Origin of the sequence: Pelagimonas sp., from assembly GCF_050633425.1 — a bacterium.
Classification (GTDB): Bacteria; Pseudomonadota; Alphaproteobacteria; order Rhodobacterales; family Rhodobacteraceae; genus Pelagimonas.
Genome location: NZ_JBOEGM010000013.1, coordinates 1 through 57,671, shown reverse-complemented (window position 1 = coordinate 57,671; position 57,671 = coordinate 1). Strand labels below are relative to the sequence as shown.

The 57,671-nt window shown below is 54.3% G+C and carries 49 protein-coding genes, 1 tRNA gene and 4 pseudogenes; 32 read left to right on the top strand and 22 right to left on the bottom strand.

Annotated elements, in window-relative coordinates; translation table 11 throughout:
• The first annotated feature begins 615 nt into the window (after positions 1–615).
• A tRNA-Phe gene (locus ACRBB0_RS11385) sits at positions 616–690 on the top strand.
• Positions 691–1,181: 491 nt separating this feature from the next.
• On the opposite strand, the gene ACRBB0_RS11380 is transcribed toward ACRBB0_RS11385, so the two are convergent.
• Positions 1,182–1,535 carry a hypothetical protein gene (locus tag ACRBB0_RS11380; protein WP_431374553.1) on the bottom strand — a complete coding sequence of 118 codons (354 nt, stop codon included), beginning with the start codon at positions 1,533–1,535 and terminating at the stop codon, positions 1,182–1,184.
• A gap of 106 nt (positions 1,536–1,641) precedes the next feature.
• Between ACRBB0_RS11380 and ACRBB0_RS11375 the strand changes: the two genes are divergently transcribed.
• Positions 1,642–1,935 carry a hypothetical protein gene (locus ACRBB0_RS11375; protein WP_431374552.1) on the top strand — a complete coding sequence of 98 codons (294 nt, stop codon included), beginning with the start codon at positions 1,642–1,644 and terminating at the stop codon, positions 1,933–1,935.
• Between the two features lie 107 nt (positions 1,936–2,042).
• Here ACRBB0_RS11375 and ACRBB0_RS11370 read toward each other — a convergent pair whose 3' ends face one another.
• Together ACRBB0_RS11370 and ACRBB0_RS11365 are read right to left on the bottom strand one after the other, a co-directional pair.
• The gene (locus tag ACRBB0_RS11370) at positions 2,043–3,506 is read right to left on the bottom strand and encodes a phage/plasmid primase, P4 family (protein WP_431374551.1); all 1,464 of its coding nucleotides are present in this window, start codon (positions 3,504–3,506) and stop codon (positions 2,043–2,045) included.
• A 125-nt stretch (positions 3,507–3,631) separates the two neighbouring features.
• Positions 3,632–3,862, bottom strand: a complete 231-nt coding sequence (locus tag ACRBB0_RS11365) for a helix-turn-helix transcriptional regulator (protein WP_431374550.1) — start codon at positions 3,860–3,862, stop codon at positions 3,632–3,634.
• A gap of 1,066 nt (positions 3,863–4,928) precedes the next feature.
• Between ACRBB0_RS11365 and ACRBB0_RS11360 the strand changes: the two genes are divergently transcribed.
• From ACRBB0_RS11360 to ACRBB0_RS11325, 8 genes are all read left to right on the top strand, one after another.
• Positions 4,929–6,056 carry an amidohydrolase family protein gene (locus ACRBB0_RS11360; RefSeq protein ID WP_431374549.1) on the top strand — a complete coding sequence of 376 codons (1,128 nt, stop codon included), beginning with the start codon at positions 4,929–4,931 and terminating at the stop codon, positions 6,054–6,056.
• 50 nt (positions 6,057–6,106) lie between these two features.
• A complete protein-coding gene (locus tag ACRBB0_RS11355) occupies positions 6,107–6,727 on the top strand; it encodes a hypothetical protein (RefSeq protein ID WP_431374548.1) in 621 nt (206 codons plus the stop codon).
• Positions 6,678–7,040 carry a hypothetical protein gene (locus tag ACRBB0_RS11350; RefSeq protein ID WP_431374547.1) on the top strand — a complete coding sequence of 121 codons (363 nt, stop codon included), beginning with the start codon at positions 6,678–6,680 and terminating at the stop codon, positions 7,038–7,040. Before ACRBB0_RS11355 ends, ACRBB0_RS11350 begins: the two co-directional genes overlap by 50 nt.
• 78 nt (positions 7,041–7,118) lie before the next feature.
• Positions 7,119–8,012 carry an alpha/beta fold hydrolase gene (locus ACRBB0_RS11345; protein WP_431374546.1) on the top strand — a complete coding sequence of 298 codons (894 nt, stop codon included), beginning with the start codon at positions 7,119–7,121 and terminating at the stop codon, positions 8,010–8,012.
• 255 nt (positions 8,013–8,267) lie between these two features.
• Positions 8,268–9,503, top strand: coding sequence for a nucleotidyltransferase domain-containing protein (locus tag ACRBB0_RS11340; RefSeq protein WP_431374545.1), 1,236 nt, complete (start codon positions 8,268–8,270; stop codon positions 9,501–9,503).
• Positions 9,503–11,221 carry a ThiF family adenylyltransferase gene (locus ACRBB0_RS11335; RefSeq protein WP_431374544.1) on the top strand — a complete coding sequence of 573 codons (1,719 nt, stop codon included), beginning with the start codon at positions 9,503–9,505 and terminating at the stop codon, positions 11,219–11,221. Before ACRBB0_RS11340 ends, ACRBB0_RS11335 begins: the two co-directional genes overlap by 1 nt.
• On the top strand, positions 11,211–11,735 hold the full coding sequence (locus ACRBB0_RS11330; RefSeq protein ID WP_431374543.1) for a Mov34/MPN/PAD-1 family protein: 525 nt from the start codon (positions 11,211–11,213) through the stop codon (positions 11,733–11,735). The genes ACRBB0_RS11335 and ACRBB0_RS11330 overlap by 11 nt, the downstream gene beginning before the upstream one ends.
• On the top strand, positions 11,735–12,877 hold the full coding sequence (locus ACRBB0_RS11325; RefSeq protein WP_431374542.1) for an SAVED domain-containing protein: 1,143 nt from the start codon (positions 11,735–11,737) through the stop codon (positions 12,875–12,877). The genes ACRBB0_RS11330 and ACRBB0_RS11325 overlap by 1 nt, the downstream gene beginning before the upstream one ends.
• Before the next feature lie 237 nt (positions 12,878–13,114).
• Here ACRBB0_RS11325 and ACRBB0_RS11320 read toward each other — a convergent pair whose 3' ends face one another.
• Entirely contained in the window at positions 13,115–14,278 is a 1,164-nt protein-coding gene (locus ACRBB0_RS11320) for a tyrosine-type recombinase/integrase (RefSeq protein ID WP_431374541.1), read from the bottom strand.
• A gap of 224 nt (positions 14,279–14,502) precedes the next feature.
• On the bottom strand, positions 14,503–15,312 hold the full coding sequence (locus ACRBB0_RS11315) for a tyrosine-type recombinase/integrase (protein ID WP_431374540.1): 810 nt from the start codon (positions 15,310–15,312) through the stop codon (positions 14,503–14,505).
• A gap of 873 nt (positions 15,313–16,185) precedes the next feature.
• On the opposite strand from ACRBB0_RS11315, the gene ACRBB0_RS11310 reads away from it, so the two are divergent.
• Positions 16,186–16,704: a hypothetical protein gene (locus tag ACRBB0_RS11310; RefSeq protein ID WP_431374539.1), complete on the top strand. Its 519-nt coding sequence runs from the start codon at positions 16,186–16,188 to the stop codon at positions 16,702–16,704.
• A gap of 262 nt (positions 16,705–16,966) precedes the next feature.
• Here ACRBB0_RS11310 and ACRBB0_RS11305 read toward each other — a convergent pair whose 3' ends face one another.
• Entirely contained in the window at positions 16,967–17,866 is a 900-nt protein-coding gene (locus tag ACRBB0_RS11305; RefSeq protein ID WP_431374538.1) for a hydrogen peroxide-inducible genes activator, read from the bottom strand.
• A 110-nt stretch (positions 17,867–17,976) separates the two neighbouring features.
• Between ACRBB0_RS11305 and ACRBB0_RS11300 the strand changes: the two genes are divergently transcribed.
• A complete protein-coding gene (locus tag ACRBB0_RS11300; protein WP_431374537.1) occupies positions 17,977–18,639 on the top strand; it encodes a peroxiredoxin in 663 nt (220 codons plus the stop codon).
• A 54-nt stretch (positions 18,640–18,693) separates the two neighbouring features.
• Here ACRBB0_RS11300 and ACRBB0_RS11295 read toward each other — a convergent pair whose 3' ends face one another.
• Positions 18,694–19,326, bottom strand: coding sequence for an RrF2 family transcriptional regulator (locus tag ACRBB0_RS11295; RefSeq protein WP_431374536.1), 633 nt, complete (start codon positions 19,324–19,326; stop codon positions 18,694–18,696).
• Between ACRBB0_RS11295 and ACRBB0_RS11290 the strand changes: the two genes are divergently transcribed.
• From ACRBB0_RS11290 to ACRBB0_RS11230, 13 genes and pseudogenes are all read left to right on the top strand, one after another.
• Complete coding sequence (locus ACRBB0_RS11290; protein ID WP_431374535.1) at positions 19,293–20,924, top strand: ABC transporter ATP-binding protein/permease; 1,632 nt, start codon at positions 19,293–19,295, stop codon at positions 20,922–20,924. The two genes, ACRBB0_RS11295 and ACRBB0_RS11290, sit on opposite strands and share 34 nt — an antisense overlap.
• Positions 20,921–22,582: an amino acid ABC transporter ATP-binding/permease protein gene (locus ACRBB0_RS11285; protein WP_431374534.1), complete on the top strand. Its 1,662-nt coding sequence runs from the start codon at positions 20,921–20,923 to the stop codon at positions 22,580–22,582. Before ACRBB0_RS11290 ends, ACRBB0_RS11285 begins: the two co-directional genes overlap by 4 nt.
• 119 nt (positions 22,583–22,701) lie before the next feature.
• Positions 22,702–24,315, top strand: coding sequence for a cytochrome ubiquinol oxidase subunit I (locus tag ACRBB0_RS11280; RefSeq protein ID WP_431374533.1), 1,614 nt, complete (start codon positions 22,702–22,704; stop codon positions 24,313–24,315).
• Positions 24,316–24,320: 5 nt separating this feature from the next.
• The gene (gene cydB / locus ACRBB0_RS11275) at positions 24,321–25,481 is read left to right on the top strand and encodes a cytochrome d ubiquinol oxidase subunit II (RefSeq protein ID WP_431374532.1); all 1,161 of its coding nucleotides are present in this window, start codon (positions 24,321–24,323) and stop codon (positions 25,479–25,481) included.
• 14 nt (positions 25,482–25,495) lie between these two features.
• A complete protein-coding gene (gene cydX, locus ACRBB0_RS11270; RefSeq protein ID WP_292307641.1) occupies positions 25,496–25,633 on the top strand; it encodes a cytochrome bd-I oxidase subunit CydX in 138 nt (45 codons plus the stop codon).
• A 111-nt stretch (positions 25,634–25,744) separates the two neighbouring features.
• Positions 25,745–26,182: a hypothetical protein gene (locus ACRBB0_RS11265; RefSeq protein WP_431374531.1), complete on the top strand. Its 438-nt coding sequence runs from the start codon at positions 25,745–25,747 to the stop codon at positions 26,180–26,182.
• Positions 26,183–26,319: 137 nt separating this feature from the next.
• Positions 26,320–27,630 carry an FAD-dependent oxidoreductase gene (locus ACRBB0_RS11260; protein WP_431374530.1) on the top strand — a complete coding sequence of 437 codons (1,311 nt, stop codon included), beginning with the start codon at positions 26,320–26,322 and terminating at the stop codon, positions 27,628–27,630.
• An 11-nt stretch (positions 27,631–27,641) separates the two neighbouring features.
• The gene (locus ACRBB0_RS11255) at positions 27,642–27,989 is read left to right on the top strand and encodes a DUF5368 domain-containing protein (RefSeq protein WP_431374529.1); all 348 of its coding nucleotides are present in this window, start codon (positions 27,642–27,644) and stop codon (positions 27,987–27,989) included.
• A gap of 791 nt (positions 27,990–28,780) precedes the next feature.
• Positions 28,781–29,110 (top strand): hypothetical protein, encoded by a 330-nt coding sequence (locus ACRBB0_RS11250; RefSeq protein ID WP_431374528.1) that lies wholly within the window; start codon positions 28,781–28,783, stop codon positions 29,108–29,110.
• Between the two features lie 282 nt (positions 29,111–29,392).
• On the top strand, positions 29,393–30,274 hold the full coding sequence (locus ACRBB0_RS11245; protein ID WP_431374527.1) for an alpha/beta hydrolase family protein: 882 nt from the start codon (positions 29,393–29,395) through the stop codon (positions 30,272–30,274).
• Positions 30,275–30,410: 136 nt separating this feature from the next.
• Positions 30,411–31,067: a transglycosylase domain-containing protein gene (locus ACRBB0_RS11240; protein ID WP_431374526.1), complete on the top strand. Its 657-nt coding sequence runs from the start codon at positions 30,411–30,413 to the stop codon at positions 31,065–31,067.
• A 960-nt stretch (positions 31,068–32,027) separates the two neighbouring features.
• Complete coding sequence (locus ACRBB0_RS11235) at positions 32,028–32,315, top strand: DDE-type integrase/transposase/recombinase (protein ID WP_431374812.1); 288 nt, start codon at positions 32,028–32,030, stop codon at positions 32,313–32,315.
• A gap of 59 nt (positions 32,316–32,374) precedes the next feature.
• Positions 32,375–32,539: pseudogene (locus ACRBB0_RS11230) on the top strand (integrase core domain-containing protein); the annotation flags it as partial.
• A 26-nt stretch (positions 32,540–32,565) separates the two neighbouring features.
• Here ACRBB0_RS11230 and ACRBB0_RS11225 read toward each other — a convergent pair.
• Both ACRBB0_RS11225 and ACRBB0_RS11220 read right to left on the bottom strand, forming a co-directional pair.
• A pseudogene (locus tag ACRBB0_RS11225) lies at positions 32,566–33,061 on the bottom strand (IS21 family transposase); the annotation flags it as partial.
• Between the two features lie 140 nt (positions 33,062–33,201).
• Positions 33,202–34,158, bottom strand: coding sequence for an alpha/beta hydrolase (locus ACRBB0_RS11220; protein WP_431374525.1), 957 nt, complete (start codon positions 34,156–34,158; stop codon positions 33,202–33,204).
• Positions 34,159–34,228: 70 nt separating this feature from the next.
• On the opposite strand from ACRBB0_RS11220, the gene ACRBB0_RS11215 reads away from it, so the two are divergent.
• The gene (locus ACRBB0_RS11215; RefSeq protein ID WP_431374524.1) at positions 34,229–34,648 is read left to right on the top strand and encodes a MarR family winged helix-turn-helix transcriptional regulator; all 420 of its coding nucleotides are present in this window, start codon (positions 34,229–34,231) and stop codon (positions 34,646–34,648) included.
• Between the two features lie 513 nt (positions 34,649–35,161).
• On the opposite strand, the pseudogene ACRBB0_RS11210 reads toward ACRBB0_RS11215, so the two are convergent.
• Positions 35,162–35,251, bottom strand: a pseudogene (locus ACRBB0_RS11210) (integrase); the annotation flags it as partial.
• A gap of 953 nt (positions 35,252–36,204) precedes the next feature.
• Here ACRBB0_RS11210 and ACRBB0_RS11205 point away from each other — a divergent pair.
• A pseudogene (locus ACRBB0_RS11205) lies at positions 36,205–36,730 on the top strand (DDE-type integrase/transposase/recombinase); the annotation flags it as partial.
• A gap of 185 nt (positions 36,731–36,915) precedes the next feature.
• On the opposite strand, the gene mnhG reads toward ACRBB0_RS11205, so the two are convergent.
• The 7 genes from mnhG to ACRBB0_RS11170 all read right to left on the bottom strand — a co-directional run bounded on the left by mnhG (position 36,916) and on the right by ACRBB0_RS11170 (position 46,477).
• Positions 36,916–37,275, bottom strand: a complete 360-nt coding sequence (mnhG, locus tag ACRBB0_RS11200) for a monovalent cation/H(+) antiporter subunit G (protein ID WP_431374523.1) — start codon at positions 37,273–37,275, stop codon at positions 36,916–36,918.
• Positions 37,272–37,559, bottom strand: a complete 288-nt coding sequence (locus tag ACRBB0_RS11195; RefSeq protein ID WP_431374522.1) for a K+/H+ antiporter subunit F — start codon at positions 37,557–37,559, stop codon at positions 37,272–37,274. The genes mnhG and ACRBB0_RS11195 overlap by 4 nt, the downstream gene beginning before the upstream one ends.
• Entirely contained in the window at positions 37,556–38,056 is a 501-nt protein-coding gene (locus ACRBB0_RS11190) for a Na+/H+ antiporter subunit E (RefSeq protein ID WP_431374521.1), read from the bottom strand. The genes ACRBB0_RS11195 and ACRBB0_RS11190 overlap by 4 nt, the downstream gene beginning before the upstream one ends.
• Before the next feature lies 1 nt (position 38,057).
• Positions 38,058–39,602 carry a monovalent cation/H+ antiporter subunit D gene (locus tag ACRBB0_RS11185; RefSeq protein ID WP_431374520.1) on the bottom strand — a complete coding sequence of 515 codons (1,545 nt, stop codon included), beginning with the start codon at positions 39,600–39,602 and terminating at the stop codon, positions 38,058–38,060.
• On the bottom strand, positions 39,599–39,967 hold the full coding sequence (locus ACRBB0_RS11180) for a Na+/H+ antiporter subunit C (protein ID WP_431374519.1): 369 nt from the start codon (positions 39,965–39,967) through the stop codon (positions 39,599–39,601). Before ACRBB0_RS11180 ends, ACRBB0_RS11185 begins: the two co-directional genes overlap by 4 nt.
• Positions 39,967–42,849, bottom strand: a complete 2,883-nt coding sequence (locus ACRBB0_RS11175; RefSeq protein ID WP_431374518.1) for a monovalent cation/H+ antiporter subunit A — start codon at positions 42,847–42,849, stop codon at positions 39,967–39,969. The genes ACRBB0_RS11180 and ACRBB0_RS11175 overlap by 1 nt, the downstream gene beginning before the upstream one ends.
• Before the next feature lie 421 nt (positions 42,850–43,270).
• Complete coding sequence (locus tag ACRBB0_RS11170; protein ID WP_431374517.1) at positions 43,271–46,477, bottom strand: reductive dehalogenase; 3,207 nt, start codon at positions 46,475–46,477, stop codon at positions 43,271–43,273.
• Positions 46,478–46,707: 230 nt separating this feature from the next.
• Between ACRBB0_RS11170 and ACRBB0_RS11165 the strand changes: the two genes are divergently transcribed.
• Complete coding sequence (locus ACRBB0_RS11165) at positions 46,708–47,430, top strand: GntR family transcriptional regulator (protein ID WP_431374516.1); 723 nt, start codon at positions 46,708–46,710, stop codon at positions 47,428–47,430.
• 191 nt (positions 47,431–47,621) lie between these two features.
• Complete coding sequence (locus ACRBB0_RS11160) at positions 47,622–48,374, top strand: sulfite exporter TauE/SafE family protein (RefSeq protein ID WP_431374515.1); 753 nt, start codon at positions 47,622–47,624, stop codon at positions 48,372–48,374.
• Between the two features lie 49 nt (positions 48,375–48,423).
• Here ACRBB0_RS11160 and ACRBB0_RS11155 read toward each other — a convergent pair whose 3' ends face one another.
• On the bottom strand, positions 48,424–50,028 hold the full coding sequence (locus tag ACRBB0_RS11155; protein WP_431374514.1) for an amidohydrolase: 1,605 nt from the start codon (positions 50,026–50,028) through the stop codon (positions 48,424–48,426).
• A gap of 219 nt (positions 50,029–50,247) precedes the next feature.
• Here ACRBB0_RS11155 and ACRBB0_RS11150 point away from each other — a divergent pair, with 219 nt between their 5' ends.
• The 3 genes from ACRBB0_RS11150 to ACRBB0_RS11140 all read left to right on the top strand — a co-directional run bounded on the left by ACRBB0_RS11150 (position 50,248) and on the right by ACRBB0_RS11140 (position 53,346).
• A complete protein-coding gene (locus ACRBB0_RS11150; protein ID WP_431374513.1) occupies positions 50,248–51,033 on the top strand; it encodes a TIGR00266 family protein in 786 nt (261 codons plus the stop codon).
• Positions 51,034–51,148: 115 nt separating this feature from the next.
• Positions 51,149–51,439 carry a hypothetical protein gene (locus ACRBB0_RS11145; RefSeq protein WP_431374512.1) on the top strand — a complete coding sequence of 97 codons (291 nt, stop codon included), beginning with the start codon at positions 51,149–51,151 and terminating at the stop codon, positions 51,437–51,439.
• Positions 51,440–51,723: 284 nt separating this feature from the next.
• Positions 51,724–53,346, top strand: coding sequence for a thiamine pyrophosphate-binding protein (locus ACRBB0_RS11140; RefSeq protein WP_431374511.1), 1,623 nt, complete (start codon positions 51,724–51,726; stop codon positions 53,344–53,346).
• A 286-nt stretch (positions 53,347–53,632) separates the two neighbouring features.
• Here ACRBB0_RS11140 and ACRBB0_RS11135 read toward each other — a convergent pair whose 3' ends face one another.
• The 4 genes from ACRBB0_RS11135 to ACRBB0_RS11120 all read right to left on the bottom strand — a co-directional run bounded on the left by ACRBB0_RS11135 (position 53,633) and on the right by ACRBB0_RS11120 (position 57,612).
• Complete coding sequence (locus ACRBB0_RS11135) at positions 53,633–54,097, bottom strand: DUF3237 domain-containing protein (protein ID WP_431374510.1); 465 nt, start codon at positions 54,095–54,097, stop codon at positions 53,633–53,635.
• A 98-nt stretch (positions 54,098–54,195) separates the two neighbouring features.
• Positions 54,196–56,013 carry a feruloyl-CoA synthase gene (locus ACRBB0_RS11130; RefSeq protein WP_431374509.1) on the bottom strand — a complete coding sequence of 606 codons (1,818 nt, stop codon included), beginning with the start codon at positions 56,011–56,013 and terminating at the stop codon, positions 54,196–54,198.
• A gap of 3 nt (positions 56,014–56,016) precedes the next feature.
• On the bottom strand, positions 56,017–56,499 hold the full coding sequence (locus tag ACRBB0_RS11125) for a MarR family winged helix-turn-helix transcriptional regulator (RefSeq protein WP_431374508.1): 483 nt from the start codon (positions 56,497–56,499) through the stop codon (positions 56,017–56,019).
• A 348-nt stretch (positions 56,500–56,847) separates the two neighbouring features.
• Entirely contained in the window at positions 56,848–57,612 is a 765-nt protein-coding gene (locus tag ACRBB0_RS11120) for an SDR family NAD(P)-dependent oxidoreductase (protein WP_431374507.1), read from the bottom strand.
• Positions 57,613–57,671: the final 59 nt, after the last annotated feature.

Genomic DNA, 57,671 nt, shown 5'->3' with positions numbered 1-57,671 from the left:
GTTCGCACTGCGTACAAAACTCGTCTCCCTCGCCCCGAAATCATCAAAAGATCGGCATCAAATCATGACGCGTCCACCGCCCCACAGGCGGTGACAAACCAAATACAAGGTAAGTGCGGGCCATCACAGATCGCGTGAACCTTGGTATTTATGCGGCCTTTTGTTTCATCCATTCAGGCCGCCTCGCTCATTCTTGTAAATGTTTGGTCGACGATACTATCTTTCGGCCATGATACGTTCCTGACGAACCTAACATCAGCCAACACTTGTCCTGGAAAAGGGCCATTTGTATTGCGTAGGCGAAGAAGAAACAGGTGCGGCGAGAACCCTAGAAGCGCACAAGAAAACACTCCTTAATGAAACCGAAAATCACGTTAACCTCATGAGAAAAATAATTTTTTACCCCATCTCCATGATGACAAACATCCAATCAACGCGGATTGCAAGGAGAACAAATTTGGGGATAGTAGGAAAAATCTGCAATGCTGGAGATTGATCAGAAAGCGAAAAACACCTCCGTCTGCGCACCGATGCATTTTTCTTCAAAAAGGCACTGGACACTCTTTGCTACCTCGTTTAGACCGCCCCTCACCCGAAGGACAGACCTTCACCCATGCCCGGGTAGCTCAGGGGTAGAGCAGTGGATTGAAAATCCTCGTGTCGGTGGTTCGATTCCGCCCCCGGGCACCATTAAATCAATTTAAGTAATTGATTTTTATGCCGAAAATGGGTTAACGATAAGTTTGGTCCCCACTATAGCCCCCAACTCCGGTGGAGAGCTAGACTTCCCTAGGTCGTTGTTTTTGGATAGCTTATAGGGCGATTATAGTAGGCTTTATTCATTGGATCGGACTTTAGATTCTAGGCTTCCACCATGCAACTAAGTCGATTGGCCCTGCGGGGTCACGAACAATGGATGTATCGGAATAGTCGGTCCTCGTTTGGTACCAGGGGCAACCGTTCCACGAACAAGACAAGCGCCACAGGAACCGTACTCTCTCTAAACGTATCCGCCGGTGATCGAGCCGCCAGTAGAATGTGGCAGGCATGCCCTGCGTCATCGATTTTGGCCCTTTCTATCGGCCACAATGAGGTCAGCGACCTGCTCGCGCTGATCGCTGTCTCACCCAATAGCTTTGGGGTAATGGCATAGGTTTTCGTTTAGCGGCCTCTTAGGCAACCTAGTCGTCCGTCTCTCTTTGCCCTTGCTTACCTTCCCAACGCTTCATAGAGGCCTCTGACAGCGTTTCAAACTCTTTGTAGATGTCAGGGTGACGCCGCATGTCCTGCTCCAGTTCAGCCATGACATTCACATGGCGACGCACTTCGGACAGGATTGCCTCTTTCTCGGCGCAGGCTTTGCGTTCAAATGCACCTGCTTTGATGCTGCTGTAGTAAGCCTGTGCGGCATGATCGAGCGTGTCCACTCCATCGGTTGCGGTGCGGATCAGCGCCCCTGTGGCAGAAACTACGTTACTTGTTGTGTCGATGGTGGTCGTGATCAGGTTGCGTGCGGACAAGAATATTCCGGCCATTCAAGGTACTCCTTCATTCTGATTGGCTTGGGTCATTGGCCTGTGCCAAATCCAATGGGGGCGTCAGCCCCTTGTGTTGGGTGTTGAAGGCCGGGGGGGGGATACCTTGGAAATTCTGGTCCGCCCGTTAGTGCATAAGAAGAGGAAAGAGCCAATCCGAGGAATGACATGCAAAAATATTCCGGCAGAAAACATGGCTGAAAGACGGCAATACGTCAAAGAAACCAAGCTGCTGTTGTCACCACCAGAGCGTCTCAAATGGTTAAATCAAGGCAAATCTGGAACCAACCGACGCAAGGGTATCTTTCATCATCAGCACCAGGCTCTCACCAAAACCTCCAAAAAAACCGGTTTTCACATAAACATCGATAGAAAATACTCTGTTTCAAAATTGACCTAGTACCGGAAGAAACGGAATTTCTGGATTTTTGGTACGTTACCGATGACCTGAACTGACCCGATTAGGAGCCACAGCCAGGAGGGCACTCCCAGCTGTGGCAAGTCAATTTAGGGCAACAAACTACGAAGACGAAGGCCGTTGATCACGCGACAATTTCCAGGCTTCGTTTCCCTGAAGCCAAGCATGATCAGATCATTCTTGAATGCCTTCTTGATCTGCGGCTGGATACCTTGGTTCTTGCACCATTCTTGATATCGCGAGAAGAGGCCCTGGGTGGGAACGTTCGACGCGGCGTCGACCTCCGTTTCGTCGTCTAGGAAGTTCTGAATGATGTTCTCTTCTTCCAGGTAAACATCGGATGCCACCCTAATCACCTCGGGCACCGCCAAGCTATGTGCTTGCCATTGCAGGGCACCTTGTATCATCCAGCTCAGAATCTTCGGTGCCTCAGCCCTCAGCTTTGCGCCAAGGTGAGGATCGCGTTCTTCTTCTGGAATTTGAACATTGAATGGGACCAAAACAAACCTCGCCCTCATTGCTGGATCAACGCTTTCCAAACTTGGCTTTTCGTTACCAGCAATCATCAAAGTTAGCTCAGGCACAAAGGTCAGATTGTTCTGGTACAAGAAGCGCGCTGTGACAGCCTCACCGCCGGTCAATTGTTTCAATAGTGACTCGTCCCATGTTGCCCGTTTCGGAATCTCGGATGCGGAAACAAAACGTGCGCCTCGTAGTGCTGCAATTCCTTCTGTGGACTTTTGATACTTCGACGCAAGCAAAAGGTTAGAGCTAGCAGTTGTGGCGTAGTCCCCCATCACAAACCTCAGGGTTTCGAGAAAAACGCTTTTTCCGTTTCGCCCGCTGCCATGAAGGAACAAGAATTTGTGCTCTTCGTTCATTCCCGTCAGAGCATAGCCTGCGGCTCGCTGCATAAAGTCAATAATCTCCTGGTCGCCATTGAAGATTCGTTCAAGGAACGAAAGCCAGAGGGTTGGTACAGAGGAAAGGTCAGCAGGCCCACAATTGGTCTGCCTTGAGATCATGTCCTGACGTCGTGCAGGCCTCATTTTACCGGTGCGGAGATCAACCGTGACGGACGGCGTTCCAAGGAGCAATGGGTCGGGGTCAAAATCCTCTGGCAGTGCTGGGACACCTTGATTCGTTTGCGCGATTACCTCTACCGCTTTGATGTTGGCCATGCTCTTCAACTGGCGAGTCTTGGTACGAGCCCAGTTCAGAAGCTCGTTGCCCGCGTAACCCATTGACTGGGCCTCCGCAGTCGCCAGTTTTAGAAGTAGTTCTGCCTCTGCCCTTGCAAAAGCACGTATCCTGGCTCTGCAATTTTGAGTTTTGTCTTTTTTCCAAACCACACCGTCCCAGAATTTCCATTCGGATAATAGAGAGGTGTATTTTGCTCCCTGATTGAACCCTTGTTTTCCAAAACGGCTTGCTTGGCCATCATGGCTTAGGTCCAGGTCACGAACTGTTTTGACTTGATTGTATTCATTTTGAAGCTCCAAGGCTTGGGTCGCGGAGTTTCCTTGGTTTACGAGTATTGCATTAGCGTTCATATTCGAGGTTCCTCGATTGAACGACAAAGGCCGACTTGGTAAGTTTCTACCACTATGCTTGGCTCTGCAGCTTTATTCTGCAGAAAAAAGATCAGAAATCTCCCATCGGCTCTTGCCGGTAAGATTTATTTATGTGGGCTTTCTTTGAGCCAAGTTGATGCATTGGCGACAGGACGGCTTTCGATCCACGACAATACATCATGCATGTCCCAAGCTACGTGCCGATGGGAAATCTTGAGCGGACGGGGAAATTCCCCAGCTTGCACCTTGTTGTAGATAGTGGAACGGCCCAAACCCGTCATCGACATGACTTCAGGCATTCGGATGAGCTTTTTCAGCTTCGATGATCTTTGCATAGGTATCCCCTAGCTGCATATTTCAGACAGCCCAGGCCACGCGTTCGAAGCATGCTAATGAAGCTAGATAAGGTTTAAAGCCACGCTTAGCTTTTCCCGATCTGTTGACAACTTCCGGAGCAAACACCTGTGCCGACCAGATCAAGGTCGGACGTGAACAAGTCCTGGGCGATTTACCGCAGCGAGAAGGACTCCGCAGGTATCAGTAGACACCATTTGGTTGGTCTTCGCTCCTAACAGAGTTCATTCGAATCTCTGTTGATGCGAAGATGTCCACTGACATCCTGATAGTCAAGAAAAAATCTTTCTGATAAAGTTCATCCCATATTTTAAAACACAATCATATGGTTATGGCGCAGTGAAGACTCGAAGAGGTGATCAAATGGCTTTGAGGTCGTGTGGATCAACTGCGTTGGCCGACGCTCCTCGGCCCCATCACCGGCTCCGCTGCGCTTCGCCGGTGCGCGGCCTCGGAGCTGGAAAGGTGGGTGGTTGGGCTTGCTGCAACACTTGGGAGAAGTGCGCATTCACGTCGCGGAAACGGCCTATGAGTAGCCCTGAGGCAAGTGGGTTGACGGGCCAGTCCCGCGCAAGACGCTCGACGCCGCCCAGCCCCCGGGCACCGGGGGCGGGCATGGCGTCGTGAGACGCCGGGCGGGGATGGGCCGTCAAGGAGGCTGACAGGCTCCCAATCGCTTGGCCGGGCGCGGCCCGAAGGGCGCGCGCGAGATCCGTGGCTCGCGTGCGAGCGCCCGGACAAGGAACAGATTTTGCGCAGCAAAAATCTGCGATTGGGACAGCCTCCGACCCCTTGCCGATGGGCGGGAAAACGTCTCGCTAATGTACGTGCGAACGGCCCCAACCGGACTTCGGAAGCCTGCAATTTATGCTGCGGCTGCAGTCCGGATTGCGGACATTTGCGGAGACATAGAAAGCAGCAATTTTAAAATGCTCTAGACTTGTGCAGCGAGCTGAAAAAGGAAAAGCTTGACCGTAAGCCGCTGAATAATACAAGCTGAGATTGTATTGGAGAAGATTCTTAGTTGATGCATTTTGGGCGGCTCTCATGTCAGAAGACGATCTTAAATCCCCTATCGTGAATTGCCACATACACACCTTCACTCTAGACCATGTGCCCAATAAATTCCTGCCCCTGGGTCTAACAAAAGCCTTGCAAACCAAGCGTAGAGGATTGGCGAAATGGTTGGGAAAAGGGTTAACCTGGGTGAACCCTTTCTCAGATCGAGACAGATTCAGTCGCTTTGCAGATTTCCTGAGAACCTCCGCTGGGCGCTCGCAAAAGGAAATTTTCCAAGAAGTTCAAAGCTTTTATCCACCTAAAAGTCAATTTATCGTGTTGCCCATGGATATGGCATTCATGCACGCTGGGAAACCTAAGGCTGAAATCAAAGACCAGCATGAAGAGCTCGCAAGGTTGGCGCTGGAAAGTAGAGGTACGCTGTTGCCATTTGTAGCAGTAGACCCTCGACGCTTTGCTAATGGGCAGGAAATGCTTGAAAACGCGAGGTCATGGTTCGAACGGAAGCAAGACAACGGAGATCGTATCTTTCGAGGGGTGAAGTTATATCCTCCGCAAGGCTACAGCTGCGCTGACCCGATATTCCACCCTCTCTTCGACTTCTGCCAGAGCCACAGACTTCCAATAATGACACACTGCTCACGGGGAGGCGTTCATACCCGTGAATTCCCGATGAGAACTAGGCGAGCACAGGTTGAAGCCCTGACTGATCCTGACGTTTATCGTGAGGTTTGCCGAAAGTTTCCAGACCTCAAAATCTGTCTTGCGCATTTTGGCGGGGATGATGATTGGGAAAAGTACTTCAAAGAACCAAGCAGTCGCGAAAAAGTAGACGTTGACGCTTCAACTTCTGAGCGGTCAAAGATGAACTGGTTGAGCAAGATTGTTCAGATGATCGAACACGACGAATTTGATAACCTGTACACCGATATCTCCTACACAATTTTCAATGTCGAAGACCACCTTTCCACGCTTTCAGTTTTTCTTCGCGGTAGTCCTAAGCTTCGCAACCGCGTGCTGTTTGGCTCAGACTACTACATGACTCACAAGGAAAAATTCGATGAGCGCTACCTCTCAATGAAGCTCTGCCACGAGCTTGGCGAACAAATATTCGACGAAATTGCCCGCAAAAACCCGACTGATTTCCTCCACTGACTAAATCAGCCGTCGAACTGCGCTTGGCTTCTTCACTTAGGATTTGCGTGATGAGAAAGTTTGCACCAGAGCAAGTTAGCCAGTTTAACGCCGACTTCGTTAAGATATTCACGAGCGGTTTGGGCTTAGGGCTTGTCATCCTGGGATACTCGTACACTCATACTTTTTTTCGGAGCTTCGGCCTGTCGTTGTTCCAGCTAGATATGGCTTGGATTGACATCCTTTTTCGCGGAGTGGCCCTGTTCCAAGACTGGCGGGTTGCCGCAACTTTCTCCGCCACTATTCTCGCTGGTTCAATTCTTTTTTCCGCGAGAAATCTTGTTGGAGCGACGGCCAAAGTGGCGATTGTCTCGTTTACGGTTTTTGGCTTTGTGATAGCGGCAACCTGGGGTGGGCAAGTCCTCGGATACCAGCATGCGCGCTCAATCTGGAAGGATGGTGCTGGAAAAGTTGCTTTTTGCCAACTCACTTCAGACCGCGCGCAATTGACAGAATTGGCTAGCGGCATCAACGAACTTTCGTTGCAGCAAAGAATTCGTCTTGTTTACCAATCTAAAGATCACACTTTCCTAGCACCGGTTTATCAAACGGTGCGAGAGGGTCAAAAAACAGGAGAGGCTTATGTCATTCCAACAAGTGCTATTTCTTTCTGCCGCGTTATCGGCTCTTAGCGTAGGAGCCGCTGAACCACAGGAGTTCACAAAGGGCGCATTGCGAACGGCAATCGAAGAAGCCGCTCGTTCCGAGGGCGTAGTTACCTGTAATCCTTTCGTTGAAGTAGGTTGCCATTTTCCCGTTCCACAAACCCCTAAGGGATGCACGGATTGTGCTCCAGGAGACCAATTGTCTGATTTCTTAGCTCAAGACGGTACGATCTTACTCCCTAACGATCTGACAATAGATGGCACTCAAATCGAAGTACTCCCTTCAATTGGTGAAGATGCAGGTGCCATCCTTAGTCTACCCGCTCAAATTGGTTATTGAAGCGATGCGGTGTTCCCTGGACATTTTTGCGCGAGTTACACTGTAACTTTCCGGGTGCAGTAAGAAATTGGGCGCTTTGTGAACAACTGGCAGCTAGAAGAAGTTGAACGGGATGTCGTCCCAAGCGAACTTCCCGCAGGTGATGCGGGAGCCTTCGAAGATCTTTCCGCCGGACGCACATACTATGAACTAGATGAGCCCTCCGATAAGCCTTTGCTTGTTTGCATTCATGGTTGGTCTACTGCCAGCTACGCATGGAGAGAATTGAGGCCAAAGTTTCAGGAAAAGGGCTACCGGGTCCTGACCTATGACCTGTACGGGCGAGGCTATTCGGAGCGGCCTCCAGGAAAGCAGTCGGTTGAGTTCTTTACTCAGCACTTGTCGGAACTGTTGGAGCGATTACAGCTCGATCAGGTCCAGTTAAATGTCGTAGGATATTCAATGGGCGGAGCTATCGCTGCACGGTTTGTAAGCGAACGTTTGGAGCAAGTTGACCGTTTGTTACTGATAGCGCCTGCTGGAACTTATGTGAAATTACCAGTCATTCGATTTGTTACTCGAAACCTGCCGAGAATCTTCGATCCAGTCTTTTATGCACTTGCACCGGCTAGGCTCAGCAAAGAGTTTAGCGAGCAAGCCAAAAACCACTTGCATAACGATGCGGTCAAATGCGCCTTGGCAAGGCAATTGGGAGAACTCAATTATCGAGGTTACCTACCTGCGCTGCTATCGTCCTTGAAAGGAGCCTTGGCCAACAGCATGGCTATAGAACACCGTAATATTGCAGCCTCCAACGTGGCCGTCAGGGCTATTTTCGCAGGAAATGACGCGACTATCACACACCCCCGTGCAAAGAAGCGGTTTGACATGTGGAACCGCAACTCGGTCTGTCGCACGTTCGAAGATGCCGGTCACGGCGTGGCGTATACTTATGTCGATCAGCTCATCGTTGCAGTCGAGGACTTTCTTTAGTTGCTTGGACGACGCCCGATAAGTAGACGGCCCTTAGGAGACCTTTAGCGTGCTAGCCGATTGCTGCGATCGTAATCCGCATTGCTGCCGTTAGCTGCGGATGCTCGATATCGTAGTACGGCGTGTCTCGCCTTCGGCAACTTTCTGACATTCGCTGCGGCTATGGTGTAAGCTGAAAATTAGCCCATTGAGAGGTTGCAAATGTGCCGCCGCATCATCATTTTAAGTTGAACGACTTTAGATTAAGGGTTTTTGATGAATAGGCATTCGGACATTGGATACGGGTACAACATAGCGATTGAGAAATTGGCCGAGGAGCTAGCAGTACCACAAGATCGCTTTGATCGGGCTGAAAGTCGCTACAAAGACCTTGGTGAATTCCTACACCGCGCCGAGTCCAAGGTGCGTGAGTTCGATCCAGACGTTTATGTTCAAGGTTCCTTTGCCTTGGGGACCCCAATTAAACCCGCCTCTTCAGACGAGGACTATGATCTGGACATCGTCGTTGCATTCCGGTCCTTGAGCAAAATGTCGATCACGCAAGCTGATCTGCGTAGGCTTTTGAAGGATGAGCTCAAAGCGTATCGAAAAGCGCGCGGTATCAGTAACGAGGTGGGAGAATCCCGCAGATGCTGCACATTGGTTTATGCCGACGGAGCGCAGTTTCACATGGATGTGCTGCCCGCTGTACCGAACGAATCGAACATGCGTTTGCTTTTGTCTTCATACATGGCAGACGAAGCCTTGGCTGAAGGGGCAATTGCCATCACCGATAGCGACGAGACAGCCACATACAATGTCATCACAGACGACTGGCCTCGAAGTAACCCACGTGGCTTTGCTTCCTGGTTCAAATCGAGACAGATCGAACAACTGAATGAAAGGCGGCGTGCGTTCCTGGATGCGCAAGGTAAAGTGACCGCCAGTGTGGAGGACGTGCCAGTTTTCCGGGTCCGGACGCCTTTGCAGTCTTCGATTATGATCCTCAAGCGGCATAGAGACGAATGGTTCGCTGAGAGGAATCCGGATTTGAAGGTAATAAGCATCATCTTAACGACGCTGTCCGGCCACGCGTACTCCGGTGAAAACAGAGTATCAGATGCAATAGCGAAGATTCTTCGCGACATGCATCTCGCTATAGAGCAGCGAGGTAGCATATCTTGGATACCGAACCCGACCGACCCTTCTGAAAACTTCGCTGATCGCTGGGAAACGTATCCAGAGCGGCGAACGGCTTTCTTCAAGTGGTTAGAAGCAGCTCGGCAAGATTTCGGTGCGGTGCAAAAGTTCTCTGATGCAGGCATCGTCTTGAATGAGCTTGCACGTAGCCTCGGGAACCCATTGACGGAAGCAACCCGATCAAGATTCGCGTCGTCAGCTGGATCTCGCGCGGCGACAGCCGCACCAGCTCTCGCAGGCGGTGCCTCCGCTCCTGGCCTTGTGTTTGGTGAAGAAGAACGCAGACCAACGGAGCCTAAGGGCTTTGGTTGATGAGCCTCACCCAGAATGAAGAGCGGCTAATTCGAGAGTGTGAAGAGCTTTCAACACTAGAAGGGCTTTCAGATTGGCTCCAGGATGGTAATTTTGGCCAAGACAGCAACGGCCTAGTCTGTTGGTCATTCACTCTGCTGACCAAGGACAGGCGCGTTCCTTTGCGCATGGTCTTCCCAGTACTTTTTCCAGATTTGCCACCTTTTGTGGTTCCGGCAGATGACACCATTAGGCTTTCCCAGCACCAATATGGAGCGGGTGGCGAGCTTTGCCTCCAATACAGGTCCGACAATTGGCATCCGGATTGTAAGAGTACAGATGTGGTTCGAAGTGCCAAAGCGCTCATCGAGGCCACCCCGGCCAACGACGCCATATCTGATGTTGAGAGTGCTCATCCCACCGATCTGCCGACGGTGCTTGCAGCATATCCATTGCGGTTCATGCTCCCACCAAAGACTGCAGACCTACTAAGGACTCGGTTGGCTGGGCGCGCAACCGAACTTCGCCTGACCGTAGAGCACAGGTGGGGAACAATGGAAACGCAGGTAGCGCGCATCGCCTCCATTGGTCATGATCAGGGATTGCGAGTTCCAGCCGATGGCCCAGGGACTGGAGGCAAGTGGGTTCGAGGTGTCCTTTACCGCTTGCCTGGCATCCAGAATATTCCCCATCTCTATGCGCATGACGTCGAGGAGCAACTCTTTTTTCTTTTGCCTCATTGGTTGCGAGCATGGGTCAACAAACATGAGAGTATGCTGGTCGTTCTTTCGAACGGCAGACAAGAGGTTCTGTTCCGTGTTTGGCATGCGGATAACGAGAGAAAGATTGACCTTTTTCTCACATTCGCTCCGCCCCAAGCAAAAGAACGGAGGGTTCATGGACAGACATTCAGAAAATCCAGCGTTTGTATAATTGGAGCAGGGTCTCTCGGTTCCAAGGTTGCCGCAAGCCTAGCTCGCGAAGGAGTTGGGCAATTCATGTTGCTCGATAACGATGTCCTTTGGACAGACAACTTGGTTCGAAATGAATTAGACGAGCTGGATGTTGGGCATCACAAGGCAATGTCGCTCCAGCACAGGCTGGTTCGCATAAACCCAAGTGTCCTAGTCTCCGCGCTCGGAATGAGCCTGACATCACAATCGACTGTTCAGAACATTGCGAAGCTTGGCGAGATCGTCAGTTCTTGTGATCTTGTTGTCGATACAACGGCTGATAGCGGCGTGTTTCGTATGGCTGCAGCAATCTGTACGCAGAAGAGAAAGCCACTGGTCTGGGCGCGCGTCTACGCCGGTGGAATTGGTGGGCTGGTTGCACGCAGCGTTCCGGCCGAAGACCCGGCTCCTATGATTGCCGCTTCCCAACTACAGGCTTGGTGTGATGCCAAAGGCGAAACGCCGCCGGAAGGAGAACAGCGCAATTATGGCCTTCAAGAGGAGGGCCAAGAACAGCCGCTATTCGCCTCCGATGGCGACGTGGGAGCGATCGGAAGTAGATTGGTTCGCCATGCGCTGGATGTGCTCTCGCCGCCAGAAATGAGGATCCATCCCGAACCTGCTTATTTCGTTGGCCTGCGGAAAGGATGGATTTTTGAGCATCCGTTCGATACGTATCCCGTTGTCTACAGCTCAAATGCTGGTTGGGGCGACGGGGAGGCTGGCGACAATGGTCTCTCTTCAGAAAAGGTCTTGGACCAGCTGGGGGTCATTTATGCCCCTTAGTCTCACAATTCCCCCTGCACAATGGAATGCGATGCGAGGGTGCCTGGAAAAAGGTGGTCTCCGAGAGATCGGCGGTTGGTTGGCTGCAGAACAGCTTGCGCCTGGGACGTTTGAACTGGTCGGTTTCACAGTTGACTTGGATGTTGGAACGCACAATCGCTTTGCCAGTCTTCCAACCACACATGGCGCTCAACTTGATGGCATTTTAGCTGCGAATGCGGACAGAAGTGGACGAGTGGATTATTTGGGTGAATGGCATTCGCATCCGACTTTCCCGCCAGTACCCAGTGACATCGACGTAGCTGCAATGACGAAGATGGTTGAGGAAAGTGGGCCATCGTTCGCCACGTTACTCATTGTTCGCCTGTTGGGCATGGCGGTGCTCCAGGCCACAATCACAACTTTCCAACGTGGTCTACCACCTGAACAAGGACAGTTGATCATCGATCACGATCGCCTGACACCGTTGCTTCCTGGGATGGATGCGACCGACAAAAATGGGGGGCACAGCTAATGTCGAACAGAGGGAAACAACTGAGCGAAGTCACAAAGCTGCTGGTTTGGGGGCGTGCTGCTGGTCGATGCCAATTCAAAAACTGCCAAAAAACCCTCGACCATGATCTGATTGCTGGAAAAGCGGAAATCAATGCTGCTTATCTGGCCCATGTCGTCGCTTCTTCGCCGAAAGGCCCGAGAGGGCACCCCACGCGGTCGCACCAGTTATCGGATGATGCATCAAACATAATGCTCATGTGCGATGTCCATCATCGCATAATCGACGGCAAAAGGACCTGGCAGGACTACCCAGAAGAGCTGTTGCTGCAGTGGAAAAGGGAGCATGAGGAGTGGGTCGATCTGGCTTTGTCTTCGGGTCCAGACAGCCGTTCCCATATTTTGCAGTTCTCCGCTCCGATTGGCCCCAACGAAACGGCTGTACCATTTGATGACTGTGTTTCGGCGATCATGCCGGATCGAACACCTGCGGAAAGGAGATCAATTGAGATTAAGGTGCGCGGCATGCACTTCCAAGACAGCGAAGAGTCTTACTGGAACGTGCAACCTGAAACACTACGGCACGGCGTCTCACAGAATGTGAAGGGCAGGTTTGAGAGCGGTGATATCCGCCACCTTTCGATCTTTGGCTTAGCCCCGATACCGCTCTTGATGGAACTTGGTCGTCTTGTCTCCGATATTTCGGATGTTGATGTATACGAACGTCATCGTGAACCTGCACAATGGAAATGGCCTGAAGACGGGCCCGAGGTGAGTTTCTCGCGCACCAAAGGTCGGGAGGGGACGAAGAAGGTGGCGCTTAAGCTCTCGGTGACATCGCACATAGCAGATGATCGCGTTACAGATGTGATTGGTGACGATGTATCGATCTGGGACATTTCCAGTGATCCACAAGCTCATGGCGTGATCCGTCACAAAAGCGATCTAAGCCGATACAGATCCATCGTCCGAGCGACACTTGATGAGATCAAGAACGCTCACGGGATGGGGGTCACACTATCTGTATTTCCCGCTGTCCCTGTTTCGTGCGCAGTCGAATTTGGCAGGGTTTGGCAGCCCAAGGTACACCCTGTAATTGAAATTTTTGATCAAGTTCGAGGGAAAGGCTTCGCACGCAGATTGTCATTTGACTCATCCTCTTAGTCGCTCAAATGACATAGAACGCCAAGGTCATTGCTGAACATCCTACGCACTACTTTCCGCGATCAACGGGTTGCAACATTTACCGCTCGCGTTGACGTATTGAAAGTCCGCTTGTTCGGAAACTAGTGCGATGTTCGCGGTTGCAGCGAACAACCGGTTTACGCCCATCTTCTCGACGGGTCTTGTTGCCAGGACCTGATACTCATCATCCCGGTTGGCATTCTTTGGCTCCCAACTTCAAGCTTTTGTGCCAACGAATCCACCCCAATGCTCCATCATCTCACGGCGCTCCTCAAGATAGTCCGTCCTCAGGTATGCCCTTGCAACCTCGCTGCCGATGCTGTGTGCGAGAGCTGTCTCAGCGACTTCTGGACGGTAGCCGTGATGATCTGCCCATTCGCGAAAGCTGGATCGAAAGCCATGGGGCCTAGCCTCCAAGCCTTTGTCTTTCATGTATTTGTTCATGGTCATGTCGGAAATCGGCTGGCCTGGCTTGGAACCAGGGAAGAGCAAATCCCCATGAGAGATGGTTTTGGCGGTCTCGATGACTGACAACGCTTCGGGCGAGAGCGGAATGCGAAAGTCTTGTGCCTTACCCTTCCGCCCCTTCATCATCTCCGCCGGGACAACCCAAACATCATCTTCGATCTGATCCAAGGTGAGCAACCGAACGGGCTTGGACCGCGCGCCAATGGTCAGGATCAAGAAGCGCAAAGCCAAGTGACAAGATGTTAGATCAGTCAGAGATTGGTAGAAGGGAGGCACGTCCTGCCATGGCATCGACGGTATCCGCTTGGTTTCGTGGCGCGTCTGACCTAGCAGGGCTTTGGCTTTTTCAACGGCCTGCATGTCCACGTCCAGCCCCAGAGCTGCCGCATGCTTGATGACGATGTTCATTCGGTTCAGAGCTTTCCGAGCCGTGTCAGCCTTGCTGTGCCAGATGGGCGAAAGCACGTCTCGAAGCATTGGAGCGTCAATATCTCTGACTAGCACCTTCCCGATCTTTGGCAACACATGGATTTTGAGAGGTGACAGCCAGCGACCTGCCGCTCCATCGCCTTTTAGCTCGGCCTTCCTGGCTTCGAAGCAATCGTTGGTCACCTCGTTCAGGCTTTGGCCAACCTTGCCTTCCTGACGCCGTAGCCGGTCTCTCTCAGCGATTGGGTCTCGGTTTCCTGCGAGGGTGCTTCTGGCTCTATCGGCGGCCTTCCTGGCTTCCGAAAGGGAAACGGCGGGCCATGGCCCAAGTCCCATCTCACGGCTGCGTCCCTGCCGCTTGAAGCGGAACACCCACTTTCCTTTTTCCTTATAGGCTTTCACCAGACGGAGGCCTTCACCGTCTTCATACTTGCCTTTGTCCAAGTTCTTGACTTGAACGGCTGATAGTTTGTGGCGCGCCATCTCAGTCCCCACTCTGGTCCCCACCTGTGTACTGGATCAGGCTGGACTCATCAAGATTAGGGTGGACTTTAAGGCGCTGAAATATTGTATATATTCAGACTGTTCTGGACAAATCTGGACGCATAAAGACTTAAGTTATGTGCCGCCCCCGGGCACCATAAAAATCAACAACTTAGGCTCCACCCAGCGCAGTGCACTCAAGTGCACGTGTAATTCGTGTGTAATCAAGCCGTACTTTTAGGCTTCAGCCTGCGGATGTTGCCTTCGTGGTTGCCGCTCACGCGCCCTTCCAGCCGATCCATTGCCGCTTCGATATGCGACCCGCTTTGATGCGCGTAGCGCGCAACCATGGACAACGTCTTGTGGCCGGAAATTCGCTGGACTGTGGGCAAATCGACGCCCGCCTGCACCAGATGCGTCACTGCCGTATGGCGAAGCGTGTGAGGCGTGATCTGATCTGGATCAAGCCCAGCGCGTTCAGCGGAGCGACGAAAGGCCTTGCGGATAGTATGGACGTGGCCGGTGGCGCTTCCTGGTGAGGGAAACAACCACTCACAACCCGGCGGCAACATATCCATGCGCCCTTCGAGATATTCGGCCAATTCGCGCGTGATCGGCTGCTCACGAGATTCAGCCTTCGCCTGCGGCACCCAGATCACTCGCTTTCCGACATCGACGTCTTCGCGACGTATCGCGAGAATTTCCGCATGACGCATCCCCGTGTGCAGTCCGACCATAACGAAGGCGTGAACGTTTTCGTTGTGGTCCGATGCTGCCGCTTCCAACAACGCGACGCACTGATCATCCGTCAGGTACACGATCCGCTGGTTATCTTCTTTGAAGCGTTTGATCTTGAACAACTTATTCTTGATCCACTTCCACTCGACTGCTTGGTTCAGCAGATGGGAAAGCGTGGCCAATTCCCGATTGACGGTCGCCTTTGCTGCGCCCGCAGAGCGGCGGGCTTTCTTGTAGCGTTCAACGTCAAAAGTCTCGATTGCACTTAATGGCTTTGCTGCTAGAAATGGGACCAAGTGCTGCCTAAGCAGTCGGTCCTAGATGCCGATGTTTTTTCCGTCGCTGTCCCGAAGTCGCTAAACGCTTCTTCAAACCCCAATGGCGTCTTTCGTCCTTCGGGCATGTCCGAACGGTTGCGCCTTGCACCTGTTCGGGTTTGGGTTTGGGTTTGGGAGGTGAATACGCCTACGGTCGACCATGGTATTAATGGAAAACACGCCATCTCCAATGGCGTCACGACGGAACGTGATGCCATGTTCAGTAAGACTTTTGCCAGCTTTCAAGGCCCGGATGGCAGGCCGCGTCAGTTCAGAAAAAGGAATTGCCATGTAGACCTGCTCTCAAAACGGAATTTGTTCGTCTCTCTCTCGCTTCGGTTCAGGCCTTCCCGATTTTTCCGTCACCTTCGGAAGTACGTCTGCGCTCTTCTCACCCAAAGCCACGGCCAGGAGATCATCCCAATATTCATCAACACGATCCCTGATTAGGCTCTCAAGATTGGTTGTGTACTTCCAGCGCTCTTTTTCCCAGCGCCCCAGCCAGAAATGCCCGTTTTTAAGGGGAGCGGCATTCGCCTCTTGTATGGTGCCTCACATGATCAAGACGAAGATAGACAAATTCAACGCGGAAAATGAACGGATCAAGCGAGACTACGCCGAGTTCCGGCGCAAAGCGGATCAAAGGTCAGAAGCCACGGTGCGCGGGGTTTAAAAAGCAATCCTGCACTTGGAGGAATACACTGATTACTGCGACTTTAGACGATTCAATAGAAATCAAGTAGTGAGCTTCAGGACGGCGCTGTCCGGACCTAGGGACGGAACAAACACCTGGGAAGCTCGACCGTTCTTTCGACCTTGAAAGCGGGGCAGCTGTTCTTCCGGTGGCTGTCAGTGCCGCCGGGGGGCAAGTCCAAGATCGACACGAACGCAATTGCCTACTTCAACCTCTCTGAAAAGGACATTCGCGCGGCAATGTCTTCGCCTTCGAAGTCCTCAACGACCATGGATCAATTGAAGCGGGCATTGGGATGGATGCCTTCGGAGACCATTCTAGAGAAACGTGATCGCGCCGTGTTTTCCCTTCTCATGTTGACCGGCATCCGCGACTATGCAGCCACCTTTTTGCTGCTAGGCCATGTCGATATCGACCGGCAGATGATCGTGCAGGAGCCGAAAACCGTCCGCACCAAAAACAGCAAGCTCATCGAGCCGTTTTTTTGCCGCTTGGGCCTGAGATTCAAAGCATTCAGCCAGAACCTCGGTCATGAAAGCGTTGTCACGACCCTATCAAACTATGGGCAGATACCCTTGGCCAGACAAAGGGAACTTGTTCGCAATGCCGGCAGAGGCAAGGACTTGGACGCAAAACTGGAACTTCTGCTAGAAAAACTTAACAGGACGGACTTGTAGATCGACCTGATCGATTTGGAAGCCCGAAGCAGGCACGGCGACTCTGCATAATCGGCTGCAAATCGGGCGTTCGCTGCAGCCGCGCGAGAAAGAATGCTTTGAAATGGAAGTGGACTTTCACCCGAAAATTTAGCCGAGCAATTAACCAGTCCTTATGCAGGTCGAAACGCAAACACTCCCCAAACGTTGAATTGACATCGGAACTAGTCGATCTTCAATAGTAATCCCTTTTGTCAGGAAAGCCGTGGATCGCATTGAATAATCACTGAGCGCTATCTTTTGATCGGCGCAAGTTCTCACCGATCTTTCGAAAAACATCCGACTGCGCGCTGCTGTCGCGCCAGGCCAGAACGATACGGCGCGGGTTTGCGCCCTCTAGATGCGACAAATGCAGGTCATGTCCTGCAGTGAGTCCGGCATTAATCGCGAGGTTCGGCAGAAGGGTCACTCCGATGCCTTCCTCGACCATTGAGACCAGTGTCGGTAAACTGGTGGCCGAAAAGGATGTATCCTCTTCGAGGGCGATACCAGGAACGCTCGACAGGGCGTGTTTTTGCAAGCAATGACCGCGTTCCAATAGCAAGAGACGGCGACCGGCCAAATCGGTGCCTTCAACCCGCGAAAGATTGGCCAGCGGGTGTGCGCGAGGGGTCGCCAAGCTGTAGTTGTCTTCGAACAGCAGCATGGTTTCCACCTGTGTCGGCAGATCGTGCGGCAGAGCGATGAGGATGAGATCCAATCGCCCCTCTGTCAGACCAGATAACAACGATTCCGTAAGTTCTTCGCGCAGGTAAATTTGCATCGTGGGCCAAGTCTCCCTCAGTCCCGGTAGCGCGCGGGGAAGCAGGAATGGACCGACCGTCGGGATCACTCCTAACCTGAGTTGCGTCATCCCAGCAGATGTCTCGGCCTGCGCGGTGGCTTCAAAGTCAGTCACCTTAGCTAGAATCTCTCGGGCGCGTTCTGCGAGGGTCGTACCGATTGATGTCATCATCACGGAATGGGTGCTGCGTTCGGCAACTTTCACGCCCAGGCGAACCTCCATCTCTTTGAGGCCGGTAGACAGGGTCGATTGCGAGACGTTGCAGAGCTCGGCAGCACGCGAGAAGTTTTCCGTATCTGACAAGGCAACAAGAAACCGCATTTGGCGAAGGGTTGTCATATTGCTCCTTGGTTATTGAAAATCCAGATTACCATGTCCGTTTAATTCAATTTCCAGAATACATCCAGAGTGTCTATCTCGGTCTCAGAACACTCAAAGGAGAGACCACGATGAACGCTGTCGCCGAAATCACATCCCAAGCCCAGGTTGCGCTACCCCGCCTCAACGAACCCGCTCCTTCATTCGATGCGCTAACCACCCAAGGGCGGATATCGCTGGCCGATTTTCGCGGCAAATGGCTGGTCCTGTTCTCGCACCCGGCTGATTTCACCCCGGTTTGTACCACGGAATTCACCGCCTTTGCCCGCCGCACCGATGATTTTGCCGCGCTGAATACCGAACTGATCGGCCTGTCGATCGACAGTCACTATGCCCACATCGCATGGGTTCGATCGATCAAGGAAAGCTTCGGCGTCGACATCCGCTTCCCGATCATCGCCGATCTCGACATGAAAGTGGCGCAAGCCTATGGCATGATCCAACCGGGGGCATCGGATACACAAGCCGTGCGCGCCACCTTTATCATTGACGCCGAAGGCATCCTGCGTGCGATGGTTTATTACCCGATGACCAACGGCCGCTCGATCGACGAATTTTACCGCCTGATCCAAGCGCTTCAAACCGCAGACACCCATAAGGTGGCAACGCCTGAAAACTGGACGCCCGGTCAGGACGTGATCGTGCCGACGCCGCAAACAACAGATGCCGCCGAGGCGCGTCTGTCCGAAGGTTACAAGACCAAAGATTGGTATTTCTCGACAAAGGCGGTCTGAGCATTGGTGCCTTGGGTTCTTCCCGATGCATGGCGATCGGGAGGAGCGCATCCCTTAAGATGATGTGATGGGGCCAGAACATGACCTAGAAATATCGGGGCGCATCGCGAGCAAATCCATTAACCCGCAATTGCCTCGCACTAGGTCTTCCAACGTAACCATGTCCAGCTCGTGGTAGAATGCCTCAAGCGCTCGCACGACATAACTGCGCAGACGGCAGGTTGAAGAAAGCGGACAGGTATTGCGGGTTTCGTCAAAGCATTCCGCAAACGGGATGTCGGTCTCGAAAATGCGAAACACGGTGCCAATTGAGATTCGGTCGGCGGGTTTGGCCAGCCGGATGCCCCCGGTGCGACCGCGTAGGGTTTCAATATAGCCCTCGGCCTGGAGGAGCTGCACGACCCGCGCCACATGGTTGATGGAGGCATTGCAGCGTTCGGCAATATCCGAGGTGCGCACCAGCTCCGCGTCATTGACCGCGCAGAACATCAGAGTGCGCGCGGCAAGATTGGTTCTGATCGTCAGACGCATAGCACTTCCTTCAAGTTTCGACCAATATTTCACATCAGAGATACCAGTTTCCTTGATCCAGATCACGTCAAATCCCAGGATCATCCCGTAAGAGGCCAGAAGCCCAAAAAAGAAAACCGACCATGAGCCATCTCGCCAAGCCAAAGAATAATTCATCGCCCGCGGCCGGGTTTGGTGCCGCGTTGTCCGTTCTGGCGAGCCTGATCTGGCTTGCCCAAGCCGCAGTGATCGCAAAGGTTTTGGCCGCGCTTTTGTCTGGCGCTGCTGTGGATGTTTGGACTGTCTCGCTCGCGTTCTTGGGTCTTGGCGCGCTACGGGCGATTGCGAACCAGCAGGCACAGGCGACACTGAGCCGGGCGGCAGAACACCATATACAAGACTTGCGGCAAGAGATCGTGGCCACGGAATCCTCCACAGCTGAAGTTTCCCCCTTTGGCGGGGCCGGGTCAATGGCAGCGCTGGCAACGGAAAAGCTCGAGGCACTCCGCCCATTTCTCTTGCGCTATGCACCGGCGCGCCTGCGGGTCATGGTCGTGCCGCTGTTCATTCTTGCGATCAGCGCATGGCACAGTTGGGCAGCGGCGATCGTGCTGGTGGCGGCAGGGCCGCTGATCCCGGTGTTCATGGCGTTGGTGGGCTGGGCCGCAAAAGAGGCCAGCGCGCGCCAGATGGTCGAAATCGGGTCATTGAATGATTTGCTCGCGGATCGGTTGTCAGCGCTTGCAGACCTGACGCTGATCGGGGCTGGCCCCCAGGTCATTGATAGGTTCGCCGCGGCGACAGACACGCTTCGGCACAAGACAATGGCCGTGCTGAGGATCGCATTCCTCTCCTCCACGGTGCTCGAGCTTTTCTCGGCGCTTGGCGTGGCGATGATTGCAGTTTGGGTAGGATTCGCCCTCTTGGGTGAAATCAGCTGGGGCACTTGGGGCGCGCCGCTGACACCGTTCGGCGGGATTTACCTTCTTTTGCTGGCTCCTGATTTCTTTCAGCCTTTGCGCGATCTGGCCGCCGCATGGCATGATAAATCCGCAGCGGATGCGGTGACGGAGGATCTTGCGGCGTGGCGCGGCGACGCGCGCCGGGCATTGCTGGGCAAAGGGGCGCTGGCCCCGGCGGTTGCTTTTCAAACCCTCGCTTTGCGGGATGTGGCAGTTGACCACCCAGATCGAACGCTGCGCTTGCCAAATATGGAAATCCGGCCCGGTGACAGCCTTGCCATCAGCGGACCCAGCGGTGTCGGCAAGACAACCCTGTTGCGGGTGCTTGCTGGATTAGAACCGCCCACACGCGGGGCGGTTTTGCTGAATGACGCCCCGATCACGGACATACAGGCCGACGCATGGCGCGCCACGCTGGGGTGGATGCCGCAAACGCCACACTTTCTGGGCCGCAGCCTGCGCCACAATATCGGCTTTGGCGCCAATTTGGACGAAAACGTCCTTGCGCGCGCGCGGGTGGCTCCGGTTCTGGCGGCTTTGCCCTCACAGGATCTGACACAACTGGGGGAAACCGGCGCAGGACTGTCCGGTGGCGAAGCGCGCCGCGTGATGCTGGCCCGCGCAATGCATCGCGCGCCGGCGGTGCTTTTGGCCGATGAGCCGACAGCCGATTTGGATGCCGAGACCGCAAAGGACATCATCGATGCGCTCATGGCCTATGTAGCGAGCGGTGGCACGCTGATCACCACCACACACGATCAGCGCCTTATCGATCGAATACCAAAAGGTATTCGGCTGGAGGCTGAAGCATGAGAGCGCTGTTCCAGATCATCCGCGTGTTGTTGGCAGGAGAACGCCGCGCCTTTGCCATAGGGATGGCATTGTCCGCGACGGTCTTGATTATGGGGGTCGCCCTCCTGGCATTGTCGGGCTGGTTTATCACCGCAGCCGCCGCTGCCGGGATGATCGGACTGGGCACAGTCTTTAACGTGTTCGCCCCCTCGGCAATGGTACGGTTCCTGGCCTTGGGCCGCACCGCCGCGCGCTATGGTGAGCGGCTGACCACCCATGACGCGACCCTGCGCGCGCTGTCGAACCTGAGGGTGCGATTGCTGCGCGGCGTTCTGATGTCGCCCTACCGTCAGATCGAACACCTTCGGGCAAGCATCTTTCTGAACCGCGTGACATCCGATGTCGATGCATTGGACAGTCTGGCCTTGCGGCTCGTTCTGCCGGGCGCGGCGGGGTTGCTGGTCATCGGATTGACAGCTATGGCGGTTTCCTCTCTGGTTCATTCCACAATTGCTGGGGTCATTCTGCTGGGCTACGGGCTCGGTCCGACGATGGTTTTCATTTGGGGGCAACGCAAAGCGGACGCACCATCGCGCAAGGCTCAGGCGGGCATGCAGGCGCTGCGCAGCCGCATGATCGACCTGATCGCCGCGCGAGAAGAACTGATTGCCTTCGGGCAGGTGCCAGCGGCAAAAAAGGGCGTCACAAGAGCGGCCAATTTCCAGTCAAAGAGCCAATCCGAGGTCGAACGGATCGAGCGATCAACTGGGCTTTGGCTTGACCTTATGGGAGGGGCCGTTGTTGCCGCGGCGCTCGGTATCGGGGGGTCATTGGCGCAAGCGGGTGAAATCACGGCGGCGCAGGCGGCGATTGGCATCTTCGCCACGCTGGCCTTGTCGGAAACGGTTGCGCCGGTGCGCCGTGCGCTGTCAGAGATCGGCCGGATGCGTGCGGCGGCGAAACGGATCGTACCGATGATCAGCGTTTCCCGAGCAAAACCCGGGGTCGTCGTTCCCCCCGACGCACCATCGCTTGTTGCAAAGACGTTTGCGGCGGTGAACAGCGCTTCCGACACCCCGCTTTTTGAACCGGTTTCCTTTGCCGTAGCAGCAGGTGAAACCGTCGCCCTGACCGGGCGCAGCGGATGTGGGAAATCGACTGCGCTGTTGCTGGCAGCAGGGCAGGATGTGCCCCACTGTGGCGCGCTGGAATTCGGAGGTATCGATATTGCCGCGATCGATGCGGATCTCCGGGTCAAGCTGATCGCGATGGTTCCACAGCGGCATGCCTTGGTCGCGGGAACGATTGCGGCGAACCTTAGGCTCGCTGCACCAGACGCAACGGATGCTGACTTGTGGGCAGCGCTTAAGGCCGTTCAACTGGCCGACACCATCAGGCGAAAAGGCGGATTGGACGCCCAGCTTGGGTTCCGGGGTGCGGGTTTGTCTGGCGGGGAAGGACGGCGGTTGGTTCTGGCACGGGCGTTGCTGCGCAAACCGACATTATTGCTGCTCGATGAGCCGACAGAAGGTCTTGACGCGCCATTGGCGAACAAGGTGCTCTCGGGCATACGGACGACACTGCCCGATGCGGCGATCCTGATTGCAGCCCACCGTCATGAAGAGGTCGGGTTTGCAGATCGTGTGGTCTCCCTGCCCCCGCCGATACTGATTGGCTGAATTAATTCGTATCTTTGATACCGATTTTGACTCAGATCAAATAACACATATCAGAATCAGAATACGAAACATTAATCCGCATCACCAATGCGAATTAATGTTCAATCAAGGAGTTCACCATGGAGATCGGACTGGTCGAGCTGTCGCGTATGCAGTTTGCGCTGACAGCCATGTATCACTTTCTCTTTGTGCCGCTGACGTTGGGTCTGTCGATCCTCGTAGCGATCATGGAGACCGTTTATGTCATGACCAACCGCCCCATCTGGCGGCAGATGACAAAATTCTGGGGCACGCTTTTCGGCATCAATTTCGTGCTGGGCGTCGCCACCGGCATCACGATGGAATTCCAGTTCGGCATGAACTGGAGCTATTACAGCCATTATGTCGGTGACATCTTCGGCGCGCCTTTGGCCATCGAAGGTCTGATGGCGTTCTTCCTCGAAGCCACGTTCGTCGGCCTGTTCTTCTTTGGCTGGGACAAGCTGAGCAAAGTGCAGCACATGGTCGTGGCCTGGCTGGTTGCAATTGGGTCGAACTTCTCCGCTCTGTGGATTCTGATCGCCAATGGCTGGATGCAAAATCCAGTCGGGGCAGAGTTCAACCCCGACACAATGCGCATGGAAATGACGTCGTTCTTTGAGGTCCTTTTCAATGAAGTTGCGCAGGCCAAATTCGTGCACACAGTGTCTGCAGGCTATGTCACTGCATCGGTCTTTGTGCTGGGCGTGTCAGCACTTTATCTCATTCAGAACAAGCATAAGGATCTGGCCCGTCGGTCGATTGCGGTGTCTTCAGCGTTCGGTCTGGCAGCCGCACTGTCTGTTGTCGTTCTGGGGGACGAGTCCGGGTATTCTGCGAGCCATACCCAAAAGATGAAGCTCGCCGCGATCGAAGCAATGTGGGAGACACATGACGCGCCCGCGCCGTTCACGGCGATCGGTTTTCCCGATCAGGAAGCCCGCGAAACTCACTACGCCGTTGAAATTCCATGGGCCATGGGTCTGATCGGAACGCGTTCGCTGACACAGGAAATCCCCGGCATCAACGAACTCGTCGCGGAATCCGAGGACCGCATCCGTGATGGCCTCATCGCTTATGGCGCGTTGATGACCATTCGCGAACAGCGCGAAGCAACACCGCCAGAGGTTCGTGGCACCTTCGAGGCGCATTCCGAAAACCTTGGCTATGCGATGCTGCTCAAGAAATATGTTGATGATCCCCGCGATGCGACAGAACAGCAGATCAAGATGGCAGCCGATGATACCGTTCCCGGCGTTGCCCCCTTGTTCTGGGCGTTCCGGCTCATGGTGGCGCTTGGCTTTAGCTTCATCGCAGTGATGGCGTATTTCTTCTACCGCGCGTCATTCCGGAACATGCAGTTCCCGCGCTGGTCGCTCTATGCGGCGGTCGCGATTATCCCGACACCGTGGATTGCCGCGGAACTGGGATGGTTCGTGGCCGAATTTGGTCGCCAGCCCTGGACGGTAGACGGCGTGCTTCCAACCGCGCTGAGTGCCTCACACCTTAGCATTGCGGATCTGCTGATTACCTTAGCCGGGTTCCTAATTTTCTATTCCGTCCTCTTTGTGATCGAAGTGAGCCTGATGGTGAAATACATCCGCAAAGGCCCATTCCAGGACGTCGAAGAAACCAATGCCTGGCAACAACGGCACGAGGCACGGCTGCGCTCGGCCCCTGCCGCGCCCCTCCTGTCAGCCACACCTGTGGAGTAAGAGAAATGATCCTTTACGAACTAATAGACTATGATGTTCTTCGCGTGATCTGGTGGGCGCTCTTGGGTGTGCTGCTGATCGGGTTTGCTCTGACGGACGGGTTTGACATGGGGGTCGGTGCCTTGCTGCCCTTTGTGGCCAAGACCGACGTTGAACGCCGGGTTGCGATCAATACGGTCGGGCCCGTCTGGGAAGGCAACCAAGTGTGGTTCATACTTGGTGGTGGCGCGATCTTTGCCGCCTGGCCCCCGTTGTATGCGGTCAGCTTCTCGGGCTTCTATCTTGCGATGTTCGTGGTGCTTGCCGCCTTTATCGTGCGCCCGGTGGCCTTCAAGTACCGCTCCAAGCGAGAAGGCATCAAATGGCGGGCCCGGTGGGACTGGGCGTTGTTTGCAGGCGGTGCCGTACCTGCACTGTTGTTCGGCGTGGCGGTGGGCAACGTCCTTTTGGGGGTGCCATTCTATCTGACCGAAGACCTGATGCCGATGTATCCCGGTAACTCTGCGATCAAGTTCATCGGTCTGCTGCGTCCCTTTGCCTTGTTAGCCGGTGTTGTGTCGCTGTCCATGCTGCTGATGCATGGTGCTGCGTGGCTGTCGCTCAAGGCCGAAGGCGTGGTCGCCGAGCGCGCGCGCGCTATCGGAATCAAGGCGGGCATCCTCGCCGCCGCAGGGTATGCGCTGGCCGGCCTTTGGCTCTCGGTGGGAGTAGATGGTTTTACACTGGGCGAGGTGGCTGTGAACGGGCCGTCCAACCCGCTCTATTCCGAGGTCACCCGCGGTGGATCCTGGCTGTCGGCCTATGCGGAGCGTCCGTGGATCGCGATTGCGCCGATCATTGGCTTCGCCGGGATCGCGTTGGCGGTGCTGGGCCTGAAGGCCGGACGCGAGGTGTCGACCCTGCTGTGGTCAAAGATGGGCATCCTCGGGATCATCTCGTCGGTGGGTCTGACGATGTTCCCCTTTATTCTGCCGTCAACCCTTGATCCCAATAGTTCGCTGACCGTGTGGGATGCATCGTCGTCGCACCAAACCCTGTTCATCATGTTGGTGGTGACGGCGATCTTTATGCCGCTGATCCTGATGTACACGGCATGGGTCTACAAGGTGCTCTGGGGCAAGGTCACCGAAGCACAAGTTACTGAAAACGCTGACACTGTATACTGAAGGAGAAAAATCCCATGTGGTATTTTGCTTGGCTTCTCGGACTTCCACTCGCCGCGTTGTTCGCCGTCTTAAATGCGATCTGGCTAGAGATGCGGACCGACGCCTGTTTCTCGGACGAAGGCGACTGTCCGATGGGTGAACACACCCACTGAATGACCGGGGGCTTGTTCCCTTCTCCCCCTGTCTTGCGCGGGTCTCTCCATGGCGAGGGGCCCGCGCGCCAAGACGTCGTTTCACTCCATATTCCTCAAAGGACTCCCGACATGAAAAAACTCATCCTAGCAGTCAGTACCGCGCTGGCCTTGACCGGCCCCGCTCTTGCGCAAGACAGCCCCGAGACGCTGGTCACGATACTGACCGCGCCCGAACCGCAGACCCAGTTGATGGCGATGGTTCTGGCCATTCAAGCAGCGCAACAGGGTGCAGCGCCTCATATCCTGCTTTGTGGCCCAGCCGGTAATATCGCACTGAAGGACGCTCCGGAGTCGGCCACAGCACCGCAACCGCCGCGCAGCATGAGTCCGAAGGGGCTGCTTGGCAAGATTGCTGAGATGCCCAACGCCAAGGTCGAAGTCTGCGCGATCTACCTGCCCGGCAAAGGCCTGCAAGCAGATGCGCTAATGGATGGTGTAACGATCGCCCAGCCGCCAGCCATGGCTACCGCCATGATTGCGCCGAATGCCAGGATTTCCAGCTACTGATCCGCTTCGGCATAAAACGCGGTGCGCACTCATCTCGCATTTGGGCGCACCGTTTTGATGAGATTGACGTAAATCAAATCCATCTCCGCCAGAAAATATATGCAAGATTCAGAATATTTAAACTTGAGGAGGACTTCATGACCAAATTGACCACAACCCGGCGTCAATTCTTTGCCTTGGCTGCGGGTGGTGCTGCTGCGGCAGCGGTGTCCGCGCCTGAGCCGCTCCGGGCGCAAGTGGCCACATCTGCAAAGATCGTGATCATCGGAGCAGGCGCTGGAGGCACCGCACTTGCAAACCGTTTGGTCAATCGACTGGACGGGGCCGAAATCACGCTTATCGACCCGCGGGTCGATCACCTTTATCAACCTGGGCTATCGTTGGTCGCTGCTGGTTTGAAGCCTGCGGATTATGTTGTTTCCAAGACCACCGACTGGCTACCCGATAGCGTTACCTTGATCGCTGAGGCTGCCGCCGCCATTGATCCCGAGGCCAAGGTCGTCGACACGTCGAGTGGCCAGAAGGTGCCTTATGATTTTCTTGTCGTCGCACCCGGACTTGTTCTGGATCACGATGCGATAGAGGGGTTCTCACTCGAAATGGTCGGGCAAAACGGCATTGGGGCGCTTTATGCCGGGCCGCAATATGCCGCTGCCACATGGAAAGCCGCTCAAGCTTACACGGAAACCGGTGGTGTGGGGCTCTTCACCCGACCTGCGACAGAGATGAAATGCGCCGGCGCGCCCCTCAAGCACACGTTTCTGATCGAAGACATCGCCCGAACGGCTGGCACGCGCGGCAAACTCGACGTGCATTACATGGCCAACAATGACAGCCTGTTCGGTGTGCCCATCGTGTCGGAAAAGGTCCGGATGCTGTTCGGCGACCGGGGCATCACGCCCGATTACTCGCATGTGCTGCGCGGCCTGGACGCCGGAGCGAAGACCGCGACATTTGACACGCCGGAAGGCCGTGTGACCCTGGACTATGATTACATCCACGTTATCCCGCCTCAACGTGCACCCGAGGTGATCCGTCAATCCGGCCTCAGCTGGGTCGACAAGTGGACAGATCAGGGTTGGGTCGAGTGCGACAAGGCCACCTTGCGCCATCTGCGCTACGACACGATCTGGACGCTTGGCGATGTGGCCGGGGTGCCCAAGGGCAAGACGGCAGCGTCTGTCAAATGGCAGGTGCCGGTGGTCGAAGACGGGCTGATCGCAGCCATCGAGGGCCGCGAAGCGACCGAAACCTACAACGGCTACACATCCTGCCCGATGATCACCCGCGTTGGCCGGGCGATGTTGGTCGAATTTGATTACAACAACAACCTCGTCCCGTCCTTCCCCGGCATCATCGCACCGCTTGAAGAGCTTTGGATCAGTTGGCTGATGAAGGAAGTGGCCCTGAAGGCGACCTATAACGCAATGCTGCGCGGACGCGCATAAGGAGAGCTGTCATGAAAGATTTGACCTTTGGAACAATCCTTGCCGTGTTCGAAGAAATCTTCGGTATCGGCCTGTTCTGGACAATGGTGGCTGTCGCCGGGCTTGTCACAATTGGATACATATATGTGCTGATCCGGGATCACAGTATTTCGTGGCGCAAGTTCATGCTTGCACAGCTATCCATGCCCGTTGGAGCAGTCTTGGCGGTTTGGTTCGTGCTCTTGATGACCAGTTCGAAGCTGAGCGACCTAGGGGGCCCGGTCGACATCATCGTGTTCCTTGGAATTGCCGCCGCCGGAGCCATAGGCACCGCGATATTGGTTTACACAATCCAGTCCTTGATTCGGCCAAGACAATAAGATTCCAGCCGCTCATGTGGTACCTGGCAGGATACTTGTCTGCGGAGCTGATGGTGGAAAGGACCACCTTGAACCCGCCGTCCGAGCCCTGGCTGCAATGAATATTCAGACATCAGTAAGCAATTCCATTGAGGAGTCCCCACTGCTGAATATCGCGGTCATTCTAGGCTCTCAAGCCAACGGTAGGTAAATGTGCTATGCAGTCCCCGGGCACCGCATCGATCTCGCAGGAGACGAGAATGTCCGGTTTCGTGATGCTGCTCAGCTTAGGCAAACGAATTGAAGGTTCGCTTTGGGCCGTCCCTGTCAGTCACCTAGGAATATTGCAAAGCACGTTTCCTGAAATTCACGGGCCCACGCACGATACAGGTTCTCCCAGGGTCGTTCACTTCGGCCCGAGATGACAGCAGTCAGCCTAACGTGACCAATTTCGGGCGACTGCGACCTGCATTACCGCAATTACAAACAGCTTGCCTCGGATTCCCGATAGCTGACTTTCAAACGGAAAGTTACCGGATCCATAGGTCAAAGTCAGGTCTGAGCCGATTCTGTTGAAAAACTCTTTGCTGCGCCTGAAAATTTCACAGAAGTAGAATTTTGTTCTTCGACTGATCGGACTTGACCGGTATGCCCGGAAAAATTAGAAGTTTGGGGAACTTTGTTCCACCAAATTTGACGTTATTGTCTCTTATCGGAGTTTTTCAACACAATCAGCCCCAAGCTGGCAAATCGATTGGCGTTCTGTCATCCCGTCCAGTGTCGTGCGAGTTGACAACGTGACGAGTGCCCAAATGAACGTAGATGAAGAGTTATTATTTTTCTTTGCTTTGCCATTGATCGCGATAGCATCCAGTTTTTACGCGAAATCAAAAATCGCCCGCCGATTGTTGAAAGTTGGGGGTGGTTACTTTCTCGTCACTTTTTCATTAGCTTGGGCTCTGAACCAAGATTGCGGCTACTCGGATTTTCACTTTGGGACCTGTGCGAGCCTACCTCAGAGTATCGCTGATTTCTATGACACACCGCACCTTATCAACATCGCAGCTTTTGTGTTTCTCGCGCCAGTATTGTTGGTGCTCGCCGCGTTTTTTGAATTTCTGGCACGCAGAACAGAAGCGTAATTTCACGACAGGTTCGTCCCGCACGACGGACTTATGGCAGCTCAAGATGCTGTGGTAAGTATGAATGGCCCCGTCGGAGAAATTACGACGAGGCACGGGCGACGGCAATGGATACCGCGACGCTTTAGAGGTCGGCAAGGCGCCCGAAGTGCATTATGCGGCTCAACGATCGAACCGCTGCTTGAGGGGTTGCCAGTTTCTTCGACAACCTCTTAATAAGAGAGATTGACCAAAGGCTGTACTTTAAAAGGTTCAATAATGTTATTTCCAACAGCAAAAAGCATGTCGCTCGTTCTTTTTACATTGTTTGCTTTGGTTGGCTGTTCGAGCCGATTTGATTTCGCGGCTGAGCTCATAGCACCCAAATCGAGCGTTGATACCGTAGTGCTCAACAACGAGGCTTTTTCATTTGTGTCTTATCGCACAAGCGATGCGACAAACCCTTTGCCGGTCTTTTTCATCGGTGGTTCTGGTTGCACCTCATTGCGGGCCTATCTGGGAACTTATTTTTCTGCGGCACCAGAAGGGCTTGAGATCATTGGTCTGGAAAAAACCGGAGTTTCAGATCGGGCAACAGGTTCAACCTGTTCGGATAGCTTTTGGCAGAACTACACTTACGATGATCTGTTGCGCCGAAACATCGCTGCGCTTGATCACATCGCCCAGCGGTTTGATGTCGATAAAATACCGGTGATTGGAACCTCAGAGGGGGGGGCGCTCGCGCTTAAGATCGCAGCCTCTACTGGCCGGGTGGATCGCCTGGCACTGCTTGGGGCTGGCGCACTGTCACAACGCCAAGAGCTGCGCCTGTTGTTTGATGAACGCGGTCAAGGACAAGCGATTGAATCTGTCTTTGCGCGGATCGACGCGTCGCCTCAAAGTGTCGAGCAAACAGAGTTGGGGCTGCCTCACCGATATTGGGCTTCCGTTCTTGACCAGGACCCTGCAAAGTTTGCGCCTCATGTATCAGCACCGACCTTGATCATCATCGGCCAGAACGATCAAAGCGTACCTGTGGCATCGGCCCAACTGGCCGACGCCTTGATAAAGACCTCGGAACTGACCGTCTGGCCGGACGCCAACCATACGTTTGATACCCCTTCAGGCACTCAACGTGACGCGGTTGTCAGCATGGCCGTTCGGTTTGTGATTGGAGCCCCTTAGGTCTCGGTTTAACCTGTTGCGAAAAATGCGCCCGCGGGCGCGGCCAGCGCGACCGGCGGAAATGGCAAATCAAGTGATTTTCAGCTGCAGCGCAGATAAACCCGTGGGACAAAGAAAGTAGCGAGGCACTGCTAGAATGAAGAGACTTATTAAAATTGCCGCGATTGCGCTAATGGTCATTGCCCTGCTTGGCTTCGGTTACGGTGCCATCGGATACCGGGACGCTGTGCATCACGCCAACGCATACGCCAAACAGGCCGATCGTATCATCGCTGACGGGCGCGGTCCCGATGCGCTAGGTGCCGAGCGCCTGAGCCAACTTATCAAGGTGCAGGACCCCGGCTTCTGGGAGCATAGAGGGATTGATCTTGCCACACGGGGTGCCGGTCTCACGACAATTTCCCAATCGCTTTCCAAGCGACTTGGCTTTGAGGCATTTCGTCCCGGTATCGGGAAAATACGTCAGACCGGGTTTGCATTAGGCTTGGAAAACAATCTCGACAAGGATCAGATCCTTGCTCTCTGGCTTGATACCGTTGAAATGGGGCCTGGCCCCGATGGGTGGATGATCGGCTTCTATCAGGCAAGTGACAAGGTATTCGGCAGGCCGCCAATCGAACTCGCAGACCGCGAATTTCATCGTCTTTTAGCTGTTCTGATTGCACCGGGACAATTGCGATTGCTTGAAGAAGACAAGGCGCTTGGCGAACGCATTTCTAGGATCGGTAAGCTCTTAGCCGGCGAGTGCGCCCCGACCGGTCTGCGAGACGTTTGGCTAGACAGTTGCGCTTAGTCATAAGACGCATTGCTGAGAGCTATTGAAAATTCCCTCAATCCGCAAAAAGCGGCCATCCATTGCTCCCATTTAAAAGGTCGCTTCGTCCCGCCTTGCCGCCATCCGGCACGTGAAATCATGGACTTGCCCGACGAAACTTGTCGGATGTCGCCTCTGATCCCATTTTATCCAATGCTGCGGTCCGGATGAATGTCTGGTTCACGAACTCCGGTAACGACCGGCATAAGCTTGTCTAACTCTCAATCCAGTGCACCCTAAATTGACCCTACATTTGGCGTTTCTAACTGGTTGTGAAGTCATATTTGATGTTTTTCCGTTCGCTCATGACTTGCGACTTGTATTTCTTCATTGAGCCAAATGCACGAATTGTCAGCGGGATCGGTGTGTCCCGGCCGCCCTAAAACTGTGCCACCTTTTGTTGACAACGGGAGTTTAGAGACATGGCACGCAGACGTTATTCCGATGAAGACGCACTTAGGTTGTTGCGCGCGATTGATGTCCATTTGCACGATGGAATGGATGTTGCTGAAGCTGTCTGAGATTAAAGCGCTCAATAAGGAAAATGAACGATTGAAGAAGATCGTAGCTGACTTGCAGATCGACACAATGATTTTAAAAGAAAGTCTTGATGATCTAAAGCCCAAGGCCTGACGGTTGATGGGTTGCGTCAAGCAGTAAGCCATACCCGCCGAAAGCTAAACGCAGCTGACCGGCGCAACTGCGCGGTTCCTGGCCTGTCGAGGTCTCGTCTGCGTTATCAAGCTAAGTGCCAAGATGATGATGCTTTGCGTTTGGATTTGATCCGCTTAGCTAAGCAATATTGATGGTACGGGTACCGTAAGATTACGCAGCTGTTACAGGTTGAGGGCTAGAAGGTTAATCACAAGAAGATAGAACGCCTGCGACGTGAAACAGCTCGATAAGCACAAAAAGCGGCAATGACTTTGTCACAAGGATATATCTACTACCCGTTTACATCCAACGCCCCCAAATCACATTTGGACGATTGATTTTGTGCACAACAAGTTCAGCAATGGTCGCAACTACAAAATGCTTACTGTTTTGGTTGAATATACACGTGAAGCGCTCTGCGTTGAGGTACACAAGAAGATGAACACCAACGATGTCCTCTCAGTCATGCATCCCCTTCTAATGAAATACGGAAAACCAGAAAATGTACGCTCAGGTAACTGCCCTGAATTTATTGCTAATGCACCAAGGACTGCCTGCAACGAATTAGTGTGAAACCCATTCAAATCTATCCAGGTTCACCTTGGGAGACTGGGTAGAATGAATGGTTTAATGGCATTTTGAGTCGAGAGGTTCTGAACAGTGAGTGGTTCCACAGCGTCAAGCAAGCCCAAATTGCGATCAATTCTTGGCTGAGAGAATACAATCGCATCAGACCCCATCATGCCCTAGCGATGCCCCCCAGTGCCAGAAACATCAATAGAGATATACAAAATTAGTCGTACTGAAATTGAAGGCTAGACATGCATGCCCCACCGAAGAAAGCTAATGCCTTGTCATGCACGTCGTCATGCTCATCGAACACAATACCATCTCCTGCATCTCGCGCGGATAGGCTCGCACGAACAGCATCCGGCGGTGGCGGACAAGGGCGATCTTCACGTTGCTGGTCACGCCATCGATCGCAACGATCTCGTGGCTCCAGTCAAACTGGTAGGCTTCCCCCGGATCGAAGGTTAGCGGCACATAGCCGGCGGTAGATTCTTCCCGCTCCTTCCTGTTCCACGACGCTGCATATCGCCGAACCGCATCATAATAGCCGTCGTATCCGCGTATCCGTATAAAGGTGATCCTCTCACGCTTCGTTTTCCGGGCATTTGTCGCCAGCATGTCATCGAGTTCACCCGTCCAGGGGCCGATCTTCGGCAGCGGCTGGATCATGCGAGTTCGGACGCCCCGGACCGGATCGCCTTGCGCACAGTGTTCTGCGGTACCCGCAGCTCCTGGCAGATCTGCTTGATCGACTTCTTGTCCTGAAAACACGCTCACCGGATCTTCTCTGTCGAATCCACGACCACATCCCACACCAAGCTCCCCGATAACCTCGGGGGCATTATCCAAATCAGTGTAAGGGGGGCATTTTGGGACGCCAATCACCCCACTACGGGGTCATAATTATATGCTTGTTCACAAGCTGGGTCTGGAAGAAGGTCGTGAGCTCAGATACCGCCTGATCGACGTAGGCCGGAACATGATACATCTCGTAGTGACCGGCCCCCTCGACCGAGACAATGCGCTTGTCTTCAGATGGAGCGAGATCGAAAAGTGCTTGGCTGTCTCCCTTCGCTCCGGTCGAGCCGTCGCGACCATTTGCAATCACCAGCAGAGGCTGAGTAAGGAGCTCAGGAACCACCTGCAGGGCGTCGAACCCAAGCAATTGCCCAAAACTGCAGAAATCGAGCCGGTTGGTAGCGTTCTCGTGACGCCAGGCTGAATGCCGATAAAAGGCCACAGCTTCAAGGATATCGGGATCGGCGATGCCGGACGCATCAGCGTCTTCGAGGCTGTCTGGGATCCAGGGAACCGTCTTCTGGTCAGCTCCTGCTGCCTGAGCACTGCGTTGCGCCGCCACCTCTGAAAGAAGCTGCTCGCGTTTCTCGGGCGGCAACATCCGTCGGAAGGCGGCTCCGATATTGGTCGCTACAACTGTACCAAGCGCCCTGAAACGCGGATCGGTCAGCGCGGCTTGCACAGCGTAGCCACCACCCGCACAGATGCCAAGAAGACCGATGCGGGACGCATCCACGCCAGGTAATGAGGTCAGGGCGTCCGCCGCGCATTTCAGGTCCTCGATCCTGCGACCAGGATCTTCCAATCCGCGGGGGACCCCTTCGCTGGCACCCTGACAAGAGGGATCGAACGTCAGAACGACAAACCCCTGTGACGCGAGTTTCTCTGCGTAGATTGCACTGATTTGTTCTTTTACGCTGCTTCCCGGTGCTGAAATAACAAGTGCGGGACTGCTTGCATTTTCATCGAAAGCCTCAGGCAGGTGCAGATGGCTCGAGATGGTCAGCTTCCCGTTCGGGAAGGCAAAGGTTTTCAGATAGGATGGCATGCAATATACCTAAAACAAGCTATTATTGTTCCCTTCTGACGGTAGTTCCAAAAATGAACAAAATCAAGACATGATTGATAGACACACAGAGGCCGTACGAATCTGGCGTCTGAACTTCCTGCTGTCCACCACAACGCTCAGCGCCGCAGGTGCGGAACTCAAGGCGCTTGGCCTTGTCGGAAAGGAGTTCTTCGTGCTCGACGGCATTGAGGACCATCCGTCTCCCGCAGGGCTGGCGGGGTCGCTTTCGATGTCAAAGCCAAATCTGACGATGCACCTAAAGGCCTTACAGGCACGTGGTCTGATAGATCGGTCCGTGGACCAGGCCGATCTGCGCCGCCATCGGCTGGTCCTTTCGGACTTGGGCCGTGAGTTGCGCGATAAGGCCAGAGGCATTGTGACAGCGAAGTACGAGGATACGCTGCAAAAACTTAGTGCGCCGGAAAGAGAAAACTTCATGCGCCTTTTGGAGAAGCTGGTCTTGGATTGATGCCAAAGCCTCCAAGCTGCAGGTCTGCGTCGATACAATCCCATCTTTCTGAGCGTGATATTGGGAAGGCCACGTACTGAACCGCGTCGGGTTTGCTGAAGGCTAGTTTTAGTTGATTACACTGCTATTTCCCCACTTCCCAGACCTGCTTAGAAGTTAGGCTGGCGGCCATTTCTTCGGATCGTAATGTTGGATGACCGACTAACCTGCGAAAATGTCGGCAGATTACGACCTTGAAGACGCGCTTAGGCCGGATCAGAAGACGCTCTTGGAGAGGGGCAGACCACATCATGGTGGTGTCTGTCATCATTCACGTCAGGTAGAAACTCGCGCGACGGACAGTGTAACGGATAGAGAGCACTGCGGCCGAGCGGGCACTTCCCGCTCAGTCGCCATTCGCCTGTCAAAAACGCTGCAAAATGCATGAACGGCAACAATGCGAAAGCTGCAATGCTGCGTTCAAACAGTCAGCGGACGGCACCTTCGGGCCGTCTGTGAAGACGTCCCAGTTTGTTAGCTTTCAATCTCCTCTGCGATCGCAAGAGCATCCGCAAGTTCAACGCCGAGATACCTAACAGCGCTATCAATTTTGGTTTGTCCCATCGGGTGAGCCTTGCGTGTGCAATTCGTGTGTAAACACACTCGGTTTATTCGGGCATTGTTCAGCCTCAGTTGGGCGTGTAAATACCGCCGCGGCTCATAGGAAAGACTTAAATTCAAAGACTTATGCCAATTCGGCATGTTCACAAGAACTTGGACCCTAAACTGAAAATCCTCGTGTCGGTGGTTCGATTCCGCCCTGCTCACTATTTTAGATCAACTAAATAAAGTGCTTAAATTGATTTTATTCTCCAAGAATCATGGCGCATTGTTTCGGGTATCACTGGGGGAGCGTCTTGATCAACTGCAGTACCCTTCTTGGCGGTTTGCCCAGTCCTTAAGAGTCAATTGACCATCAAGGTCTTTCCCAATTCCTGCAACCATCGCATCCATAAGAGGTCTGTAGTCCGCAAAATATTGTGCGGGAGCATGCAAACAAGAATAGCCAAATTTCAGTTAGCCAGGGCGATTTCGTTTTCTGAGGGGAAGTCTTGGAACGGTTATGTGGCAAAAAACCCCTTGGACAACGACTGTGAAAGCGAAGTGGTCCGATTGATTATTCCGTCTCCACCGAAGGCGATCTGGCCCTGCCGCACCTTGGTGCCGTTCCAAGTGCTCGTTTAGGCTACCTTTCGTTCGAAAACGACGGGGCTTTTTCAGCCGCCCGATGAGCCGTCGGTAGCGCGATGATATGGGCGCAAATCCGCGAAAAGCCACGTCTAAGTCTACAAGCCGTGGTCCGGTTTTTAGGACCGAAGAACTTTAGGATCTGGGAACGAAGGTCGGGCACGGGTGGATCGGTCCCGTGTCTCGGAAGAATGACCTCCCTGATCATTTTAGGATTTCTCGTCACAACGTGAGAATGGCATCAAGGTCGCCAGAACGCAGAATTACAAGGTGACGACCATTGCCCGATAGGTGATTGCGACGCAATTTGCTGAAAGGGGAACATCACCCATGGGGTCAACATGGCCCCCAACTTGCTGGATCAGGATTTCTTTGCTGATGGTCAAAGTCAGAAATGGGCGGGTGATATATCTTAAATCTGGACAAGTGAGGGGCGGCAGTATTTGGCCGTCGTCCTTGACCTGTCATCCCGCCGTGTCATCGGCTGGGCCGTCAGTGACCGCATGATGTGGCGCCTTGCGATCCGCGTGTTGGGAATGGTCGAACCGCCGGAGGGCTGCATTCATCAGACGGATCGTGGATCGCAATTTTGGTCAAAGGAATATCAACGACCACTGACCAAGCATGGCTTCAAGATCTCGATGAGCAACAAGGGCATTAGTTCTGACAATTCTATGGTTGAGGCGTTTTCAAATCCCTTAGCGCGGTGCTGATTTGGTGGAACCGCTGAGGAACCAAACGCCAAGCCTAAGGGGAGAAATTTTGCTGTGCTTCAATGGGTTCTATAATCCACGGCGGCGTCCTACATCGCTGGGTGGAAAAAGCCTTTTAGCCTTCGAACGAATGCCTGAATGAGCTGGCAAACCGGAACCGAACACCGACAAGACCAATGCGGAGTGATCGCGGATACGCGACCGATTGGAGGCGTGAAATCGCGAGATCTAACGGTTCAACACAGCGCGTTAAGCCATTCGCTAGAAAAGACCCATGCGCCCAGTTCATGCAGACAAAACCCCAAGCGTGAGTTGGGGTCTTGGGGATCAGTCGTCGGGATAGTTCAGTGTCGACCAGGTATCATCGCGTGGCGGTGCGGGTGGTTTGTCACAGGCCTGACGATGGATATTCACCTTCGCAATAAAGTTCGCAGAGATCGGCGCGGTCACGAACAGAAAGCCCATGATCAGCAGTTCGTGCATTGAAACGTCACCCAAGACCGCTGAATGAATGATCGACGCCAACAAAAGCATACCGATGCCAATGGTCCCTACTTTTGTGGGTGCGTGCAGACGCGTCATGCTGTCGTTAAATTTGAGCAGTCCGATAACCCCAACTGCCACGAAAAACGAACCGATCAGAAGGCAGATCGCGGTTGCATATGTCCCAATGATTTCAGCACTCATTCGATGATGTCTCCCCGAAGTACGAAGCGGGCCAGGGCAACCGTGGAAACAAAGCCTAGCATTGCGATAAGAAGCGACACTTCAAAGTAGATTTGTACGCCCTGATGGATTCCCAGAAGAACCACCAGACCAAGGGCGTTGATGACCATCGTATCAAGCGCCAGAATTCTGTCGCCAATGGAGGGGCCAATAATCAGCCGGACCATCGACAGGATTTGGCCAAGCGCCAGTGTCACAAAGGCTATGATCAGGGCGATGTCAAAGAGGCTTGATGCTGCTGTCACTGGAAAATCTCCACCAGGCGGTTCTCATAGCGGGTTTTGATGTCGTCACGCACGGCGTCAGGATCATCCGTATGCAGCACATGCACCAACAGGCTGTGCCCCTCATCGGAGAGGTCGGCTGAGACGGTACCGGGCGTGAGCGTGATTGTCCCGGCAAGGACCGTTATGGCCTCAGGCTGGCGCAATTCGAGCGGAACCGCGATCCAGGCTGGTTTCAGCTTTGAATTTGGGACGGTCAAGACGATCCATGCCACTTGCACATTCGCAACGACAATGTCCCAGATCACAAGGAAACTATAGGTGACCATCTTGCCGAGCCTAAAGGATTTGGGCGTGTCCGGCCACCAGATCGACGTGCCCCAGGTGATGATGACCCCTAGGATGAAACCAAAGACGACCATCCCGGCAGTGACTTCATTTTGCAGCATGGTCCAGACCACTGTCAGAAGCAGGGTCAAATACGGGTGGGGCAGCAACCAGCGGAATGCGCGAGCCATGCTAGTGGTCCTCCTTCTTCGGCGTGCTCAGCTTACCGGGCGTGTCAAGCACAGCGGCTATGTATGGCTCGGGCGCGAACAATTGTGCGGCAATCGTTTTCGTATAGCCATGGACTTGGCCTCCAAACACTGTCAGCGCCACAATCAACGCAATCAGCCCACCAACCGCACAATAGGACAAGGCCACGGGGCGCTGGGTGTCCTCGACGTCATCGGGCGCTTCGATGCTGCGTGCTTTCCAGAACAGCACACTGCCTGCGCGTACAAAGCCAACGATGCTGATCAAGCTCGAGCCCAGCACTATGGCCCAGATCCAGACCATGAGATCAGTGTTATACGCCGCATCCAGCAACAGAAGTTTGCCAAGAAACCCTGACAATGGCGGCATGCCCGTCATGGCGATTGCACCGACAAAAAACAGCCCAGCTGTCAACGAAGCTCCCGCCATGACCGGTTGCGACGACAGATCAAGGTTTGCGCGACCTGTGCGGACCAGATCAACAATCAGGAACAAAGCAGCCCCTGATAAGGTCGAATGCAACGTGTAATACAACGCCGTTGCGATGCCTTCGGGCGTGAAAAACGAAATCGCCACCATCACCATGCCCATCGAGCCGATGATAGAAAACGCGACAAGCCGATCCAGCCGTTTGGCAGCCAAAACGCCGATCATCCCTATGGCGAGCGACACCAGTGCGGCAGGCAAAAGCCAAACATCATGCATGCCCGCAGTAACCGCCAGATCAGGCGGAAAGATCATCGTGTAGACCCGAATGATCGCGTAGACTCCAACCTTGGTCATGATCGAGAACAAGGCCGCCACCGGCGCAGGTGCTTCGGCATAGCTTGAGGGTAGCCAAAAATGCAGAGGCACAAGCGCCGCCTTGATCGCAAACACCAGCAATAGCAGCACGGCCGCAACCCGAATGCCCACGGTTTCTTCGGCACCGATCTGAGAGACCCGCTGCGCCAGATCGGCCATGTTCAACGTGCCGGTCTCGGCATAGATTGATCCCAATGCGAACAAAAACAGGGTCGATCCGATGAGGTTGAACAGTACATATTGCACCCCTGCCCTAAGCCGAGCATTACCCCCTGCGTGGATCATCAGACCATAAGAGGCAATCAGCAGAACCTCGAAAAAGACGAACAAGTTAAACAGGTCGCCAGTCAGAAACGCGCCCACAATCCCCATCAGTTGGAACTGAAAGAGCGCATGGAAATGCCTGCCACGGTCATCCCAGCCCGAGCCAATTGCATAAAGGAGCACGAATAGCGCAAGGACGGCCGTCAACAAGACCATCAGCGTAGACAATCGGTCGCCAACCAGAACGATACCAAAAGGTGCCGCCCAATCGCCCAATTGGTACAAAAGTATGGTCCCGTCCGAGGTCTGCCAGACAAGCCCCGCTGCAATGGTCATCAGCGACAGCGCACCGGCAACCGAAATCACCCGCTGAATATTGATGTGATACCGGGCGGCCAACACGATAAATGGTGCCAACAATGCAGGCAGGACAATTGGGGCGATGATCCAATGGGTCATGACTGGCCCTCCGCACGCTCTTGCTGGTCGTCTGGTTGATCGCCCGGTTGGTCATCCACATGGTCATCATCCGAACCAAGATAAGCTCCGAGCGAGATCATCACGACAACGGCGGTCATCCCAAATGAGATCACAATGGCGGTCAGCACCAAGGCTTGGGGCAGCGGATCGGTATATTCCGTCACACCGTCAACCAGGATAGGCGACGCGCCAATTGTCAGTCGCCCGGATGCAAACAGAAAAAGGTTAACGGCATAGGTCAGCAAAGAAATGCCCATAATGACAGGATAAGTCCGTTGCCGCAAAACAAGGTATATGCCGACAGCTGTCAAAACACCGATGGCAGAGGCGATGAGAAACTCCATCACACGACCTCCTTTTGAGATCCAGACGCATCGTCTGGTGATGTCTCATCCCGAGATGGGTTGATATCCATCGGGTGCTCATTGTCGGGAACATGCGCGCGCCGCGCAAGCCGCGAGAAGCTCTCAAGCGACAACATCACAGCCCCCACAACAGCCAAGAAAACACCAACGTCAAACAGCGCCGCCGTGGCGAGTTCAAACTTCTCGAAGGGCGGGATACGAACATAGGTGAAATCCGACGTCAAAAAGGGTTTACCCACGAACCAAGATCCAATCCCTGTCAGCCCCGCGACCAAAACACCGGCCCCGATGACACCGTGATACGGGTATCGCAACCGCGCCGATGTCCAGGAAAAACCACTGGCCATGTATTGCATCACGACAGCAATCGAAACGACGAGGCCGGCAATGAAACCGCCGCCTGGCTCGTTGTGGCCGCGCAGGAAAATGTAGAACCCAACCATCAATACCACTGGCATTATGACTCGGGTCAGGACGACCATCATCATCGGATGCATATCACCGGCCCGCACCAGATCGGGTTTGCGGTTCAGAAGCCGTGCGCGCACCGGCCCGCTGAGCAATGTTTCTGTCAGCGCGTAGATCAGCAAAGCCGCAATGCCCAGCACGATGATTTCGCCATAAGTGTCAAAACCCCGGAAATCGACAAGGATCACGTTGACCACATTCGTGCCGCCGCCCCCCTTGTATGAGTTCGCCAAATGAAACGCGGAAATCGGTTGATCGACGGCCTCGCGCAGCAGGTAGTGGTACGCCAGCCCGAACGTCGCCAGCCCGCCGACAACCGCAACCAACGCATCGCGCACGCGCCGCAGCACCGAGCTTTCGATCGGTGTTTGTTTGGGAAGGAAGTTGAGGGCCAGCAGAAGCAAAATGATCGTCACCACTTCAACTGTGAACTGGGTCATCGCCAGATCAGGCGCGCTGAAGAAAATGAACCCGATCGACACGATCAAACCGACAATACCAATCAGGATCAGCGACAAGAGCCGGTTGCGGTGCAACGTTGCAAGCCCGCAGGTTGCCGCCACAAGCATCAACCAACCTGCAATAGGCACAGGGCCCGCAGGAAGCATTGACCGCGTCGGCGCGCCGACGGTCCCCGTGGACCACGCGTGAAAGCCCGCTGCAATCATTGCGACAATGCCGATGGTGGCATAGCGGGAAAAGGCACCATTGTGGAGCGGTAGGATCAGAGCTTGGGCCAGACGAACAACCGCCGCGACCATCGCCTCAAAAATGACCTTAGCCTCGGGGCGCGGTGCTGCGTCCCACAACCGGAGCAAGGGTTTAAACAGAGCCAGCACCAGCAATCCGCCCACCACCGCAACGATGGACATAACAAGAGCCGGCACAAGACCGTGCCAAATTTTGAAATGAGCGTCCGGCACCTCGACCACCCCTCCTAGCACGGAAGCGGTCACAAGCTTTACAAACGGCTCGGCAAGAAACGGAGCAACACCGATGACAACCACAAGCACGACAAGAATTGCAGGCGGCACCCAAAGGCCCGCAGACGGATCATGTGGCTTGGCCGGGTAATCTTCGCGCACCGGACCAAAGAACGTGTGCCCGATCAGACGGAAGCAGTACGCCGCCGAAAACAGAGAGCCGAACGTGGCCAACGCAGGCACCAGCCAGGGCACCCCAAACAGCACAGTATGCGTTGCTTCTTCCAGCATCATTTCTTTGGACAAGAAGCCATTCAGAAGCGGAATTCCTGCCATCGACAACGCCGCAAGCGACGCGATGGTAAAGGTGACCGGCATCAAACTTCGCAATCCCCCCAATCGGCGGATGTCGCGGGTGTGCGCCTCGTGATCAATGATCCCTGCGGACATGAACAGCGCCGCTTTGAAAGTGGCATGATTCAGGATGTGAAACATCGCAGCCATTGCACCAAAGGCTGTGCCAGTGCCCAAAAGCATCGTGATCAGCCCAAGATGGCTAACCGTAGAGAATGCCAACAACGCTTTCAAATCGTGCTTGAATAGCGCAATTACAGCGCCCAGCACCATGGTAACCAAGCCAGCCCCGGTCACGATGACGAACCATTCTGTCGTCCCCGACAGCACAGGCCACATGCGCGCCATCAGGAAAATCCCGGCTTTCACCATTGTGGCCGAGTGCAGGTAGGCCGAAACCGGCGTGGGCGCGGCCATCGCGTGTGGCAACCAAAAATGGAACGGGAATTGCGCGGATTTGGTGAAACAGCCCAATAGAATCAGGATCAGCGCCGGAAGATAAAGTGGATCCGCCTGAATGGCGTCGCGATTTTCCAAAATCACGCTGAGGTCATAGCTGCCCACGATCTGGCCAAGCATCAGCATGCCACCAATCATCGCAAGACCGCCCATTCCGGTGACCGTCAAAGCCATGCGCGCGCCCTGCCGCCCCTCAGGCAAGTGCTTCCAATAGCCGATCAGCAGGAAGGACGATAGCGACGTGAGCTCCCAGAAAATCAAGAGCAGAAGGATGTTGCCGCTTAGAACGATGCCCACCATCGCCCCCTGAAACAGCAACAGGTAGGTGAAGAACTCACCCATATTATCGTTACGGCTTAGGTAGTTCCGCGCATAGGCGATGATCAAAAGCCCGATACCAAGGATCAAAAGGGCAAAGAAAAAGCCCAGCCCATCAAGCATCAGTGTAAAGTTCAGCCCCAGAGCGGGCATCCAGTCAACGCTCGCCGTTACAACCTCCCCTGCCAGAACCGAGGGGAGATTGGTCAGCAAGCCGACAAAGGCGGCCAATGTGACAGTGAAGGTGACGCCAGCACAAGAAGACCGACCTGCGGAATTCATCAGGCCGGGCAGCAGCGATCCAAGAAACGGAAGGGCTACGATTATGAAAAGTGACACGCGTGTTCCAAAGCTGATCGGTGAAAGGCCCGTATTGAAAAGCATTGGTTTCACATCAGCGCAATAGGAAACGACACAATTCCGCAGTAAACTGCATGCCTCAGAGCAAAAATGTCCCTTGCAAGTCCGCTGCGCCAAAAGGCAACACGCGTGTTCTTGACTCGTCACTGTGTGACCTTTAGATGACTCTGCTGGGCACCTTTAATGCGAAGTACCAAACTGTCCAATCGCCCCCGAGAAGAGGGCGACAGCCCAAAGATCCGCCCTCAATAACAGGGACAAGTTTCCAGCCTCCCAGTATCCACCGACTTCATAGGGGAGCCTGCAATCGGTCTGCCTTGAGCATTATCGAACCAAAGACTCTTTAGGCCATATCGCCCCGATCACTGCCACCCTCCGGGCCATAGTCTGCGGGCGGCCTTTACAAATCCAACGTTATTTTGCCGCCAGCCTGTGCGGCCCGCGACTGACAGGTGACAATTTCGGTTTCTTGCTGAGCTTTGGACAAAACAAAATCGCGATGTTCGACGTCCCCGTCAATCAGCCCACATTTGCACACACCGCAAATACCATCAGAGCATTTGACATCCACATGCCGCCCAGCCGCCAAAAGCGCGTCAGACAGCGTTTGATCCGCTGAGACAGAGACCTCCTGACCTGATTTAGCTAAGACGGCTGTAAAGGCATGGTTCACATAATCTGGCTGCTCAGGGACTGAGAAATACTCCAAATGGCGCGCGTCTTCGGGAAAGCCTTGTCGCTCTGCCGCCTGTAAAACCGCGTCCATATAGCGATCAGGACCACAGGTATACACATGTGCCCCCTCTTGGTATTTCCTCAAAACCGCATCCAGATCGGCACGGCTGCCCTGATCCGAAAAGTGGAAATAAACGTTTTGTGACCAGGGCATTGTTTTGAGATCATCAACATAACCGGCGTTCGCCATCTGGCTGCCCGAGTAATGTAGCTCAAATGGTTTGCCCAATTCATGAAGCCGATGAGCAAATGCAATCATTGGTGTCACGCCGATGCCACCACCCATCAGGAAAGTCAGAGTCGCGGATTCATCAAGCTCAAAATGGTTGATCGGCTTGGAAATATAGACCCGACGCCCTTCGGAAAAAATCCGATGAAGCATCTTGGAACCGCCCCGCCCTTCATCTTCGCGCAAAACCCCGATCTGATAGGAACCGGTGTTTTTTGGATCCCCTGACATAGAATATTGCCTCAGGAACTCCGGGGTTACCACCACGTCCAAATGCGCACCTGCGGTCCATTCGGGAAGTTCGCCTCCGTCCCAGGCTTGGAACTCGTATTTCGTGACATCCGGTGTCATCTGTTCGACCCTCGACAGTTTCGCTGTAATGACAGGGGCATCGTCAAAACGCGGCCTTTCATGGGCCAATCCATCGGTCTCACCAGCAGCAAGCCGAGCCTTGTATTCATCGGCGGAAATCATGTCTTGGTATGCTTTGATGCCAGCCTCGCGATCCATTGGGAACGGATAAGGATACGGCCAAGGCGCAAGATTGGCAGGATAAACCGCCAGCGTTTGATCCTCGTATTTCACGTCCAAATCCGGTTGCAGATCGCGGCGGTTGATGGGCTGAGACGGTTGTTTGTATCCGCCATCTGCCTTCAATTCTAAATCCCACCACCATTTTTTGGTATCATTCACTGCACCATGGCCCAATGTGTCATCAAGCTTGGCCAAAATCGGTGCCGCTGATGGGACGTTCGAAGCCAACCAGCGAAACGGCTTTTCGGCAAACAACCCTTCGAGGTTCCACGGACAGGTTTTCATACAGCGACCACACATGGCACCGCCCTCGGTGGTGATCCTATAGGTCGTGCATTTTTGGCTATCGGACTTCCAGATTTCATAGCCGTTGAACATACGCTTGGGCCCGGCCGTGATTGCGCCGGACGGACATTCCCGAGCACATTTATTGCAGTTTTCACAAAAGTTCTGCAGGCCAAAATCAATGGGCTTATCATGCGCCAGAGGCATATCAGTGGTCACAACACCAGACTTGAGCCGCGGCCCCAAGAGCGGATTCAAGATGACTTCGCCAATCCGGCTAACCTCGCCCAGTCCGGCCAGAAGCAACAAGGGCGGCTGCAACACCTCGCCATCCATGACCGAATGCGCCTTGGCTTTGTAACCGAGGTTTCGAATTTGCTTGGCAATGACACCACCTAACAAAGAAAACCGAAGGTAGGCTCGCATGGATTGCGCCACGGCGATCCAGTCATCGCCACTGGCCCCTTCCATCGTTTCAAAGCCCTGATCAATGATCATTGAAATCGCCTGATCATGAGGCGGGATCAACTCGGCACCGGTTGCGTCATGGCTATACCATGTCCAATCTGGGCAACGGGAAATCCCGACCGCATCGACACCCAAGAAATAGCTTGCCGCTTTGACATTTTGCGCATTGCGCTCCGCATCCGTCGGCTTGCGATCAACCTGAACGCTTTCGCCATCCTGCAACAAAACAAAAGCCCCGAGCGCGCGTCGTTGCGAAAACGAATGCGCGCTTTTCCGGGCATACCAACCGCCCGACGCCGCCTGTTGTTGTTTCTTGCCCAAATCACCAAACTGGGCCCGCGCAAACATATCGGTTCGCTTGGGAACCCGCGCGACACGGGCTTCGTCGATAAATGTCGTTGGTTCATCCACGCGTTTGAGGGTTTCAAACGGATGGGCCCCATCGACATAGCGGCGCTTTGCATAGGGATCTCGATTCAACGCACTTTTCGCGCTGCCTTTGCCGATCTGCCAAGCCAGCCCAAAGCTTTGTTCCGCCAATGGGGCCAAGGGGCGATCCACAGCCATGTCCATGTCAGTTGTCACCACCGCAAGACCAAAGGCCCGACCGACAAAAGGAGCCACAGCATCCCCATTTTCGATTGTGGCAACCCCGGCAGCAATCGCAAGCTTATTCAGATCAACATCTGACGCACTGGGCGTATGTGCCCGTGCCGAGAACCCAATCAACTGTAGGTAATTCGAGAGGATCACCGCGGTTTCCGTTGCCCGCAACGCCGCGCGATGATCTTGCGCATCGTCGAGCCATTCAGTGCCCGCTTCATCCGAGGCCGGATCCCGATGATGTTCAACAAGAAGTACAATCGCATGCGTGTGATGCTCAATGCTGCCAAGCGGCGTATCGGCGGTGTCTTTCAACCCGGCCATGATAACGTCGATGCCCGAGGCCAGTGTCTTGGTCTGCTTGGTGCGCAGATCATGCGCCAATGCATCAATACCCGGATTGCGTATTGGCTCAGGCAGAAACGAGCCTTTGGGGATTTGGCAAATCCCGATCATTGACGCATCCTGGAAATAACCGAATGATTTCATGTGGTTTGATCGTTCTTGCGCGTCGTCTGGGGCGGTGCTCGGCTCTGGATTGACAACGCCATCCCGGATCAGATCCATCATGGCTTGATATTCACCCATTGCATTGACCAAGGAATGGGGCGTTGCAAGGCGGGAAAAATCCAACCCTTGAAAGGGAGACAGACCCGACAAATCGGGCTGACGATCGAGCCGTTTTAATCGCTCCAATGGATAGGGCCCGAGATAGGGCTCACGGTTCTTGGTCGAGAAAAAGCGCAGCCCCATGATGTGATCCCTTTCGAGGTTTACCAAGCTTTCGTATCCGTTTTTCAGTCTGACGAATAGACGAATCTCTGCATTACGGATACTTTTACTCCAAAATGCCACCAATAACTGGAATAACGTATCCTTTTGGGTGAATGCATCCGACTTGACGCACCATCACGGGCATAATTTGACGCGCGCGGTGTAGTAACGTATCCAATGTTAATCCCCATGGGACGGAGAACCCGAATATGTCAGCCGTTGATTTTGCCGTTGCCGAACTTCGAAAACGGATCTTGCGCGGGAAAATTCAAGCTGACGAACGTTTGACCGAGAGCAGTGGCGCGGCCATTCTGGGCCTGTCGCGAACCCCATTACGCGAAGCCCTAACCCGCCTAGAGCGCGAAGGTCTTATCGAAAAATTGGATGGTCGTGGCTATCGGCTGCGCTCTATCGGCCTGCAGGAAATGAAAGATGCCGCCGATTTACGCGGCATGATCGAAGGCTACGCTGCAGGGAAAATGGCGGCCAGGGGTCCAAGCGACGATGCGGCAAAAGCCATTGAAACCTCAATAGAAATGACCGAAGCTATTTTCGACGGCGATGAGCTGAGCGAAACCCAAATTGGCATATACCACCAAGCCAACGCCATGTTTCACAACGCCATCGTTTCAGATTGCAAAAACAGTTTTGTTGTCGGAGCCTTGGAAAAGGTTCAGCAAATCCCGCTAATGACACCCGGTGCATTTACAAAACTGGGGGCCAAAGCCAATCGCGAGCGGTTGCGTCTGACGGTCGGACATTCCCAACATGTCATCATCTGGGACGCCATTTGCAATCAAGATGCAATCCGGGCTGAAAACATCATGCGTGAACATGCGCAAGCCCCTTTGCGCTATGCTGAATTGTTTTTAGGCGAAGACGTGCAAAAGTTTCTGCCAGACGCATTCTCCACCTCCGCAGGCGGCACATAGAGTGATCTTCCATGGGCTTGGAAAGAACGGACAGTACACATGATCACACGCCCTTGGCCCGCATTTCGTAACATACCCCATAGGGGCGCAGGTCATCCAACCTCAGAGTTCGCATCGCAGCCAAGTGTAAGCTTGCTCCGGCTTTGTTCGGCCCCAAAGCGGCCTCTTTCCAATACAATGTGTGGGTGAATATGGCGGGTTTTGATGATCCATTCGCCATTGCGGCCATCGTGCTGGCCTTGTCCGTCGGGGGATTGCTCAAAGGGGTGATTGGTTTGGGGGCACCGGTGATTGCTGTTCCGATCATGTCCATTTTTGTCGATGTGCCAATCGCGGTCGCCGTCATGGTCGTGCCAAACCTTCTGACCAACCTGCGCCAAGGCTGGCAATATCGCCAAGCGCGGATCACCGGGCCTTTTATCCCCATCCTTGCAGTAAGTTGCGGTGTCGGGGCCATCCTTGGGACAGTCTTTCTCGTTGCTCTGCCCGCCAGCATTCTCAAGCTTGTTGTTGCGCTTTTGGTCTTTGCTTTTGTGGCGCTACGACTGGTCATTCCAGACTTTCGCCTGAGCATGGCACTTGCTCAAAAACTTGGCCCAGTGGCAGGCATCATATCCGGTGTTGCCCAAGGGGCTGCCGGTGTTTCCGCTCCGGTTTCTGTGAGCTTTCTAAATGCAATGGGCCTCCCCCGAGAGCGATTTATCAGCACGATCTCAGCCATGTTTGTCGGCATGTCTTTGGTTCAAATTCCAATGTTGATCTTAAACGGAGTGCTAACACCCAGCCTTATGGCGATAAGCATCGCTTGCCTCGCCCCGTTGTTGATCTTCATCCAAATCGGCGGGCATCTGGCGCGACATGTATCCGCAAAGCTGTTTGATCGGTTAATATTGGTCGTTTTGGTTGGTCTGGCGTTGATTTTGGTTCAGTCCGTGGTGACCTGACCGCGCTGACAGACCGAGCAAGTAACGGGGCAAGAAACGGGGCAAGCCCCTAGGCATCCGGCATTGTTGACGGGATCGTCCAATCCCGACCCCGCGCGGTGGTGACATATTCCGGCCAACGGAAATGGACGGGCGGGTCATAATCACAAAGCGGTGCAATCCATTTATCCCCGCCTACCCCGCCACCCGTGCGCAGGTTGAATTCATCCATCGCGGATTGTCTTGCGGTCTGGTCTTCCAACATTCGCAGCGCCGACACAGCCAGTGTTTTGGCCGCCACTTTGATCATCGGATCAATCGTTGCCGGGATGCCCCCCATCGCATTCATAACCCAAGCTGGATAGGCTTGACCTGTCGGAGCCTTGAGAGCAGGCCGCGCGATATAGAACCGTGCGGTCGGTGTGTGCCACGTCATATCCGTGTAGTCGTCGGAGGTTGAATTGAGCTGACTTGGTGGCAAATCTTCGCGCAAGATCGCCTCCGCCTCTTGCGGGGGGATCAAGCCGCTCAACGCGTCAAGAAACGGCTCTTGCATAGGTGACAGACCCAAATTCGCCTGAATCTCTTGGGCAACAGAAACGGCCGCCTTATCCCAAACCGGTGCCCCCACCTCTTGCATGGATTGCCAAACCACGTCGGCCATCGCGTGGTTGGCCAAACCCGGACGCGATTTGCAGACCCAGTGGCGCTCAATCCGGCATCCGGTAAGCAGCGCGGCCGCTTGTGCATTTCGATCCAGAACCGCGGTTATTTGCTCGGCCATCTCGATGGTTGGCACCCGCATCATGTATTGAATCTCGGCCAGTCCAGCCGGCAGGTTATCCGCCGTCGCCTGACCAGCTGTCAAAATCGCCTCAGAAATCGACCAACCGCCTTGATGAGGCAGCATCGCTTCACGAAACACCTTTGACGATTGAAACATCGTCATCAAAGCCTCGCTGGCCCCCGGAGCACGAACAGAGGAGTGGGATTGCGGGATCGGAGGGCCATTTTTCACCCCGTCTCCCCCTGACATTCCCCAGGTTTCAGGCGCATCACAAATGAAGCGATAGACCATCGAATAGGCGGCCCCGCAATGTGTGTCCCATCGCACGGTGTTGCACATGGGCAGCATGTAAAACGGATGAAAGGACAGCATCGCCGCCAACCCATCATAATAGCCCTTGGCCGCATGAATAGGTTTGGATCCACGGACTTTTTCGGCGGGTTCACCAGTATATCGTAATCCCCCCTTGATGCCGTGCTGCTCCATCGCGGCCTTGGTTGCCAGCAATCCGCCAAGCGTGCTGATCCCCAATCCTGAATGCGGATCGGTGTGGCCCCCGGCCTGAAACCCCAATCCATCGCGCGGACGACGCGTGGTATCTGCGGCCTGACAATTGCCGGGAACGGCATCATATTCTGCATACATGCCGATAATCGGCCCGTCCCCATTGGACCATTCTGCGCAAAAGGCCGTCGGCATGCCCCCCGAGCCTTCTTCGACACGAAACCCTTCTTGGCGCAGCCGATCCACATACCACTGCGCGGATTGGTATTCACGCCAGGCCGTTTCACCAAAATCAAAGATCGTTTCGCACCAAGCGGACAACTCCGCCATGCGTGCATCGACAACGGCCAAGGCGGTCGATTGGGCTTGCGAGAGTTGGTTCATAGGTCACCTGGCCTTTTGTTTTTCGTGGTCTTGCGATGGGTCGGTGCAACAAAGTTTGAGCGCGTCTGGCCCGATGTGTGACGTTAACGCCAACCCGTCAGCAAGGTCAAAGATCAACTATTCCCAATGCAACAAAGCGTTTGTGCCATATGGTCATCCCTTGGCCAAAGGGATTAGGCTCCCTACATTCACATGAGCATTTTTGGCAGGAGAATTGAAATGCGATGTCATGAAGTTGACTATGAGATTTTTGGGGACGACATGCAGATCGTCGAAGTCGAGCTTGATCCCGCAGAGGTTGTTATCGCCGAAGCCGGGGCGATGAATTACATGGAAGACGGCATCGCATTTGAAACCCGAATGGGTGACGGAGGTCGTCCCTCCAGCGGCATCATGGACTCGCTCCTGAGCGTTGGGAAACGCGTTCTGACGGGTGAATCCATTTTCATGACCCATTTCACCAACAATGGCCAAGGTAAAAAGCGCGTCGCTTTTGCCGCCCCCTACCCCGGTAAAATCGTACCGATTGATATGGCAGCCATGGGCGGAGAACTGATCTGCCAAAAGGACGCGTTTTTATGTGCAGCCTTTGGTACGACCACCGACATCGCGTTTCAGCGCAAACTCGGTGCAGGTTTCTTTGGCGGCGAAGGGTTTATCCTTCAGCGCTTGAATGGTGACGGCATGGCCTTCATCCATATCGGCGGGACTGTTATCAAACGCGAGTTAAAACCCGGTGAGGTTTTGCGTGTTGATACGGGGTGTCTTGCCGCGATGACCGCCGGTGTTGACTACGACATTGAACGCTCTGGGAACCTAAAATCCATGGTCTTTGGGGGCGAAGGGATGTTTCTTGCAACCCTGCGTGGACCGGGCACAGTCTTCTTGCAAAGCCTGCCATTCTCACGGCTGGCGGATCGGGTACTGCGCGCTGCTGGTCCCGGTGGAAGCAAAGGCGAAGGATCGGTTCTGGGGGGGCTGGGCGATATGTTCGGCGACCGATAAAGCCGCTCTCCTTCAGACTCCAACTTTGGGGGCGTTGCCGTTTTTCAATGGCAATGCCACTTCATCCAACCGGGGCACTATGCCGATAGTTTACAGTCAAAAAGGGCTTTGTGACATGCCTTGGAAACATCCGATAGGTGAAGATCACCCTTTTCCCGAGGTCTACAGACTGGCCCAGAAAAACGGCTTTGAGCAGCTGGAAATCGTAAATCTATACGAGGGAGGTTTGATCAGACTCTATACGCGCACGCCTCATGTGGTCTTCAAACTCAAAGGCGATCCCGGCAGCGCTCTTGACCGTCAGCGATTTGATTACGCAACCAAAATCACGCTGACGCCAAGCACGGCGGACCAAATGTTGCGCGATATCATCGCTCACTTGACCGAGCTGGACGTCGGGTCTTAGCGCGTGGCCCTCACGGACAATCGTCTCTCCGGACCTCTTCGTAAATGTTCGCATTTTCAACCGCAGCATCGACCTCCAATCTCAGCCACGCGGGGTCTGACGTTCGCAGGTCGTCTTTGGCGATTTGGGAATCCTCTCAAGGCTAGGATCGCGTGAAATTTACGCATCAAAATGCAATAACTCGCGATCACCTCGCATTATTCCCCAATTCACTTAACGAATTGCGCATTTCACGCATCTAATATCCGCTATGACTTGGGAAACAAAGCCAGGAGCGCGCTTCGATGAGTAAAAAAATGTCGGTCTATCAATCCATTGCCCGTTCCGTGTCTGACCACGGTGTCGAGACAATGTTCGGGCTGATGGGGGATGCCAATCTCTTTTTGGTCGATAGTTTCGTGCGCGATTGTGCCGGGCGTTTTGTCCCCGCCGCCCATGAAGGTAGTTCGGTTTTGATGGCGCTGGCATATGCTCATGTTGCTGGCAAAGTCGGCGTCGCCTCAGTCACGCATGGCCCTGCGCTCACCAATTGCGTCACGGCATTGACCGAAGGCGTGCGCGGCCACATTCCTATGGTTTTGCTGGCCGGTGACACCCCCGTCGCAAACCCGCGCCATCTCCAAAGCATTGATCAACGCGAGCTGGTCAAAACCACAGGGGCGGGGTTTGAGCAGGTGCGCGCTCCTGAAACTGCCGGAATGGATATTGAGCGTGCATTCTACCGCGCCCAGGTTGAGCGCCGCCCCATCGTGGTCAACATGCCAGCCGATTTTATGTGGCAAGAGACCGAGCATGAAACCCGCGTTCTCGATGTTTTCACCGCGCCCGGCGGGGTCGCTCAGGGCGATATTCTCGACGAAGCCATTGGCATGATTGCCTCGGCGCGTCGCCCGTTGATCTTGGCCGGTGCCGGGGCTGTTGGGGCCCGTGATCAGTTGATCAAGCTGGCAGATCGGCTCGAAGCGCCGCTGGCCACAACCCTCAAAGCCAAGGCGCTTTTTAACAACCACCCTTACAACATCGACATCTTCGGCACCCTGTCGACACCGGCGGCCTATGATTTGATCGCGCAATCCGATTGCATCATTTGCTTTGGAACCGGCTTGCACGACTTCACCACAGACCGTGGTAAATTGATGAAAGGCAAGCGTATCATTCAGGTCGATATTGAACCAACGGCCATCGGCGGCGGGCTGCACCCTGATGCTGCGCTCGTTGCGGATTCCGGCCTGACCGCCGACACGATTTTGTACTGGCTAAACGAAGCCGAAATCCCCGCCAGCGGTTTCACCCGCGAGCTGGACACCAAGACGCTCACCACGCATCCAACCGGGAACGATAAATCGGTCGAGGGTGTGGTGAATTACGTCAAAACGATTGAACGCCTCAACGTTGCCCTGCCCCAAGATCGTGTGCTGATCACCGATGGCGGTCGTTTCATGACCGAAGTCTGGTGCCGTATCTCGGTTCCTGATCCTCAAAGCTTTGTTGTTACGGCTAATTTCGGCTCAATCGGCCTTGGACTGCAAGAAGCCATTGGCGCAGGTCTGGCCGCCCCTGACCGTCCTGTCGTGATCTTTACCGGCGATGGCGGGTTCATGATGGGCGGGATCAACGAATTCAACACCGCTGTGCGCCTTGGCCTTGATCTTATTGTGATTGTCGCAAATGACTCAGCCTACGGGGCCGAGCATATTCAATTTCTTGACCGGAAAATGGACCCAAGTTTAACGCAGTTTGATTGGCCATCTTTTGCGGCCATCGCAAACTCTTTGGGGGGGCACGGAATTGAAGTCAGGTCCGATGAGGAATTGGAACATGCGCTGGAAGCTGTGGAGAACCGGACAGGTCCAATGTTGATTGAGCTACATCTCGATCCGAATGACGTGCCCAGAATGCGGATTTAAGCGGACCCACCGGCTCTGCACGGGCCAAATGGCTTCATCATCGAACTTGTCGCTGATGAATGTGATCGCGGTGCGGCTACCAGTTTTGCGCTGGCGAGGTTGTGCATCGCGATCTGTCATTTGTAACGCAAACCGACGGCCACCGCGCCGGCACACAAAACCCGCAGATTTTCATCCCATCTGGCAGACTATCTGGCAGAGACAAACCGATCATACAAAGATGTTGGCTTCCTGCGATCTATCTTGCAGATCAAACTGCTACCACTTTTTGGCGCAACCCCCGCGCTTAGCAGACTTTGTAGAAGGCAACTTCCACGGCCGAGGCGCGGCGCAACCCGGCACAGACAAAGATGGTATGATTTACCCAGCTATAGCGAGGATCACCGGTTTCCAACCGTGCGGCGGTACGCATGTAATAGTCGGCCGGGTCAACATCTTGGCCGGCTGCAAGTCGTTCCATAACCTCCTTCGGCCCGTGCCGCGTACCAATATTGATCACCTCGATCACCGCGCCGTCGTCGGTCTTGAGGGCATAGCGCGTGTCCAGATGCGCTGAGCTATCGGCAAAAACAGTTTGCCAGTCTGCTCCCACGCCCAACACCTGGCCGGTGAGATCTGGTCCGGTGGCCTGCCCACCAGCGATCGGTATTATGCGCCGATGGCCAGCTCGCCCCGGACCCAATTCAATTGGGGGATCCAAAGTCACTGTTAACGTGAATGAATGGGCCAGCGAAGGGACCGGAACTTGCATAATTATCACCCCTAAGGAATTGCGATTAATTGTATCTGACCGAGGTCTGGGACATGACCGTGGTCGCCCAAATCTGTGCCCCGACAACGCACAACATGCTACACGGTGACAACCGCAGGATCAGCATCGACATAAAGACGATCCAGCAAGCTTTTGCGTCGGGTCAGCACCTTGCGAAAATTCAGGTTTCCCTTGGCCGTCATTTCCCCATCGGTCAGCGATGCCGGTTCAGACATAACTATCGCGCGTGAAATTCTGGTAGAACTGCCCGAAATTTCACGTGCTCTGGCCGCCAAACGGCGTTGGATTTCGCCCTGAAGCAACTTGCAGCGAATGGCTCCATTGTCGTCCGTCAGATCAAACCCTTCTCGTTCAAGCTCAGCCCGATCCGGGAAGATCATCACACCAATCTGATCCCGGTCGGCGCCTGTGATGACCAAATCCGCCGCCAAAGGGGCCAAACAAGCCAGAATATCGAGACGCAACTGACCCGCGCGCACCCAAGTGCCCGTGAGCAATTTGAAGTCTTCGGAAATGCGCCCGTCGAACCGCATGCCTTTGTTTACATCGTTCGGATCGTTGAAAACCATAGCGTCTCCGGTGATGAAAAATCCTTCTTCATCAAACGCATCCGCGGTTTTTTCGGGGTCTTCAAAATACCCTTGCATGACGTTCGGACCTTTGACGCGCATCTCACACCGCATGTCCTCATCCGGGATCAATTTAAGCGTCACGCCAGTCAATGGCACGCCGACAACGCCAGAACGGTCAATGGGCTCTTGTTGCATCATGGTCGCGGGTGCAGTTTCGGTCAGCCCCCAAGATGAGGTCATCAACGGGATCTCTCCTTTGACCTCCATCGCCATTTGCTCAAACCCCTGCCAAACATCCTGCGGCAGTGACGCCCCGGCGTAAAACACCAAATCCAGATCGGCAAAAAAGCGTTGTTTCAGCGTGTTATCCTGTCGAAGCGCCCCCAACAGCATGGAAAATCCGACCGGCACATTAAAGGCCAGCGTGCCAGTCACCATCGACTGGTTTTCAAGGGTGCGTTCAAACAACCCTTTGACCGGTTTGCCATCATCAATGTAAAAGCTGCCGCCATTTGCCAACATCATGTTGAAATTATGAGACCCACCAAACACGTGATTCCAAGGTAGCCAATCCACAACTCGCGGGGGCTGCGCACGTAAGAACGGCAAGGCATCCGCGAGCTGGGTCTGGTTGACGCACATCATCCGATGCGTGGTCATAACACCTTTGGGGGCCGAGGTGGAGCCGCTTGTCATCAGGATTTTGGCAACGCTATCGGGTGTGACAGCCGCATGTGCCGCCTGTAGATCAACGCCAGTGTCGCCCATAAGCAGGGTGTCAAACGCCGTGACATTGGCACTATCGCCCGAACGGCTGGCAACAATCTCGACACCTTTCAAAACATCTAACTTAAGAGCTTCGCCATATTGAACCGCATCCACGACATAAGCCATTTTCGGTCGCACCAACTCAACAGCATGCTGCAAGCGCCCATGCGCTCCGTGGATCAGCGAATATTGCTCGGCAACCGGGGCGGTGGGCACGCCCACATATTGCGCTGCCAGAGACAGCAAACCATGATCGACACCATTGCCCGACATTATCAGGATTGGCGTGTCCGGCCCCATGCCGCGCGCCAACAACGCGCTGGCAATGGCTTGCACCTTTTGCAGCGTCGCTCGGTAGCTTTCTTCGCGCCAGCCTGCTCCGCTACGCTCGGCCAGAAACACCCGGTCGGGGGCCTCAGCTTCCCAATGATGCAACCAATCTCCGGTTGTGTCGGCAACTGGACCCAGCTCATATTGTGACCGAAGCAAAACAGTCCCGTCAGCGCGATCTTCACGCGCGACTGAATGTGCAAGGAAATTTGAAGTCCGTTTCATGGTCTAGCCTTTTTTCCCGTTCTTTTCGACAAGATGCATCCCCGCAATCATGACCGCGCGGGTCTCTTCGTCCAAGTTTTCCAGAAGTCGATTTTCGTGCAAAAGCACCGCTGTCTCGGCTTGTTCGCAAAGCTGGCGACCTGCCATTGTCACCTGCAAAGCATAAGCCCGCCGATCCGTTGAAACCCGTTCCCGCACAATCAGTTCGCGTCGTTCCAGCTCATCAATGATGACAACCAGATTGGGCCGTTCAATGTCCATTGCATCGGCCAATTGTGACTGTCGCAACCCCGGATTGTCCTTGATCAGGACAAGTGCCGTATAGGTCAGCATCCTAAGATCAAACGGTTTGAGCGTCGCCGCGAGATCGGCCTGAATAACGTTAAACGCCCGCTTCATGTGATAGCCCATGAGTTGCCGCAGAGTTGCGTCATCAACCCATGAGGTTTCCGGATTGGCCTGGCGAGGTTTTGAGACTGGCTTCATAGGATCACCGGAGTTGCAGCCAAGAATATGCACATGTTTTTCGTGGCCAAGGCTTTGCCACCCGCCACCAAACAAAACGCGCGCCCAAGAGCTATGCTCCCTAAACCCACTCTGGCGTCGCTGCTGTGTTTTCGCCTGCTCAACATCATTTTCTAAATCACCTGATCTGGGCTTGTCGGCCCGCTCGCCTGACGGTGCCCCCCGCACCGCTATTCTGATCGTTGAAGACAAGGACTGCCTTCAACGCTCCGCAAATAGCATCTCCACGTGTTTACGCCTTGCGATGTCAGAGACACTTTGGGGCCACCGGACAGAGCTACGAGAACCAAGGGGCACAAAGCGCACTCCTTATCGGGGTGGCAGTCGAACAGCACCGTCAAGGCGGATTGTCGTCCCGTTCAAGTAGGGGTTTGATACGATCTGTTCGGCCAACAAAGCGTATTCTTCGGGAGCCCCAAGGCGATCTGGGAACGGAATATTCGCGGTGATCTGGGCCGCAACTTCTTCGGGCAGGCCTTCCATCATCGGCGTATGAAACAATCCCGGAGCAATCGCCATAACCCGAACGCCAGAGCGCGCAAATTCGCGTGCAGCAGGCAAACACATGGATGCGATTGCCCCTTTGGACGCAGCATAAGCTGCCTGTCCCAATTGGCCATCTTCCCAAGCAACAGAGGCCGTATTGATAACAACACCCCGTTCACCGGTTTCTGTGGGTTCCAGTTCCATCATACGTTGCGCTGCATGGCTCATCACATTGTAGGTGCCAAATAGATTAACCTTGAGCGTACGTTCAAACACATCAAACGACATTTTTCCTTCACGCCCAACGATACGCGCCGCCATGCCGATACCCGCACAGCTGATCGCGATCCGAGGCGCACCACCCAAGTCGGCAATCGCTTGATCAAAGGCCCCACCAACAGCCTCTTGGTCTGCCACATCTGCTTGAAGGGCAACGCCGCCAAGTTCGGCCGCGACCTCGTTTGCCGCATCGATATTGAAATCCAAAATGGCAACCTTGGCCCCTTTGGCAGCCAGCCGCCGGGCTGTTGCGGCACCAAGACCACTGCCACCACCTGTGACCAGCGCAACCTGTTCATTGATCTTCATTGCGAAAACTCCATTTCATATAGACCGACGTGCCCCCAATCAAGGAATAAGGAACAGTG

Excerpts from the sequence above, each read along its gene's own strand:
- ACRBB0_RS11380 (WP_431374553.1), bottom strand. The coding sequence starts at position 1,535 with ATGGCCGGAATATTCTTGTCCGCACGCAACCTGATCACGACCACCATC.
- ACRBB0_RS11370 (WP_431374551.1), bottom strand. The coding sequence starts at position 3,506 with ATGAACGCTAATGCAATACTCGTAAACCAAGGAAACTCCGCGACCCAA.
- ACRBB0_RS11365 (WP_431374550.1), bottom strand. The coding sequence starts at position 3,862 with ATGCAAAGATCATCGAAGCTGAAAAAGCTCATCCGAATGCCTGAAGTC.
- ACRBB0_RS11360 (WP_431374549.1), top strand. The coding sequence starts at position 4,929 with ATGTCAGAAGACGATCTTAAATCCCCTATCGTGAATTGCCACATACAC.
- ACRBB0_RS11355 (WP_431374548.1), top strand. The coding sequence starts at position 6,107 with ATGAGAAAGTTTGCACCAGAGCAAGTTAGCCAGTTTAACGCCGACTTC.
- ACRBB0_RS11350 (WP_431374547.1), top strand. The coding sequence starts at position 6,678 with ATGTCATTCCAACAAGTGCTATTTCTTTCTGCCGCGTTATCGGCTCTT.
- ACRBB0_RS11340 (WP_431374545.1), top strand. The coding sequence starts at position 8,268 with ATGAATAGGCATTCGGACATTGGATACGGGTACAACATAGCGATTGAG.
- ACRBB0_RS11335 (WP_431374544.1), top strand. The coding sequence starts at position 9,503 with ATGAGCCTCACCCAGAATGAAGAGCGGCTAATTCGAGAGTGTGAAGAG.
- ACRBB0_RS11330 (WP_431374543.1), top strand. The coding sequence starts at position 11,211 with ATGCCCCTTAGTCTCACAATTCCCCCTGCACAATGGAATGCGATGCGA.
- ACRBB0_RS11325 (WP_431374542.1), top strand. The coding sequence starts at position 11,735 with ATGTCGAACAGAGGGAAACAACTGAGCGAAGTCACAAAGCTGCTGGTT.
- ACRBB0_RS11320 (WP_431374541.1), bottom strand. The coding sequence starts at position 14,278 with ATGGCGCGCCACAAACTATCAGCCGTTCAAGTCAAGAACTTGGACAAA.
- ACRBB0_RS11305 (WP_431374538.1), bottom strand. The coding sequence starts at position 17,866 with ATGACAACCCTTCGCCAAATGCGGTTTCTTGTTGCCTTGTCAGATACG.
- ACRBB0_RS11300 (WP_431374537.1), top strand. The coding sequence starts at position 17,977 with ATGAACGCTGTCGCCGAAATCACATCCCAAGCCCAGGTTGCGCTACCC.
- ACRBB0_RS11290 (WP_431374535.1), top strand. The coding sequence starts at position 19,293 with ATGAGCCATCTCGCCAAGCCAAAGAATAATTCATCGCCCGCGGCCGGG.
- ACRBB0_RS11295 (WP_431374536.1), bottom strand. The coding sequence starts at position 19,326 with ATGAATTATTCTTTGGCTTGGCGAGATGGCTCATGGTCGGTTTTCTTT.
- ACRBB0_RS11285 (WP_431374534.1), top strand. The coding sequence starts at position 20,921 with ATGAGAGCGCTGTTCCAGATCATCCGCGTGTTGTTGGCAGGAGAACGC.
- ACRBB0_RS11280 (WP_431374533.1), top strand. The coding sequence starts at position 22,702 with ATGGAGATCGGACTGGTCGAGCTGTCGCGTATGCAGTTTGCGCTGACA.
- cydB (WP_431374532.1), top strand. The coding sequence starts at position 24,321 with ATGATCCTTTACGAACTAATAGACTATGATGTTCTTCGCGTGATCTGG.
- cydX (WP_292307641.1), top strand. The coding sequence starts at position 25,496 with ATGTGGTATTTTGCTTGGCTTCTCGGACTTCCACTCGCCGCGTTGTTC.
- ACRBB0_RS11265 (WP_431374531.1), top strand. The coding sequence starts at position 25,745 with ATGAAAAAACTCATCCTAGCAGTCAGTACCGCGCTGGCCTTGACCGGC.
- ACRBB0_RS11260 (WP_431374530.1), top strand. The coding sequence starts at position 26,320 with ATGACCAAATTGACCACAACCCGGCGTCAATTCTTTGCCTTGGCTGCG.
- ACRBB0_RS11255 (WP_431374529.1), top strand. The coding sequence starts at position 27,642 with ATGAAAGATTTGACCTTTGGAACAATCCTTGCCGTGTTCGAAGAAATC.
- ACRBB0_RS11250 (WP_431374528.1), top strand. The coding sequence starts at position 28,781 with ATGAACGTAGATGAAGAGTTATTATTTTTCTTTGCTTTGCCATTGATC.
- ACRBB0_RS11245 (WP_431374527.1), top strand. The coding sequence starts at position 29,393 with ATGTCGCTCGTTCTTTTTACATTGTTTGCTTTGGTTGGCTGTTCGAGC.
- ACRBB0_RS11240 (WP_431374526.1), top strand. The coding sequence starts at position 30,411 with ATGAAGAGACTTATTAAAATTGCCGCGATTGCGCTAATGGTCATTGCC.
- ACRBB0_RS11220 (WP_431374525.1), bottom strand. The coding sequence starts at position 34,158 with ATGCCATCCTATCTGAAAACCTTTGCCTTCCCGAACGGGAAGCTGACC.
- ACRBB0_RS11215 (WP_431374524.1), top strand. The coding sequence starts at position 34,229 with ATGATTGATAGACACACAGAGGCCGTACGAATCTGGCGTCTGAACTTC.
- mnhG (WP_431374523.1), bottom strand. The coding sequence starts at position 37,275 with ATGAGTGCTGAAATCATTGGGACATATGCAACCGCGATCTGCCTTCTG.
- ACRBB0_RS11190 (WP_431374521.1), bottom strand. The coding sequence starts at position 38,056 with ATGGCTCGCGCATTCCGCTGGTTGCTGCCCCACCCGTATTTGACCCTG.
- ACRBB0_RS11185 (WP_431374520.1), bottom strand. The coding sequence starts at position 39,602 with ATGACCCATTGGATCATCGCCCCAATTGTCCTGCCTGCATTGTTGGCA.
- ACRBB0_RS11180 (WP_431374519.1), bottom strand. The coding sequence starts at position 39,967 with ATGGAGTTTCTCATCGCCTCTGCCATCGGTGTTTTGACAGCTGTCGGC.
- ACRBB0_RS11170 (WP_431374517.1), bottom strand. The coding sequence starts at position 46,477 with ATGGGGCTGCGCTTTTTCTCGACCAAGAACCGTGAGCCCTATCTCGGG.
- ACRBB0_RS11165 (WP_431374516.1), top strand. The coding sequence starts at position 46,708 with ATGTCAGCCGTTGATTTTGCCGTTGCCGAACTTCGAAAACGGATCTTG.
- ACRBB0_RS11160 (WP_431374515.1), top strand. The coding sequence starts at position 47,622 with ATGGCGGGTTTTGATGATCCATTCGCCATTGCGGCCATCGTGCTGGCC.
- ACRBB0_RS11155 (WP_431374514.1), bottom strand. The coding sequence starts at position 50,028 with ATGAACCAACTCTCGCAAGCCCAATCGACCGCCTTGGCCGTTGTCGAT.
- ACRBB0_RS11150 (WP_431374513.1), top strand. The coding sequence starts at position 50,248 with ATGCGATGTCATGAAGTTGACTATGAGATTTTTGGGGACGACATGCAG.
- ACRBB0_RS11145 (WP_431374512.1), top strand. The coding sequence starts at position 51,149 with ATGCCTTGGAAACATCCGATAGGTGAAGATCACCCTTTTCCCGAGGTC.
- ACRBB0_RS11140 (WP_431374511.1), top strand. The coding sequence starts at position 51,724 with ATGAGTAAAAAAATGTCGGTCTATCAATCCATTGCCCGTTCCGTGTCT.
- ACRBB0_RS11135 (WP_431374510.1), bottom strand. The coding sequence starts at position 54,097 with ATGCAAGTTCCGGTCCCTTCGCTGGCCCATTCATTCACGTTAACAGTG.
- ACRBB0_RS11130 (WP_431374509.1), bottom strand. The coding sequence starts at position 56,013 with ATGAAACGGACTTCAAATTTCCTTGCACATTCAGTCGCGCGTGAAGAT.
- ACRBB0_RS11125 (WP_431374508.1), bottom strand. The coding sequence starts at position 56,499 with ATGAAGCCAGTCTCAAAACCTCGCCAGGCCAATCCGGAAACCTCATGG.
- ACRBB0_RS11120 (WP_431374507.1), bottom strand. The coding sequence starts at position 57,612 with ATGAAGATCAATGAACAGGTTGCGCTGGTCACAGGTGGTGGCAGTGGT.